55 protein-coding genes, 3 tRNA genes, 3 pseudogenes and 1 riboswitch (1 of these 62 only partly in view) are annotated in these 53,725 nt (G+C 74.9%); of the genes and pseudogenes, 24 read left to right on the forward strand and 37 right to left on the reverse strand.

All coding sequences use genetic code 11. The annotated features are described in order from the left end of the window. Positions 1–562 (forward strand): CHAT domain-containing protein (locus ACZ4V6_RS27690; protein ID WP_467832646.1); only part of this gene is annotated, 562 nt, incomplete at its 5' end. Positions 563–570: 8 nt separating this feature from the next. On the opposite strand, the gene ACZ4V6_RS27695 is transcribed toward ACZ4V6_RS27690, so the two are convergent. Continuing rightward, complete coding sequence (locus ACZ4V6_RS27695; protein WP_467832840.1) at positions 571–2,418, reverse strand: LuxR family transcriptional regulator AbsR2; 1,848 nt, start codon at positions 2,416–2,418, stop codon at positions 571–573. A gap of 103 nt (positions 2,419–2,521) precedes the next feature. Here ACZ4V6_RS27695 and absR1 point away from each other — a divergent pair, with 103 nt between their 5' ends. Next, a complete protein-coding gene (gene absR1 / locus ACZ4V6_RS27700) occupies positions 2,522–3,601 on the forward strand; it encodes a beta-glucuronidase AbsR1 (RefSeq protein WP_467832649.1) in 1,080 nt (359 codons plus the stop codon). Between the two features lie 169 nt (positions 3,602–3,770). Here absR1 and ACZ4V6_RS27705 read toward each other — a convergent pair whose 3' ends face one another. The 11 genes from ACZ4V6_RS27705 to ACZ4V6_RS27755 all read right to left on the reverse strand — a co-directional run bounded on the left by ACZ4V6_RS27705 (position 3,771) and on the right by ACZ4V6_RS27755 (position 12,914). Further along, positions 3,771–5,147: an NtaA/DmoA family FMN-dependent monooxygenase gene (locus tag ACZ4V6_RS27705; RefSeq protein WP_467832651.1), complete on the reverse strand. Its 1,377-nt coding sequence runs from the start codon at positions 5,145–5,147 to the stop codon at positions 3,771–3,773. Positions 5,148–5,167: 20 nt separating this feature from the next. Next, positions 5,168–6,379 carry an LLM class flavin-dependent oxidoreductase gene (locus ACZ4V6_RS27710; RefSeq protein ID WP_467832654.1) on the reverse strand — a complete coding sequence of 404 codons (1,212 nt, stop codon included), beginning with the start codon at positions 6,377–6,379 and terminating at the stop codon, positions 5,168–5,170. 173 nt (positions 6,380–6,552) lie between these two features. Further along, positions 6,553–7,299, reverse strand: a complete 747-nt coding sequence (locus ACZ4V6_RS27715; RefSeq protein ID WP_467832657.1) for a GNAT family N-acetyltransferase — start codon at positions 7,297–7,299, stop codon at positions 6,553–6,555. Positions 7,300–7,354: 55 nt separating this feature from the next. After that, on the reverse strand, positions 7,355–8,380 hold the full coding sequence (locus ACZ4V6_RS27720) for an ABC transporter substrate-binding protein (RefSeq protein WP_467832660.1): 1,026 nt from the start codon (positions 8,378–8,380) through the stop codon (positions 7,355–7,357). A gap of 50 nt (positions 8,381–8,430) precedes the next feature. Further along, entirely contained in the window at positions 8,431–9,219 is a 789-nt protein-coding gene (locus tag ACZ4V6_RS27725; protein WP_467832662.1) for an amino acid ABC transporter ATP-binding protein, read from the reverse strand. After that, positions 9,216–10,196 carry an amino acid ABC transporter permease gene (locus ACZ4V6_RS27730; protein ID WP_467832665.1) on the reverse strand — a complete coding sequence of 327 codons (981 nt, stop codon included), beginning with the start codon at positions 10,194–10,196 and terminating at the stop codon, positions 9,216–9,218. The genes ACZ4V6_RS27725 and ACZ4V6_RS27730 overlap by 4 nt, the downstream gene beginning before the upstream one ends. 210 nt (positions 10,197–10,406) lie before the next feature. After that, positions 10,407–10,556, reverse strand: a complete 150-nt coding sequence (locus tag ACZ4V6_RS27735; protein WP_467832667.1) for a hypothetical protein — start codon at positions 10,554–10,556, stop codon at positions 10,407–10,409. Between the two features lie 31 nt (positions 10,557–10,587). Next, positions 10,588–10,697: riboswitch (SAM riboswitch) on the reverse strand. A 53-nt stretch (positions 10,698–10,750) separates the two neighbouring features. Then, a complete protein-coding gene (locus ACZ4V6_RS27740; RefSeq protein ID WP_467832669.1) occupies positions 10,751–11,410 on the reverse strand; it encodes a glutathione S-transferase C-terminal domain-containing protein in 660 nt (219 codons plus the stop codon). Between the two features lie 90 nt (positions 11,411–11,500). Beyond that, positions 11,501–11,623, reverse strand: coding sequence for a putative leader peptide (locus ACZ4V6_RS27745; RefSeq protein WP_467832672.1), 123 nt, complete (start codon positions 11,621–11,623; stop codon positions 11,501–11,503). A gap of 108 nt (positions 11,624–11,731) precedes the next feature. Then, positions 11,732–12,394, reverse strand: coding sequence for a histidine phosphatase family protein (locus ACZ4V6_RS27750; RefSeq protein WP_467832673.1), 663 nt, complete (start codon positions 12,392–12,394; stop codon positions 11,732–11,734). 446 nt (positions 12,395–12,840) lie between these two features. Beyond that, positions 12,841–12,914 (reverse strand) — tRNA-Pro (locus ACZ4V6_RS27755). Between the two features lie 192 nt (positions 12,915–13,106). On the opposite strand from ACZ4V6_RS27755, the gene ACZ4V6_RS27760 reads away from it, so the two are divergent. Further along, positions 13,107–14,066 carry a bile acid:sodium symporter family protein gene (locus ACZ4V6_RS27760; RefSeq protein ID WP_467832674.1) on the forward strand — a complete coding sequence of 320 codons (960 nt, stop codon included), beginning with the start codon at positions 13,107–13,109 and terminating at the stop codon, positions 14,064–14,066. A 73-nt stretch (positions 14,067–14,139) separates the two neighbouring features. Here ACZ4V6_RS27760 and ACZ4V6_RS27765 read toward each other — a convergent pair. Further along, positions 14,140–14,223, reverse strand: a pseudogene (locus ACZ4V6_RS27765) (GNAT family N-acetyltransferase); the annotation flags it as partial. Positions 14,224–14,359: 136 nt separating this feature from the next. Between ACZ4V6_RS27765 and ACZ4V6_RS27770 the strand changes: the two are divergent. Beyond that, a complete protein-coding gene (locus ACZ4V6_RS27770; RefSeq protein ID WP_467832677.1) occupies positions 14,360–14,707 on the forward strand; it encodes a cupin domain-containing protein in 348 nt (115 codons plus the stop codon). A 536-nt stretch (positions 14,708–15,243) separates the two neighbouring features. Here the strand turns inward: ACZ4V6_RS27770 and ACZ4V6_RS27775 are convergent. The 4 genes from ACZ4V6_RS27775 to ACZ4V6_RS27790 are packed head-to-tail and all read right to left on the reverse strand — an operon-like array spanning position 15,244 to position 19,210. Beyond that, positions 15,244–16,146, reverse strand: a complete 903-nt coding sequence (locus ACZ4V6_RS27775; RefSeq protein ID WP_467832680.1) for a sugar phosphate isomerase/epimerase family protein — start codon at positions 16,144–16,146, stop codon at positions 15,244–15,246. A 1-nt stretch (position 16,147) separates the two neighbouring features. Continuing rightward, entirely contained in the window at positions 16,148–17,104 is a 957-nt protein-coding gene (locus ACZ4V6_RS27780) for an ATP-binding cassette domain-containing protein (protein WP_467832682.1), read from the reverse strand. 7 nt (positions 17,105–17,111) lie between these two features. Beyond that, on the reverse strand, positions 17,112–18,188 hold the full coding sequence (locus tag ACZ4V6_RS27785; protein WP_467832685.1) for an ABC transporter permease: 1,077 nt from the start codon (positions 18,186–18,188) through the stop codon (positions 17,112–17,114). Continuing rightward, positions 18,188–19,210: a sugar ABC transporter substrate-binding protein gene (locus ACZ4V6_RS27790; RefSeq protein WP_467832686.1), complete on the reverse strand. Its 1,023-nt coding sequence runs from the start codon at positions 19,208–19,210 to the stop codon at positions 18,188–18,190. The genes ACZ4V6_RS27785 and ACZ4V6_RS27790 overlap by 1 nt, the downstream gene beginning before the upstream one ends. A 229-nt stretch (positions 19,211–19,439) precedes the next feature. Here ACZ4V6_RS27790 and iolC point away from each other — a divergent pair, with 229 nt between their 5' ends. Genes iolC through iolD form a run of 4 tightly spaced genes read left to right on the forward strand, consistent with a single transcriptional unit; the run spans position 19,440 to position 24,123 of the window. Next, entirely contained in the window at positions 19,440–20,402 is a 963-nt protein-coding gene (iolC, locus tag ACZ4V6_RS27795; protein ID WP_467832689.1) for a 5-dehydro-2-deoxygluconokinase, read from the forward strand. A 13-nt stretch (positions 20,403–20,415) separates the two neighbouring features. Continuing rightward, positions 20,416–21,303 carry a Cgl0159 family (beta/alpha)8-fold protein gene (locus ACZ4V6_RS27800; RefSeq protein ID WP_467832691.1) on the forward strand — a complete coding sequence of 296 codons (888 nt, stop codon included), beginning with the start codon at positions 20,416–20,418 and terminating at the stop codon, positions 21,301–21,303. 55 nt (positions 21,304–21,358) lie between these two features. Then, positions 21,359–22,252, forward strand: a complete 894-nt coding sequence (gene iolB, locus ACZ4V6_RS27805; RefSeq protein ID WP_467832694.1) for a 5-deoxy-glucuronate isomerase — start codon at positions 21,359–21,361, stop codon at positions 22,250–22,252. Continuing rightward, positions 22,249–24,123 carry a 3D-(3,5/4)-trihydroxycyclohexane-1,2-dione acylhydrolase (decyclizing) gene (gene iolD, locus ACZ4V6_RS27810; protein ID WP_467832700.1) on the forward strand — a complete coding sequence of 625 codons (1,875 nt, stop codon included), beginning with the start codon at positions 22,249–22,251 and terminating at the stop codon, positions 24,121–24,123. The genes iolB and iolD overlap by 4 nt, the downstream gene beginning before the upstream one ends. On the opposite strand, the gene ACZ4V6_RS27815 is transcribed toward iolD, so the two are convergent. Genes ACZ4V6_RS27815 through ACZ4V6_RS27840 form a run of 6 tightly spaced genes read right to left on the reverse strand, consistent with a single transcriptional unit; the run spans position 24,114 to position 27,648 of the window. After that, positions 24,114–24,818: an NUDIX domain-containing protein gene (locus ACZ4V6_RS27815; protein ID WP_467832703.1), complete on the reverse strand. Its 705-nt coding sequence runs from the start codon at positions 24,816–24,818 to the stop codon at positions 24,114–24,116. The genes iolD and ACZ4V6_RS27815 overlap by 10 nt on opposite strands. 52 nt (positions 24,819–24,870) lie before the next feature. Next, a complete protein-coding gene (locus ACZ4V6_RS27820; RefSeq protein ID WP_467832706.1) occupies positions 24,871–25,725 on the reverse strand; it encodes an alpha/beta fold hydrolase in 855 nt (284 codons plus the stop codon). Positions 25,726–25,727: 2 nt separating this feature from the next. Next, positions 25,728–26,726 (reverse strand): amidohydrolase family protein, encoded by a 999-nt coding sequence (locus ACZ4V6_RS27825; protein WP_467832710.1) that lies wholly within the window; start codon positions 26,724–26,726, stop codon positions 25,728–25,730. Continuing rightward, positions 26,710–26,943, reverse strand: coding sequence for a DUF1427 family protein (locus tag ACZ4V6_RS27830; RefSeq protein WP_467832712.1), 234 nt, complete (start codon positions 26,941–26,943; stop codon positions 26,710–26,712). Before ACZ4V6_RS27830 ends, ACZ4V6_RS27825 begins: the two co-directional genes overlap by 17 nt. After that, entirely contained in the window at positions 26,940–27,086 is a 147-nt protein-coding gene (locus ACZ4V6_RS27835) for a DUF1427 family protein (RefSeq protein WP_467832715.1), read from the reverse strand. The genes ACZ4V6_RS27830 and ACZ4V6_RS27835 overlap by 4 nt, the downstream gene beginning before the upstream one ends. 7 nt (positions 27,087–27,093) lie before the next feature. Beyond that, the gene (locus ACZ4V6_RS27840) at positions 27,094–27,648 is read right to left on the reverse strand and encodes a quercetin 2,3-dioxygenase (RefSeq protein WP_467832718.1); all 555 of its coding nucleotides are present in this window, start codon (positions 27,646–27,648) and stop codon (positions 27,094–27,096) included. 152 nt (positions 27,649–27,800) lie between these two features. Here ACZ4V6_RS27840 and ACZ4V6_RS27845 point away from each other — a divergent pair, with 152 nt between their 5' ends. Together ACZ4V6_RS27845 and ACZ4V6_RS27850 are read left to right on the forward strand one after the other, a co-directional pair. Further along, entirely contained in the window at positions 27,801–28,253 is a 453-nt protein-coding gene (locus tag ACZ4V6_RS27845) for a MarR family winged helix-turn-helix transcriptional regulator (RefSeq protein ID WP_467832719.1), read from the forward strand. Between the two features lie 115 nt (positions 28,254–28,368). Beyond that, entirely contained in the window at positions 28,369–28,614 is a 246-nt protein-coding gene (locus ACZ4V6_RS27850; RefSeq protein ID WP_467832722.1) for a DUF5133 domain-containing protein, read from the forward strand. A gap of 419 nt (positions 28,615–29,033) precedes the next feature. On the opposite strand, the pseudogene ACZ4V6_RS27855 reads toward ACZ4V6_RS27850, so the two are convergent. Beyond that, positions 29,034–29,438, reverse strand: a pseudogene (locus tag ACZ4V6_RS27855) (CAP domain-containing protein); the annotation flags it as partial. 101 nt (positions 29,439–29,539) lie between these two features. Between ACZ4V6_RS27855 and ACZ4V6_RS27860 the strand changes: the two are divergent. The 3 genes from ACZ4V6_RS27860 to ACZ4V6_RS27870 all read left to right on the forward strand — a co-directional run bounded on the left by ACZ4V6_RS27860 (position 29,540) and on the right by ACZ4V6_RS27870 (position 31,334). Next, entirely contained in the window at positions 29,540–29,671 is a 132-nt protein-coding gene (locus tag ACZ4V6_RS27860) for a hypothetical protein (protein WP_467832723.1), read from the forward strand. Positions 29,672–29,765: 94 nt separating this feature from the next. Continuing rightward, entirely contained in the window at positions 29,766–30,404 is a 639-nt protein-coding gene (locus ACZ4V6_RS27865; protein ID WP_467832725.1) for an HD domain-containing protein, read from the forward strand. 9 nt (positions 30,405–30,413) lie between these two features. Next, entirely contained in the window at positions 30,414–31,334 is a 921-nt protein-coding gene (locus tag ACZ4V6_RS27870; protein WP_467832727.1) for an NADP-dependent oxidoreductase, read from the forward strand. 102 nt (positions 31,335–31,436) lie between these two features. On the opposite strand, the gene ACZ4V6_RS27875 is transcribed toward ACZ4V6_RS27870, so the two are convergent. The 3 genes from ACZ4V6_RS27875 to ACZ4V6_RS27885 form a co-directional block, all read right to left on the reverse strand. Further along, a complete protein-coding gene (locus ACZ4V6_RS27875; protein WP_467832729.1) occupies positions 31,437–31,784 on the reverse strand; it encodes a MerR family transcriptional regulator in 348 nt (115 codons plus the stop codon). A 472-nt stretch (positions 31,785–32,256) separates the two neighbouring features. Continuing rightward, the gene (locus ACZ4V6_RS27880; RefSeq protein WP_467832732.1) at positions 32,257–32,982 is read right to left on the reverse strand and encodes a dienelactone hydrolase family protein; all 726 of its coding nucleotides are present in this window, start codon (positions 32,980–32,982) and stop codon (positions 32,257–32,259) included. Positions 32,983–33,346: 364 nt separating this feature from the next. Then, a tRNA-Pro gene (locus ACZ4V6_RS27885) sits at positions 33,347–33,420 on the reverse strand. Between the two features lie 100 nt (positions 33,421–33,520). On the opposite strand from ACZ4V6_RS27885, the gene ACZ4V6_RS27890 reads away from it, so the two are divergent. The 3 genes and pseudogenes from ACZ4V6_RS27890 to ACZ4V6_RS27900 form a co-directional block, all read left to right on the forward strand. Further along, complete coding sequence (locus tag ACZ4V6_RS27890) at positions 33,521–34,048, forward strand: DUF309 domain-containing protein (RefSeq protein ID WP_467832734.1); 528 nt, start codon at positions 33,521–33,523, stop codon at positions 34,046–34,048. A gap of 90 nt (positions 34,049–34,138) precedes the next feature. After that, the gene (cobF, locus tag ACZ4V6_RS27895) at positions 34,139–34,912 is read left to right on the forward strand and encodes a precorrin-6A synthase (deacetylating) (RefSeq protein ID WP_467832736.1); all 774 of its coding nucleotides are present in this window, start codon (positions 34,139–34,141) and stop codon (positions 34,910–34,912) included. A 109-nt stretch (positions 34,913–35,021) separates the two neighbouring features. Next, positions 35,022–35,719, forward strand: a pseudogene (locus tag ACZ4V6_RS27900) (MFS transporter); the annotation flags it as partial. Positions 35,720–35,816: 97 nt separating this feature from the next. On the opposite strand, the gene ACZ4V6_RS27905 reads toward ACZ4V6_RS27900, so the two are convergent. Next, positions 35,817–36,566: a cobalt-precorrin-6A reductase gene (locus tag ACZ4V6_RS27905; protein ID WP_467832738.1), complete on the reverse strand. Its 750-nt coding sequence runs from the start codon at positions 36,564–36,566 to the stop codon at positions 35,817–35,819. A gap of 164 nt (positions 36,567–36,730) precedes the next feature. Further along, positions 36,731–37,453 carry a DUF4232 domain-containing protein gene (locus tag ACZ4V6_RS27910; RefSeq protein ID WP_467832740.1) on the reverse strand — a complete coding sequence of 241 codons (723 nt, stop codon included), beginning with the start codon at positions 37,451–37,453 and terminating at the stop codon, positions 36,731–36,733. Positions 37,454–37,732: 279 nt separating this feature from the next. Between ACZ4V6_RS27910 and ACZ4V6_RS27915 the strand changes: the two genes are divergently transcribed. Beyond that, positions 37,733–40,042 (forward strand): ATP-binding protein, encoded by a 2,310-nt coding sequence (locus tag ACZ4V6_RS27915; protein WP_467832742.1) that lies wholly within the window; start codon positions 37,733–37,735, stop codon positions 40,040–40,042. 30 nt (positions 40,043–40,072) lie between these two features. Here the strand turns inward: ACZ4V6_RS27915 and ACZ4V6_RS27920 are convergent, their stop codons facing one another. The 3 genes from ACZ4V6_RS27920 to ACZ4V6_RS27930 form a co-directional block, all read right to left on the reverse strand. Next, positions 40,073–40,846, reverse strand: a complete 774-nt coding sequence (locus ACZ4V6_RS27920) for a sulfite exporter TauE/SafE family protein (protein WP_467832745.1) — start codon at positions 40,844–40,846, stop codon at positions 40,073–40,075. A gap of 65 nt (positions 40,847–40,911) precedes the next feature. Then, positions 40,912–42,420 carry a long-chain-fatty-acid--CoA ligase gene (locus ACZ4V6_RS27925; protein ID WP_467832748.1) on the reverse strand — a complete coding sequence of 503 codons (1,509 nt, stop codon included), beginning with the start codon at positions 42,418–42,420 and terminating at the stop codon, positions 40,912–40,914. A gap of 63 nt (positions 42,421–42,483) precedes the next feature. Continuing rightward, the gene (locus ACZ4V6_RS27930; RefSeq protein ID WP_467832753.1) at positions 42,484–43,671 is read right to left on the reverse strand and encodes a thiolase family protein; all 1,188 of its coding nucleotides are present in this window, start codon (positions 43,669–43,671) and stop codon (positions 42,484–42,486) included. 181 nt (positions 43,672–43,852) lie between these two features. On the opposite strand from ACZ4V6_RS27930, the gene ACZ4V6_RS27935 reads away from it, so the two are divergent. From ACZ4V6_RS27935 to ACZ4V6_RS27965, 7 genes are all read left to right on the forward strand, one after another. Continuing rightward, positions 43,853–44,662 carry an alpha/beta hydrolase gene (locus ACZ4V6_RS27935; protein ID WP_467832757.1) on the forward strand — a complete coding sequence of 270 codons (810 nt, stop codon included), beginning with the start codon at positions 43,853–43,855 and terminating at the stop codon, positions 44,660–44,662. A gap of 201 nt (positions 44,663–44,863) precedes the next feature. Further along, entirely contained in the window at positions 44,864–45,196 is a 333-nt protein-coding gene (locus ACZ4V6_RS27940) for a DUF3140 domain-containing protein (RefSeq protein WP_467832761.1), read from the forward strand. Beyond that, positions 45,196–45,846, forward strand: a complete 651-nt coding sequence (locus ACZ4V6_RS27945) for an HhH-GDP family DNA glycosylase (protein WP_467832765.1) — start codon at positions 45,196–45,198, stop codon at positions 45,844–45,846. Before ACZ4V6_RS27940 ends, ACZ4V6_RS27945 begins: the two co-directional genes overlap by 1 nt. Before the next feature lie 175 nt (positions 45,847–46,021). Further along, entirely contained in the window at positions 46,022–46,882 is an 861-nt protein-coding gene (locus ACZ4V6_RS27950; RefSeq protein ID WP_467832766.1) for a hypothetical protein, read from the forward strand. Between the two features lie 187 nt (positions 46,883–47,069). Continuing rightward, positions 47,070–48,473: a type I glutamate--ammonia ligase gene (locus tag ACZ4V6_RS27955; protein ID WP_467832769.1), complete on the forward strand. Its 1,404-nt coding sequence runs from the start codon at positions 47,070–47,072 to the stop codon at positions 48,471–48,473. 1 nt (position 48,474) lies between these two features. Further along, positions 48,475–49,620, forward strand: coding sequence for an amidohydrolase family protein (locus tag ACZ4V6_RS27960; protein WP_467832771.1), 1,146 nt, complete (start codon positions 48,475–48,477; stop codon positions 49,618–49,620). Between the two features lie 80 nt (positions 49,621–49,700). Beyond that, positions 49,701–50,228 (forward strand): NUDIX hydrolase family protein, encoded by a 528-nt coding sequence (locus ACZ4V6_RS27965; protein ID WP_171990877.1) that lies wholly within the window; start codon positions 49,701–49,703, stop codon positions 50,226–50,228. A 118-nt stretch (positions 50,229–50,346) separates the two neighbouring features. On the opposite strand, the gene ACZ4V6_RS27970 is transcribed toward ACZ4V6_RS27965, so the two are convergent. The 5 genes from ACZ4V6_RS27970 to ACZ4V6_RS27990 all read right to left on the reverse strand — a co-directional run. Further along, positions 50,347–50,420: transfer RNA gene (locus ACZ4V6_RS27970), tRNA-Pro, on the reverse strand. 108 nt (positions 50,421–50,528) lie between these two features. Then, on the reverse strand, positions 50,529–51,860 hold the full coding sequence (locus ACZ4V6_RS27975; RefSeq protein WP_467832773.1) for an MFS transporter: 1,332 nt from the start codon (positions 51,858–51,860) through the stop codon (positions 50,529–50,531). 176 nt (positions 51,861–52,036) lie between these two features. Then, on the reverse strand, positions 52,037–52,396 hold the full coding sequence (locus ACZ4V6_RS27980) for an MmcQ/YjbR family DNA-binding protein (protein WP_467832775.1): 360 nt from the start codon (positions 52,394–52,396) through the stop codon (positions 52,037–52,039). 272 nt (positions 52,397–52,668) lie between these two features. Next, positions 52,669–53,571 (reverse strand): LysR family transcriptional regulator, encoded by a 903-nt coding sequence (locus tag ACZ4V6_RS27985; protein WP_467832778.1) that lies wholly within the window; start codon positions 53,569–53,571, stop codon positions 52,669–52,671. Between the two features lie 40 nt (positions 53,572–53,611). Next, positions 53,612–53,725: the 3' end of a glycine C-acetyltransferase gene (locus tag ACZ4V6_RS27990; RefSeq protein ID WP_467832781.1), read on the reverse strand. The gene runs 1,080 nt beyond the window's last position; the window shows 114 of its 1,194 coding nt (coding positions 1,081–1,194); its start codon lies off the right edge, out of view; it ends in the stop codon at positions 53,612–53,614.

Genomic DNA, 53,725 nt, shown 5'->3' on the forward strand with positions numbered 1-53,725 from the left:
GGCGGACGAGGAGCCGCGGTCGCCGGCCGCCGGGCCGGGCGGCGAGCCCGGCGGTGGGCGCGGGGAGCCGGACGGGGACCGGTACGGGCCTCCGGTCGTGCTGGAGGGGGACGCGGCGCGGGTGCCGCGGGTGCTGCGGGAGCTGGACGGGGCCGCGCTGGCGCACATCGCCGCGCACGGCACGTTCCGTGCGGACAGCCCGCTGTTCTCGTCGCTGCGGATGGCCGACGGTCCGCTCATCGTGCACGACCTGGAGCGGCTGGACCGCAGCCCGTACCGGATCATCCTGTCCTGCTGCGACACCGCCCGGTTCGCGTCCGTCGGCGCGGACGAGCTGCTCGGACTGGTCACCGCGCTGCTGCCGCTGGGCACGGCCGGCGTGGTGGCGTGCAGCGCGCCGGTCAACGACGCCGCGGTGGTGCCGCTGATGCTCGCGCTGCACAAGGGCCTGGACGCCGGACTGTCCCTGGCGGAGTCGCTGCGCGACGCGCGGGCCGCGCTGCCGGGCGACGCGGTGCACCAGGCCACGGGGTGGGCGTTCTCGGCGTTCGGCGCCGCCTGACACGGGGGTCAGGCGGGCTGGGCCGCGGGCAGGTCCACCAGCCAGGGGAGGGCGCCGCGGTCCCCGGCGCCGAGGCGGGTGTAGGCGCCGTAGAGGTGGTTGCCGACGGTGCGGACGGAGAGGGTGAGTCTCTCGGCGATCTGCCGGTTGCTCAGCCCCGCGGCGGCGAGCGTGACGATCTGCCGTTGCCGGGCGGTGAGTTCGCCGAGCACCAGACCGGACAGGGCCGGGGTGCGGGCGCCCTCGCACCGCCGGGCGAGGGCGACGGCGCGGGTGCGGGCGGTGCGGGCGGCCCGCGGGTCGCGGTGGGCGCGTACCGCCTGGGCGTGCGCCTCGGCCGCGAAGAGCAGGAAGCCGCGCCGCTCCAGTTCCCCGGCCACCCGGTCCAGTGCGGGCCCGTCGCCGCGGGCGAGGGCGTCGGCGTGGGCGGCGAAGACGCCGGTCAGCCGGCCGGCGGCGCGCTCGGGGGCGCCGAGCCGGACGGCGTCGTAGGGATCGCCGTCCGGGGCCGCCCGGACGGCCCCGTCGAGGTCGCCGCGCGCGGCGGCCGTCCACGCGGCCGCGCCGCCGCCCGACGCGGGAGGGGCGGGGCGGTCGTGCCCGTCGCCCCGTGCGGCCCGCGCCTCGCCCGTCGCGGGTACCTCACCCGACTGGGCCGCCGCCAGGGCGAGTTCGGTCAGGCAGCCGGGGTCGCCGGTGTCCTGACGCAGGCCTTCGCGGGCCCACGCCGCCGCCTCCCGCAGGCGGCCGCGCAGCCGCGCGAACCGGGCGCGGACGGCCGCGTCGCCGGCCGGCACCGGCGTCCCCTCCGCCACCAGCCACTCCCCCACGGGCGCCGGAAGGGCCCGTACGTCGGCCCGTTCGATCCGCCGGTTCAGCGCGTCCGTCTCCGCCGCCAGGGCGGGGCCGCACCGGTCCGGGGTGCGGGCCAGCCGCCGGGCCCGCAGCCGGCCGGCCGCGGCGCGCAGCACGGGTCCGTGCAGGGGGTGGGCGAGGCGGGCGGCGCCGTCGTCGTCGACGCGGACCAGGCCCTCGGTCTCCAGGCGCTCCAGGGCCCGCAGGTCGAGGGCGTCCGGGTCGAGGGGCAGGGGTTCGGCGAAGGCGAGGCGGTCGAGCGTCTCGCGTTCCTCGGGGCGGGCGCGGCCGAGGAGGCGGGCGGCGCGTTCCCGCACGGCCGGGGTGAGGGGCACCGGGCCGCGCCAGGCCCGTTCGTCCGTGCCCGGGACCGGGGTGAGCAGCCCGTGTTCCCGCACGGCGGTGAGCAGTTCGCGCAGCAGCCGCAGGTCGCCCCGGCACAGGCGGTGCAGCCGGTCCACGGTGAGCGGCTCCAGGGGGGTGCCCGCGCCCGCCGTGAGCAGGTCCGCGGTCTCCTGGCGGGGCAGCGGTTCCAGGGTGAGCCGGGGCAGCAGCTCGCCGGTCCACAGCCGGGACACCGCGCCCGGCACCGGGGCGCCCTCGGTGGCGACGGCCAGGAGGCGGGTGCGGCCCTGCACGGCGAGCTGGTGCACGAGCGCGGCGGAGGCGTCGTCGAGCAGGTGCGCGTCGTCGACCACCAGCAGGCGCACCCCGGACAGGAGGCGCACGGCGCGGTGCAGGGTGACGGTCTCGGGCAGCAGGTGGGCGAAGGCGGCGAAGGGGATGCCGCGGGTCCCGGGCGTACCTGCCGCGCGGGCGCAGTCCGTGCCGCGGACGGCCTCCGTCACGAGCCGGGTCTTCCCGCAGCCCGCCGGTCCCGTCACCACGATGCCTGCCCGCCCGGCGGCCAGGGAGCGGCGCACCAGCTCCAGTTCGTCGGCGCGGCCGGTGAACGGCCAGGGCAGCTCCAGCGTCTTCGCGTCCCGCGCGGGCGTCGTCACAGTCGTCACGGCAACAGGAGTCCGCCTGCTCACTCCTGATACAGGGCGACTTGAGTAGCCCTCGACTCAGGCGCCCGGGCGGGGCGGACGGCAGGCTGGGGCCATGACCGCTCGCTACTGCTCGCTCGCGCGGCAGCCCGCCCCCGCGTATCCGCCGGGGCTGGCCGCCGAGCGGTGCGCCGCGCTCGCCGGCGGTCAGCGGATGTGGGTCAACGGCACGGTGCTGCACTACTGCTTCCTCGGCGGTGACACCGACACCTCGGTCGTCCCCCTGCGGGGCACGGGCCGGCCGCGGCGGGGGGCGTGGGCCGGTACGGAGGAGCAGCGGGCCGTGGTGCGCGACTGCTTCCAGGAGTGGCAGGACCTCGGGATCGGGCTCGTCCTCACCGAGGTCGGTGACCGTTCGGAGGCCGAACTGCGCATCGGCTTCCGGCCCGGCGACGGCTCCTGGTCGGCGGTGGGCCGCGACGCGCTGCGGACCGGCCTGAACGACCGCACCATGAACTTCGGCTGGGACCTGACCGCGCCCGGGGAGCGCGCGACGGCCCTGCACCAGATCGGGCACGCGCTCGGCATGCTGCACGAGCACCAGAGCCCGTACGCGGGCATCCTCTGGGACGACGAGGCCGTCTACGCCGAGCTGGCGGGGCCGCCGAACCACTGGAGCCGGGAGCGGACGTTCCACAACATCCTGCGCAAGCTGGACTCGGACGAGGTCAACGGTCCGGTCTGGGACCCGCAGTCGATCATGGAGTACCCCTTCCCGTCGGGGCTGATACTGGAGCCGGAGCACTACCGTGCGGGCCTGTATCCGCCCGGCACCCTCTCCGCCGCCGACAAGGAGTTCGCGCTGCGCTGGTACCCGCCCCTCGGCCGGCCGGGGCCGCTGGTGCCGTTCCGTTCGGTGCCGCTCGGCCTCGGGCCGGGTGAGCAGGCCGACTTCCGCCTCGACCCGCCGGAGACCCGCGAGTACACCGTCGGCACGTTCGGCGACAGCGACGCCGTCGCCGTGGTCTTCGAGGAGCGCGGCGGGGAGCCCCGCTTCCTCGCCGGCCACGACGACGGGGGGACGCCCCGCAACGCCACGATCAGGGCCCGTCTCGTCAAGGGCCGCCGCTATGTCGTCCGGGTGCGCCTGTACTCCTCGTGGGGTGCGGGCGAGACGGCGGTCATGTGCTGGTGACCGCACGGCTCCACCGCACCCGGCCGCGGCCGGCCACGGTCCGGCGCCGGGGGACGGCCGGGGACGTCGCCCTCGGGGGAGGCGACGTCCCCGGCCCGTGCCGTGTCCGCCGCGCGGGGGGCGGACACGGCACGACGGCCTCGGACCGGACGGGTGACGGCGGGCGGCTTCACGACGCCGCCCGTTCGTCGGCGCGCACCGCGTCGGGGTGGGCGAGGCCGAGGTGGTCGCGCAGGGTGGTGCCCTCGTAGTCGGCGCGGAAGACGCCCTGTTCCTGGAGCAGCGGGACGACCTCGTCCGCGAACTCGTCGAGGCCGGCCGGGGTGATGTGCGGGACGAGGATGAAGCCGTCGGCGGCGTCGGCCTGCACGAACTCGTTGATGGTGCGGGCCACGGTGGCCGGGGAGCCGACGAAGGTCTGGCGGTTGCCGGTGTGGATGACGAGGTCGCGGATGGACCAGTCGTTGGCCGCCGCCAGTTCGCGCCACTCCCGGGCGGTGGCCAGCGGGTCCCGGTACATCCGCACCTGGGCCCGGCCGCGCGCGATGTGTTCCCCGGTCACGTCCGGGTCGATGTCGGGCAGCGGGCCCTCGGGGTCGTAGCCGGACAGGTCGCGGTTCCAGACGAACTCCAGGTGCTTGAGGGCGGTGGTCCCGCTGACCTGCTGCCGGCGGACCTCGCGCGCCCGTTCCTCGGCCTCCTCGTCGGTGTCGCCGAGGACGAAGGTCGCGGCGGGCAGGATCAGCAGGTCCTCGGGGCGGCGGCCGTACTTGGCGAGACGGCTCTTGACGTCCCGGTGGAATGCCTGGCCCTCCTTCAGGGTGGCGTACCGGCTGAAGATCGCGTCCGCGTCCGCGGCGGCGAACTCGCGGCCCTCCTCGGAGTCCCCGGCCTGGAAGATCACCGGGCGGCCCTGCGGGGAGCGCGGTACGTCGAAGCGGCCGTGGATGTCGAAGTGCTGCCCCCGGTGGACGAAGGCACCGGCCCTGGCGTCGCTGAGGAAGGTGCCGGTGGCCGGGTCGGCGACGACCTCGTCGCCGCGCCAGGAGTCGAAGAGTTCGTTCGCCGTGGCCAGGAACTCGCGGGCGCGGGAGTAGCGCTCCTCCTGCGGCAGGAAGCCGCCGCGGCGGAAGTTCTCGCCGGTGAAGGCGTCCCAGGAGGTGACGACGTTCCACGCGGAGCGTCCGCCGGAGAGGTGGTCGAGGCTCGCGAACTGCCGGGCGACCTCGTAGGGCTCGTTGAAGGTGGAGTTGATGGTGCCGGTCAGGCCGAGCCGGTCGGTGACGGCGGCGAGCGCGGCGAGGACGGTGAAGGTGTCGGGGCGGCCGACGACGTCCAGGTCGTAGATGCGCCCGCCCTGTTCGCGCAGGCGCAGGCCCTCGGCGAGGAACAGGAAGTCGAACTTGGCGCGCTCGGCGGTCCGCGCGAAGTGCGCGAAGGAGCTGAACTCGATGTGGCTGCCGGCCCGGGGGTCGCTCCACACGGTGGTGTTGTTGACGCCGGGGAAGTGCGCGGCCAGGTGGATCTGCTTCAGCGGCTTGGTCATGGTGGTCGTGTCCTCCCGGCTCAGGCGGTGGCGGTGGCGGCGTAGCGGTTGGCGGGGCGGGCGAGGCCGAGCAGTCCGCGCAGGGTGTCCGCCTCGTAGGCGTCGCGGAAGAGTCCGCGGCGCCGCAGCTCGGGGACCAGGCGGCGGGTGATCGCCGGCAGGTCGTGCCCGAGGACGGCGGGGCGCAGGCGGAAGCCGGTCAGCCCGGCGGCCGCGAACTCCTCCAACAGATCGGCGAGTTGTACGGGGGTGCCGGTGAAGACGCGGGCGTCGCTCGTGTACGGCGCTCCGGCGAGCTCGTCCAGGCGGTCCTTGCGGGCGGCGGCCTCGGCGGGGCGGTCGTCCAGGAAGACCACCAGGTCGGCGAAGACGTGCAGCGGCTCGGCGGCGCGTCCGGCCGCCGCCTGTTCGGCGCGGATCTCGGCGATGACCGCCCGCGCCTGGTCGCTGTCGTGCGGGGTGACGTAGCCGACGTCGGCCTGCCGGGCGACGAGCCGGTACGGCACGGTCCAGTGGGCGAGGGCGGTGACCAGGGGCTGGCCCTGCGGGGGCCGGGGGGTGATGGAGGGGCCCTTGACGCTGAAGCGCGGGCCCCGGAAGTCGATGGGGTGCAGCTTGTCCCGGTCGATGAAGCGGCCGGTGGCCACGTCCCGGATCTCCGCGTCGTCCTCCCAGCTGTCCCACAGCCGGCGGACCACCTCGACGTGGTCGGCGGCCTCGTCGAACAGCTCGGTCACCGGCTCGCGCGCGGCCGGGCTCTCGTAGCCGTCGATGCGCGGGACGGTGCGGCGGCCGAAGTGGGCGGCCTCGTCGGGGCGGGCGGAGATCTTCACGCGCAGACCGGCGCGGCCGGTGCTGACGTAGTCGAGCGTGGCGATGGCCTTGGAGATGTGGAACGGCTCGGTGTGGGTGGCGATCACGGTCGGCACCAGCCCGATGTGCCGGGTCAGGGGCGCCACGCGGGACGCGATCAGGACGGCGTCGAGCCGGCCGCGGACCTGGTCGGTGCGCTCGTCCGGGCCGAGGAGGCGGGAGGACTGCTGGGCGAGGCCGTCCTCGAGGGTGACGAAGTCGAGCAGGCCGCCTTCCGCCTCGGTCACGAGGTCGGCCCAGTAGGCGGCGGTGAACAGCTCCGTGGGCCGGGCGGCCGGCTCGCGCCAGGAGGCGGGGTGCCAGCCGGTGCCGTCCAGGGCCACGGCGAGGTGCAGGGGGGCGGGAGGAGTGGTGGACACGGGTGTGCCTTCCTGGTCGTCGTAGGAGGACGCCGCCCTCGCCGGGCGGGGCGGGCGGCCGGGCAGCGGATCAGGGGGGACGGGACGCGTCGCCCGGGCGCCGCGGGGCGCGTGGGGCCGGGCGCGGAGGCCGGCGGGGCGCGTGGTGCCCGCCCCGGCCGCGCCCCCGCCCGTCACCGCGCCCTGGGCGCGGCGGCCGTGGCGGGCGTGATGACGTCGCGGAACGCGGTGGAGCGGCGCAGGCTGAAACCGAGGGACTCGTACAGCCCGATGGCACGGGTGTTGCTCGCGGCGGCGTGCAGGAACGGTGTGTCGCCGCGCTCGCGGACGCCCGCGGCGACGGCGCGGACCAGGCGGGTGGCGAGGCCCCGGCCGCGGTGGTCCGGGTCGGTGCAGACGGCGCTGATCTCGGTCCAGCCGGGCAGCCGGAGGCGTTCGCCGGCCAGGGCGATCAGCCGGCCCCGGTGCCGGATGCCGAGGTAGGTGCCGAGGAGCACGGTGCGGGGCAGGAAGGGGCCGGGCCTGGTGCGGGCGACCAGGTCCAGGATCTCGGGAACGTCGGCGGGTCCGAGCCGTGCGGCCTCGGGATCGGGTTCGGCGCGCAGGGCGGTGTCGACGAGCTGGACGCCGGGCACGCCGCCGGAGGTCCGCCAGCCCTCGGGGACGGCGGACGCGCCGGGCACCGCGACCGCCGTGCCGGGACCGACGAGACGGTGCAGGTCGGCCCAGGCGGCCGGGTCGGCGGGGTCCTCCAGGGCGGCGAAGACGGCCATGTCCGAGGGGTAGCGGGCCGCCTTGCCGTGGCGTTCGGCGAGGGGGGCGTGCGGGCCGGTCAGGGCTGCCCAGACGGCGTTGTCGAGGGGGTGCGGTGCGGGGACGGCCGGGGCCGCGTCGACGCGGAGGCCGGTCGGCTGGGTCACGGGATCGGGGTCCTTTCCGACGGACGGGACAGGGCGCGCGGTTGCCGACGCGCCGTCAGGAGTTGTCGAGCGGGAGTCCGGGCGGGTTGACCTCGGAGGACCCGACGGCCTCGCTGGAGAGGTTCCAGGCGGCCAGCCACTTCGCGTACTGGCCGTTCTCGATCAGGTGGTCGATGGCGTCCGCGATCGGCCGGGCGAGCCCGCTGTCCTTCTTGGTGGTGGCCGCGATCAGCCCTTGGAGGGAGGCGCCGGCGCCCGAGTAGGTGCCCGCGCTGCGCGTGGCGTTGGGCGACTTCGCGGTCCGGGTGACGTGGTAGGCGACGCCCGGGTTGGCGGCGAGGTAGGCGTCGATCTTCCCGCCGGCCAGCGCCAGGTAGGTGCTGCTCTTGCTCGCGTAGTGCTTGACGGTGAGCCGCTTGCCCTCCTGCTCCAGCTTCGCCTGCCACTCCAGGAGGATCTTCTCCTGGTTGGTGCCGTTGTCGACGGCGACGGTCTTCCCGGCGAGGTTGCGGTAGTCGCCGTCGAAGTTCCAGGTGCTGTTCTTCGGCACCTCGAAGCCGACGTCGTCCTTGCGGTAGGAGGCGAAGTCGTACTTGCGCTTGCGTTCCTCGGTGTCGGTGATGTTGGCGAAGGCGACGTCGGTGCGGCCGCTGTCGATGCCGACGAACATGTTCTCCCAGGTGGAGTTCTTCAGTTCGGGCTCCAGTCCCAGCACGGCGGCGACCAGCCGGGCCAGGTCGGGTTCGGCGCCGGTGAGGGACTTCTGGTCCTCGCCGACGTACGCCAGCGGCGGGAAGCCCTCGGGCAGGGCGCCGACGCCGACGACGAGTTTTCCGCTCCTGCGGACCGAAGCGGGGACGCGGGAGCTGATCGACTCCACTTCCGAGACCTTCAGCGCGGTCTCCTTCGCGGCGCCGTTGGACAGCCGGCCCACCGTCACCGTGCCCTCGGCGTCGGTCGTGGTGGCGGCGTCGCTGTCCCCGCCGCAGGCCGCGAGCCCGGTGGCGAGGGCGGCCGCGGCGGTGGCCGCCGTGATGCCGCGGAGCAGACCGCGTCGGGAGAGGGAGGGGTGGTGGCGCATGGCTGTCCTTGTCGCTGGGAGGAATGGGGTGGTGTGCAACGGGCGGGACGTCAGAGGACCTTGGCGAGGAAGTCCCGGGTGCGTTCGTGCCGCGGGTGGTCCAGCACCTGGGAGGGCGGGCCCTGTTCGACGATCCGGCCGTCGTCCATGAAGACGACGCGGTCGGCGACCTCGCGGGCGAAGCCGATCTCATGGGTGACGACGACGAGGGTGGTGCCGCTGCTCGCCAGGTCCTCGATGACGGCGAGGACCTCGCCGACCAGCTCGGGGTCGAGGGCCGAGGTCGGCTCGTCGAAGAGGATGATGCCGGGCCGCAGGGCGAGGGCACGGGCGATGGCGACGCGCTGCTGCTGACCGCCGGACAACTGGCGGGGGTAGGCGCCGGTCCGGTCGCCGAGACCGACGCGGGTGAGCAGGTCGCGGGCCAGTTGCCGGGCCTCGTCGCGGGGGAGCTTTCCGGTGGCGACGGGCGCGGCGGCGACGTTGTCGAGGACGGTCAGGTGCGGGAAGAGGTTGAAGTTCTGGAAGACGAAGCCGATCCGGCCCCGCCGGCGCAGGACGGCCCGCTCGCCGAGTTCCCTCAGCCGGGTGCCGTGGCGCCGTACGCCGACCGGCTCGCCGCCGACGCTGACGTGGCCGGCGTCGGGCTTCTCCAGGTGGTTGACGACCCGCAGCAGCGTCGACTTGCCGGAGCCGGACGGGCCGAGGACGACGGTGACCTCGCCGGGCCGTACCGTCAGGTCGATGCCGTCGAGCACGTGGTGGGTCCCGTACCACTTGTGGACGCCGTGCACCTCGAGGGCGGCCGGGACGATGCCGGTGGTGGTGGGGGTGGTCATACGGCGGCCTCCCGGCGCAGCCGGGCCCGGACCCCGGTGAGGCCGGCGCGCGCCTTCTGCAGGGGCGTCGGCGGCAGGGTGCGGGTCGCGCCCCGGGCGAAGTACCGCTCGACGTAGAACTGGACGACGGACACGGCGCTGGTGAGGACCAGGTACCAGACGGTGGCGACCAGCAGCAGCGGCACGATGTCGCCGGGATAGGTGCTGCCCATGGTCTGCACCGAGCCGAACAGGTCGAGCAGGGACACGTAGAACACCAGGGACGTGCCCTTGATCAGGCCGATGAGCTGGTTGACGTAGTTGGGGGTGATGGACCGCAGGGCCTGCGGCAGGACGATCCGGCGGAACTGGTAGCCCTTGGGCAGGCCGAGGGCCGCGGCCGCCTCGTGCTGGCCCTGGTCGACGGAGAGGATGCCGCCGCGGACCACCTCGGAGGCGTACGCCGCCTCGTTGAGGCCGAGGCCGACGACGGCGACGGCCAGGTCGGTGGCGAGCCGGGACTCGTCGAAGGTCACGAAGGCCGGTCCGAAGGGGACGCCCAGGCTCAACGTCCGGTACAGGGCGGAGAAGTTGTAGAGGAAGATCAGGACGACGATCAGCGGGACGGACCGGAACAGCCACGTGTAGGTCCAGCTCACCGCACGCAGGACCGGGCTGCCGGAGAGCCGGGCGAGGGCGAGCAGGACGCCGCCCAGCAGGCCGAGCACGGCGCTGAGCGCGGCCACTTCGAGGGTGACGAGGAGACCGTCGAGGACGGTGGGGCGCAGGAACCAGTAACGGAAGCGGTCCCACTGGTAGAAGGGGTTGGTGGCCAGGCCGTGGACGATCTGGGCGACGACGACCAGGACGGCGGCGGTCGCGATCCAGCGGCCGGGCCGGCGCAGCGGCAGCACCCGCTGGGCGGTGGGCGGCCGGGGACTGTCGGTGGCGGGCGGTGCCTCGGCGAGGGACACGGCGGCGCCCGGGGGTTCGCTCATGGGAGGACTCCGGTGGATTCGGACGCCCCGGGGTCGTGCGGACGGCAGCGGGCCGCTACGGCGCGGTGGCGCGGCGGGAGCCGCTCCGCGGCGCGAGGCGGCGCACGGGGGAAGGCACGGGACCGGGGCGGGGCGGACAACGGCACACCGCACGGGCGGTGTTCGTCGTGGCCGGGCGACCGCTGCGGGGGCTGGGGTCCGGGAAGGAGGTCAGCCCCGGCGGCGGCCGCGGCCGCGGTCGGTACACAGTGCGCTGCTGACGCGGAGCAGATCGACGGTCCGGTCGGCGACGAGCGGGCTCGGGTACGGGCGTACGGCGCCCTGGGGGCGGCGGTGGGCCGTCCTGGGAGCTGCGTACATGTCCGTCACCGTCACTCTTCCGGCCCCGTGGGCCTCGCGCTTACCGAAGTGTCATCCGGTCCGGTCGTCACCTGGGGCACCCCACCGCGGAGCGAGGGTTGCCGGTCAGCCAGCCAGGGCTTGTCGCTGACGCTCATGACCGTTCTTGGTCCGTAAGTAAGGCAGTTGACCGTGCTCGTGTCAACGCCGTTCCGTCAGGCGGGACGGCCCCCGAGGTGGCGCGCGAAGGCCGGGTGGGCGCTCAGGCGCCGCACGTGGGACCACAGGGCGGGGTGGCGGTCCGTGCGGTGCGCGGGGTCGAGCCGGGTCAGGGCCACCCAGACCTCGACGTCGGCCGCGGTCAGCCGCTCCCCCAGGACGTGGGGGCGGGCGGCCAGCCGTTCCTCCAGCAGGTCCAGCACCGCCGGGTCGGCCGCCCGGGCGCAGAGCAGCTCGACGGCCTCGATCGCCGCGTCCTCGCCGCACGGGTACAGCTCGGGGCCGGCGGAGGCGAAGTGCCGGGCGAGGTCGCGCATGATGTCGGGCGCGTGGGTGCTCACGATCCGGCCCGACCAGTCGTCGCTGAGCACCGGCGCGACGGCCGGGCCCCGGTAGTGGTGCGCGCTCGCCTCGTACAGCGGACGCAGCGCGGGGTGGCCGCCGTCGGCACAGTCGGCGCCCGGGTCGAGGAGGGTCACCGGGCACACCTCGTCGAGCCCGAGGAGGCTGTGGACGACGGCGATGCGCAGACAGTCGTCGTGGCCGGGCGACAGGTGGAGGCGGTAGCGGCGCGGCACGGCGTAGTGGCCGCTGCGGGGGTCGCGGCCGATGCGTCCCCGGAAGGCGGGGGCGGGGGCGAGGGGCGTGACGGACATGGTTCTCCTCGGGTGCGGGGGCGTCAGGACACGCGCGGCGGAGGCAGCGGCGGGCGGGCCGCGGGCGGGCACGGCCGGGCTCGGATCGGCTCAGTCCTGCGGGCCGATGGCGCTGCAGACGCGGAGGAGGTCGATGTGACGGCGGGAGGTGAGCAGGGGGGACGGGTCCGGCGCACGGCTCGCGTCGGCGGTCACCGGCTCGCTGCTCCCCATGTTTCCCTACCTGTTCACTAGGATTACCAGGGAAGTGTCGGCCGGTGTCCCGGGGACGTCAAGGGGGCGTCCACGCTGTGGTCAGGACGCCCCCGGAGCGAGGGGCGGTCAGGGCCGGGGAGCGGCTTCGCCGGCCGGCCCGCCGCCCCCGGGGAAGTCGCCCTCCGGGCCGAGCGGGCGCCCCTCCCAGGTGAGGGCCCGCCAGCCACGGCCGGGTGCGCCGGTGAGCACGACGACTCCGGTGTTGCCCAGCGGGTGGCCCGCGGCGTACGCCACGTCGACGTTGTCCGCCCGGGCGGCCACCCACGCACGGATCATCGCGCCGTGGCTGACCATGGCCACCGTCCCCGTCCCGGTCCCCGCCGCCTCGTCGACGACGGCGTCGAAGCGGCCCAGGGCCTCCACGCCGTTCTCGCCGCCGGGCATCCTGCGGCCGGTGTCGCCCGCGGCCCAGGCGAACGCCGTGGAGAGGTAGACGGCGGCGGCGTCGTCGTCGCCCCGCATCTCCAGATCCCCGGCCGTCACCTCCCGGAGCCCGTCGCGGACCCGGACCTCCAGCCCCGTCCCGGCGGCCAGCGGCGCCGCGGTCAGCTGGGTCCGCACGAGCGTGGAGGCGTACAGGGCGCCGATCCGCTCCGTCGCCAGGGCCCGCGGCAGCGCGGCGGCCTGCTCCTGCCCCAGGGGCGTCAGCCCGGGGCCCGGCGCCGCGGTGTCCAGCAGGTGCTTGAGGTTGGACGGGGTCTGGCCATGGCGTACGAGCAGCAGACGCATACGGACGGTTACCTCCACGGGACGGGACAAGTCCTTCCACTGTGCCACCGCACCGGAAGGCACCGCCGGGCGCTCGGCCGGCGGAGGAGTCGGCGTGCCCTTGGCCCCGGGCCGGGGACGCCGGGCACGCGCCGTGGCGCGAGCCGGTGGACCCCCACGCGCGGGCGGACGCGCCGGTGCGCCGGCGGATGGCCGTCAGGCCGGAGCGGAACCTCGCGGTTCCGGCTGCGCGGCGGAGCGGGAGCGCGTGGCACGGCCGTGCGCCGAAGCCCGCTCCCGCAGTGTGCCCGGGGCAGCCGTCGAACTGTCCGAGCACTGGCACACCCTGATGTCCCGGGACGACCGTGCCGCCCGGCCGGGACGGCCCCTTGCGGCCGAAGCCCGGGAACGACCAGGGCCGGTTTCGGAATGCTCCGAAACCGGCCCTGATCCACGACTCGTCCGCGTCGGGACGACAGGATTTGAACCTGCGACCCCTTGACCCCCAGTCAAGTGCGCTACCAAGCTGCGCCACGTCCCGCGGTGCGTCGCACGGACCGCGCGAGCGGTTTCCGTGTGATCACGCAGGTCAACCCTACCCCATCCGCCGAGCGGGGCGGAGTCGCCGGCCGTCCCCCTCGGAAGCGGCCGGCGACGGCGGCACGAGCCGTCCCGATGATCACATCGCGAGACGGCGTTGCGTCACGCCTGCCGCCGGGCGTTACCTCGCACGGTGCGTACCGAACGACCCGAACACCCCGGCGGCGACACCACCGGCGACCGCTCCGCGCGCCGCGCCGTCACCGTCTTCCCGCTCCTCGTCCTCGCGGCCGGCGCGCTCGGCCTCCTGCTCCCGGGGAGTTTCACCGGGTGGGGCGAGGCGGTGCCGTACCTGCTGGGCGTGGTGATGTTCTGCATGGGCGTCACCATGACCCCTCAGGACTTCCGCGGGGTCGTCGGACGTCCCTGGGCGGTGGTCCTCGGGCTGGTCGCGCACTACGTCGTCATGCCTGGGCTCGGCTGGGCGATCGCCCACCTGCTCCACCTCTCGCCGCAGCTCGCGGCCGGCGTGATCCTGGTCGGCTGCGCGCCCAGCGGCACGGCCTCCAACGTGGTGACCTACCTGGCCCGGGGCGACGTCGCCCTGTCGGTCTCCGTCGCCACCGTCTCCACGCTCGTCGCCCCGCTGGTCACCCCGCCGCTGACACTGCTGCTGGCCGGTGAGTACCTCCCGGTCGACGCCGGTTCCATGGTGACGGACATCCTCAAGACGGTGCTGCTGCCGATCCTCGCGGGCGTCGTCGTACGGCTCGTGGCGGGGCGGTACGTGCGGCGGGCGCTGCCCGCGCTGCCGTGGCTGTCCGCGCTGACGATCTCCGTGATCGTCGCCGTGGTCGTCGCGGGCAGCGCCGACGCCATCAGGTCGGCGGCCGGGATCGTGTTCCTCGCCGTCGTGCTGCACAACGGCCTCGGACTGGCGCTCGGTTACGGCGCGGGGCGCCTCGGCCGGCTCGGCGAACCGGCGAGCCGTGCCATGGCCTTCGAGGTCGGCATGCAGAACTCCGGTCTCGCGGCCTCGCTGGCCACCGCCCACTTCAGCCCGTTGGCGGCGCTGCCGGCCGCGGTCTTCTCCGTCTGGCACAACGTCTCCGGCTCCCTGACCGCCGCCTGGCTGTCCCGCCGGGGGCGGTGACCCGCGGTCGGCCGAGCGGGGTTCCCCGACGCGCCCCCGGTCGGCGCACGACGGACGCCGACCGGGTCCGGACCGGCTCGCGCACCATGTGGACGTCCACAGCGTCCTCGGTCTCGACGGTGAACCCATGCCGCTCGCGCAGCCGTCGGGCCGCGCTGTCGCCGACAGGCCGCGCGCAGGGCCGCCTGTCGCACGGAGTCCGCGGAAAGCGCGACGAAGTGTCCGTACGCGCCTTCGGATACGGCACACCCTGTCGCCCCCGCGGCCCCCTCCGCCCCGGCTAGCGTCACCGCATGACCCACAGTTTCGTTGTCCACGTCCCCGACGCCGAGCTCGAACCCGAGCCCCTCTCCCCCGAGCAGATCGTGTCCGGCTCCCCCGAGGTCACCGGCAAGGTGGTCTGGGAGTCGGCGGACGGCCGCCGGGCGCGCGGCATCTGGCAGATCACCCCCGGGGTCGTCACCGACACCGAGGCGGACGAGTTCTTCGTCGTGCTCAGCGGCTCCGCCACCATCGAGGTGGAGGGCGGACCCACGCTGACGGTCGGACCGGGCGACCTGGCCGTCCTGCGCGAGGGCGACCGGACGACGTGGACGGTGCACGAGACGCTGCGCAAGGCGTACGCGGTCGACCTCGGGTAGGCCTGCCGGACGGCACGCCTCGGCCCGGGTCGTCCCCGAGGTCCCCGGGTGACGGTGTGCGCGGCGCGACCCGTTCGCCCACCGGTCGGGCAGGCTCGTGACCGGGACCGGGACGAGCCGGCCCCGCACGGCCGCGGGGCCGGTCGTCAGGGCGAGCGGGACGCTCAGCGAGAACACCGCCACCGAGGCCGCGATGTCCAGGCCGCACAGCGGGAACCCCTCCTCGGGGACCGCCTCGCCGCGCGGCCGCGGAGTCCGGCCCACGGGGCACGGAGAAGTCGAGGACGAGCAGGGCGGGGGCGAGCGCGAAGACGCCGTCGGCCAGGGCCACCACCCGCTCGGAACCGCCGGCCGGAGTCGATTTCCCCGTGCCCCGACGGCAGGAGCGGCGTCGCACGGGGCCGCGCCGTGCGCCCGGGGCGACGCCGTACGTCACACGCCCGCGGTGCCGGGGGCGGGACGGAAGGACGCCGGTGCCTCGCACGCCGGCGCGTGGCACCGGCGACGGCCCGCCGGGCGGGAGGGGGCCCGGGCCGTCAGGCTCCGCAGGAGCGCAGGAACCTGCGGGTGCGGACCGCGACGGGCAGCGGATCGTCCGGCTCGCAGGGGTACATGTCCTGCTCGACGATGGCGAACAGGTCCACGCCGAGCCGCTGGGCCGCCGTGAGCACCGGTCCCAGCTCGGGGACGCCGGACGGCGGTTCGCACATCACCCCGCGCTGGACGGCCGGCCCGAACGGCAGGCCGTTCGCGCGCACGTCGGCGAGGATCTCCGGGTCGACCTGCTTGAGGTGGAGGTAGCCGATGCGCTCGCCGTAGGTCTCGATCAGTTCGACGCTGTCGCCGCCGCAGTAGGCGTAGTGGCCGGTGTCCAGGCAGAGGCCGACCAGGCCGGAGTCGGTGGAGTCGAGGAAGCGCTCGACGTGCTCCTCGGTGTCGATGTGGGTGTCGGCGTGCGGGTGGACGACGACCTCCAGGCCGTAGGTCTCCCTGACCTCGTGGCCGAGGCGTTCCATGCCCCGGGTCAGGTGCGTCCACTGCTCGCGGGTGAGCTCCGGCGGCTCGAGGATCTCGGCGGTCCTGTCGTCGCGCCAGAAGGACGGGATGACGACGAGGTGCGTCGCGTCCACGGCCCGGGCGAGGGCGGCGACGCGGCCGGCCTGCTCCCAGGTGGCGTCCCACTCGGAGGGGCCGCGGTGCAGGCCGCAGAAGACGGTGCCCGCGGAGACCCTGAGGCCGCGCCGGGCCACCTCGTCGGCGAGCCGGGCCGGGTCGGTGGGCAGGTAGCCGTAGGGTCCCAGCTCGATCCACTCGTAGCCGGCCTCGGCGACCTCGTCCAGGAAGCGTTCCCAGGGCACCTGCCGCGGGTCGTCGGGGAACCAGACGCCCCAGGAGTCGGGGGCCGAGCCGACGCGGATGCGGTCCAGGGCAGGGGGCATGTCAGGTCTTCCCTTCGGCGGTGCCGGACGCGGGGGGCGTGGGCGCGGCGGCCCGGGACGGGGCGGCGCCGGGTGCGGGGACCTCCGGCTCCTGTCCCGGGAGCGCCGCCGCGCCGGTCCCGCCGGCCTGCGCCAGTTCGTGCTCGAGCGCGGCGAGTTCGGCGCCGCCGGCCATGTGGTGGGTGAGTTCCTCGACGGTGATGCCGGCGCGGGCGGCGCTGAGTTCGAGGGTGCCCAGGCGCAGCACGCTGAAGTGGTCGCCGACCAGGTGGGCGTGGTGGGGGTTGTGGGTGACGAGGATGACACCGAGACCGCGTTCGCGGGCGGCGGCGATGTACTTGAGGACCACGCCGGACTGCTTGACGCCCAGGGCGGCGGTGGGCTCGTCGAGGATGAGGACGCGGGCGCCGAAGTGGACGGCGCGGGCGATGGCGACGCACTGGCGCTGGCCGCCGGAGAGGGTGCCGACGGGCTGTTCCAGGTCGTCCAGGACGATGCCCATCGCGCGCAGTTCCTCGTCCGCGGTCCTCTTCATGCGGGCGATGTCGAGACGGCGGACGGGCCAGGGGCCCCTGGTCAGCTCGGAGCCGAGGAAGAAGTTCCGCCACACCGGCATCAGCGGCACGGTGGCGAGGTCCTGGTAGACGGCGGCGATGCCCCGGGCGAGGGCGTCGCGGGGGGAGGTGAGGCGCACCGGTTCGCCGTCGACGAGGAGGTCGCCCTCGGTGTGCTGGTGCAGTCCGGAGATGATCTTGATGAGGGTGGACTTGCCGGCGCCGTTGTCGCCGAGCACGCAGGTCACCCGGCCGGGGTGAACGGTGAGGTCGACTCCGTGCAGGGCGCGGACGGTGCCGTAGGACTTGCCGGCGCCGCGCAGTTCGACGAGCGGCCGGCCGGTGTCCTCGGGGGTGGTGCCCGCGGGGGCGGCGCCGGGGGTGCCGGTGGTCTTGCCGGTCATTTTCCGATCACCTCCGGGTCGCCGCGCGGCGGACCCACAGATTGACGAGGACGGCACCGAGCAGCATCACGCCGAGGAACGCCTTGAACCAGTCGGGGTTCCATCCGGCGTACACGATGCCCTGGTTCACCATGCCGAACATGAAGGCGCCGAAGACCGGGCCGACGGCCGAGCCGTGGCCGCCGGTGAGCAGGCAGCCGCCGATGACGGCCGCGGCGATGTAGATCAGCTCCTGGCCGACGCCCTCGCCGGACTGCACGGTGTTGAAGGAGAACAGCTGGTGCATGCCGGTGAACCAGGCCCCGAGGCCGACCAGCATGAACAGCGTGATCTTGGTGAAGGTGACGGGGACGCCGACCGCGCGGGCGGACTCCTTGTCGCCGCCCACCGCGAAGACCCAGTTGCCGTACTTGGTGCGCAGCAGCACCCAGGTGGCCAGCGCGGCGAAGACCAGCCACCACACGACGGTGATCTTCACCTGGACGCCGCCGACGCCGAAGGACGAGGCGAAGAGCGCCTCGGCCTGGCCGAAGCCGTCCATGTCGCTGATGTCGTCGGTGGCGACGTTGCCGGTGACCAGCTTGGTGACGGCGAGGTTGACGCCCTGGAGGATCAGGAAGGTGCCGAGGGTGACGAGGAAGCTCGGCAGTCCGGTCCTGACGAGCACCCAGCCGTTGAACGCGCCGACGCCGAGGGAGACCAGGAGGGCGACGATCACGCCCGTCCAGACGTTCATGGTCAGCTGGTAGCTGAGCATGCTCGCGGTGAGCGCCGAGGTGACCACGGCGACACCGGCGGACAGGTCGAACTCGCCGCCGATCATCAGCAGGGCGACCGGCAGCGCCATGATGCCGATGGTGGACGACTGGTAGAGGACCGTCGCCATGGAGCTGCCGTCGCGGACCGGGGGCGCGGCGATCAGGAAGAAGACGTACACCGCGACGGCGCCGAGGAGGACCCCGACCTCGGGCCGGGCGAGCAGCCGCAGCGCGAGCGGGCGCCGCCGGCTCCGCCCGTCGCCCGGTCCGGGACCGGGAGCCGGCGGTGCGGTCACCGCCGGCCCGGCCTGTGGGGCGGCGCTCATCACCGGGTGCCCTTCGATGCGAACTCGGCGACGGACGTGACGTTGGACTTGTCGACGAAGGCCGGGCCGGTCAGCACCGGCTGCTCGCCGCCGCCGCTGTAGTTGCCGTTGTTCTCGTAGAGCCACAGGCCGTCGACCGCCAAGTAGCCCTGGAGGTAGGGCTGCTGGTCGACGGCGAACTCGACGGTGCCCTTCTCGATGGCGCCGGTGAGTTCCTTGTCGAGGTCGAAGGTGGCGACCTTCGCCCTGCCGCCGGTCTCCTCGACCGACTGCGTCGCGGTCATGGCGAAGGGGGCGCCCAGCGTGACGACGTGGTCGACGGCGCCGTCCTGCTTCAGCTTCGCGGTGATCGTCGACTTCACGGACGGCATGTCGGTGCCGTTGACGTAGAGGTTCTCGACCGCGCCCTCGAAGGTCTTCCGCACGCCGTCGCAGCGCTGGGTCAGACCGACGTTGCCCTGCTCGTGGATCACGCAGACGGCCTTCTTCGCGCCGACCTCGTTCAGCTTCTTGCCGAACGCCTCGCCCGCCACGCTCTCGTCCTGCCCGAAGAACTCCGTCAGGCCGAGCTCCTTCCAGTCGGCGAGGCCGGAGTTGAGGCCGACGACGGGTATGCCGGCCCGCTTCGCCCCGGCCAGGACGGCGCGCAGGGCGTCCGGCTTGGCGAGGGTGACCGCGATGCCGTCGACCTTCTGGTCGATCGCGTTCTGCACCAGGTTGGCCTGGTTGCCCGCGTTGGGGTCGGCGGAGTAGACGAGCTCGATGTTGTCCTTGGCGGCGGCGGCCTCGGCGCCCTTGCGGACGATGTCCCAGAAGGTGTCGCCGGGCGCCTGGTGGGTGACCAGGGCGACCGTCATGCGGGGGGTGTCCGCCTTGCCCGCAAAGGCGCCGGGGTTCCCCTCCTCGTCGGCCTTCTTGCCCCCGGAGCCGCTGGAGCAGCCGGCGAGGGCCAGCGCCGCCGCCGCGGCGAGGGCCACGGCCGGGACGGATCTGCGGGGGCGTGCGTGCGAAGAGCGGACCATCTTTCCTGCACCTCACTGTGCGACGGGAGCCGTGTGTCGGACCGGAGAAGAAGGGCTGTTGCGCTGGGACCGGATACAAGTCCTTGGGGGGCCCGCTGTCAATGTCTTGTCAAGACATCACTTCACAAGTTGGTCCGAATGTAAGTACAAAGTATTGACAAGGTCGTCTCGCCGCCCTACACCTGGGAGGCGGCAGGCCCCCTCCCGCCCAGCCCGAGGAGCGTCGCTCATGGCCGAGTCAGTCCGGCACTTCGATCTGATCACGATGGGCCGCATCGGGGTCGATCTCTACCCCCTCCAGACGGGTATACCCCTGGCGGAGGTCGAGACCTTCGGCAAGTTCCTCGGCGGTTCGGCCGCGAACGTGGCGGTCGCCGCCGCCCGCCTGGGCCGTGCCGCGGCCGTCATCACCCGCACGGGCGACGACCCGTTCGGCGGCTATCTGCGCCGGGCCCTGAAGGAGTTCGGAGTCGACGACCGCTGGGTCACCCCGGTCGCCGCGTACCCGACGCCCGTCACCTTCTGCGAGATCTTCCCGCCGGACGACTTCCCGCTGTACTTCTACCGCCGCCCCAAGGCCCCCGACCTGGAGATCCACCCGCAGGAGCTGGACCTCGACGCGATCCGCGCGGCCCGCGTCTTCTGGATCACCGGCACCGGGCTGAGCGAGGAACCGAGCCGTACGGCGACCCTGGGCGCCCTCGCCCACCGCGCCAAGGCCGGGACCACGGTCTTCGACCTGGACTGGCGGCCGATGTTCTGGGCCGACCCCGGCCGGGCCCGCCCGTACTACGCCGAGGCGCTGCGGCACGCGACCGTCGCCGTCGGCAACCTCGACGAGTGCGAGATCGCCACGGGCGTGCGCGAGCCGCGGGCGTGCGCCGAGGCGCTCCTGGCCGCGGGCGTGGAGCTGGCCGTCGTCAAGCAGGGCCCCGAGGGCGTGCTCGCCGTGCACCGCGACGGGCGGACGGCCGAGGTGCCCCCGGTGCCGGTCGAGGTGGTCAACGGCCTCGGCGCGGGCGACGCGTTCGGCGGTTCCCTCTGCCACGGCCTGCTGTCCGGCTGGGACCTGGAGCGCACCATGCGGTACGCCAACGCGGCCGGCGCCCTCGTCGCCTCCCGCCTGGCCTGTTCCTCCGCGATGCCCACCGGGGCGGAGATCGACGGCCTCCTCGCGCGAGCCACTCCCTGAACGGAGCGTTGCCTTGTCCCTCAGCATCCCCGACCTCACGGCGGTCAGGGCCCGGCACCCGCGGGCCATCGCCGAGGCGGCGGCCCGCCGGACGCGCCGTCCGCTGATCGGCGACTCCGGGCGCCTGCTGATCGTGGCCGCGGACCATCCGGCACGCGGCGCGCTCGGCGTCGGCGACCGGCGGCTCGCCATGGCCAACCGGGCCGGCCTGCTGGAGCGCCTGTGCACCGCGCTGTCGCGGCCCGGTGTCGACGGGGTGCTCGCCACCGCCGACGTGCTGGAGGACCTGCTGCTGCTCGGGGCGCTGGAGAACAAGGTCGTCATGGGCTCGATGAACCGCGGCGGCCTCGCGGGCGCCGCCTTCGAGATGGACGACCGCTTCACCGGGCACCGCGCCGAGGACCTCGCCCGCCTGCGCTTCGACGCGGGCAAGCTGCTGCTGCGCATCGACTACGACGACCCCGGCTCGCTGGCCACCCTGGAGACCGCGGCCCGCGCGGTCGACGCCATGGCGGCACGCGAACTCCCCGTCTTCGTCGAGCCGTTCGTCTCCCGCCGGATCGACGGCCGGGTCCGCAACGACCTGTCCGCCGAGGCCGTCACGCGCTCGGTCGCCATCGCCTCGGGCCTCGGCGGCACCTCCGCCTACACCTGGCTGAAACTGCCCGTCACCCACGACCCGGACGACATGGGCGAGGTCCTGGAGACCTCCACGCTGCCCGCGGTCCTGCTCGGCGGCGACGTGGGCGGCTCCCCCGCGGACCAGACCGCCGCCTACGAGCGCTGGCGCAAGGCGCTCAGGCTGCCCACCGTGCAGGGCATGGTCGTCGGGCGCTCGCTGCTCTACCCCGCCGAGGGCACGGTGGAACAGGCGGTCGACACCGCCGTCGGGCTGTTGTGACCCGGGCAGCCGTGTCACAGGGGCTGTGGCACGGGAGAGAACAGGAGAGGACCCGATGACGTATCACCTTCCCGCGGGCGAGGCGGCGGACGGCCCGTACGCCGTGGACGTGACGCCCGAGAAGGCCGGCTGGGACCGTTCCGGTCTGCGCGTGCTCCACCTGCCGCCCGGCGGCGGCCACACCTTCGACAGCGGCGCCGGCGAGTGGATCGTCCTCCCGCTCGCCGGCGGCTGCACGGTCGCCACCACCGGCGACTTCGGCCGGGAAGTCTTCGAACTGACCGGCCGCGCCGACGTGTTCAGCGGCGTCACCGACTTCGCGTACGTACCGCGCGACGCCCGTACGACGGTGACCTCCGCCGGCGGCGGCCGGTTCGCGCTCGCGGGCGCCCGCTGCGACCGCCGTCTGCCCGCCCGCCACGGCCCGGCGTCGTCGGTGCCGGTGGAGCTGCGGGGCACCGGCACCTGCTCGCGGCAGGTCAACAACTTCGCCGCCGCCGGCGTCTTCGCGTGCGACAGGCTGATCGCGGTCGAGGTGATCACCCCGGGCGGCAACTGGTCCTCGTTCCCGCCGCACAAGCACGACGAGCACCGCCCCGGCGAGGAGTCCGTGCTGGAGGAGATCTACTACTTCGAGTTCGCCGGCCACGACGGCACCCCCGGCCTCGGCTACCAGCGGGTCTCGCCGTCCGGGCGGGGACGGGGCACGGACGTGCTGGCCGAGGTCCGCGACGGGGACGTGGTCCTGATCCCCGACGGCTGGCACGGACCGTCGATGGCCGTACCGGGCCACCACATGTACTACCTCAACGTCATGGCGGGCCCGGGGGCCGAGCGCGCCTGGCTGATCCGCGACCACCCCGACCACGCCTGGATCCGCGACACCTGGCCCGAGCAGCCGGTCGACCCCCGGCTCCCCCTCTACACCGCACCGGAGAGGTCCGCATGAGCGCCGCCGTCACCCGCCGCCTGACCACCGCCCAGGCGCTGATGCGCTTCCTGGCCGCCCAGTACACCGAACGCGACGGCGTACGGCACCGTCTGATCACCGGCACCTGGGGCGTCTTCGGCCACGGCAACGTGGCCGGCATCGGGCAGGCGCTCGTCGAGTACGCCGACGTCATGCCGTACCACCAGGGCCGCAACGAACAGGCCATGGTGCACGCGGCCGTCGGCCACGCCCGCCAGCTCAACCGCCTGTCCGCGCAGGCCGTGACGACGTCGATCGGCCCGGGTGCCACGAACCTGGTCACCGGCGCCGCCCTCGCCACGGTCAACCGTCTGCCGGTCCTCCTGCTCCCCGGCGACTACTTCGCCTCGCACGCGGCCGACCCGCTGCTCCAGCAGCTGGAACACCCGACCGAGGCCGACGTGTCCGTCAACGACACCCTGCGCCCGGTGTCCCGGTACTTCGACCGCGTCACCCGCCCGGACGCCCTGATCGCCTCCGCGCTCCGGGCGATGCGGGTGCTGAGCGACCCGGCCGAGACCGGCGCGGTCACCCTCGCCCTCCCCCAGGACGTGCAGGCGCAGGCGTACGACTGGCCCGAGGAGTTCTTCGCCGACCGCGTCTGGCACGTGCGGCGGCCCGCCCCCGATCCGGCGGAACTGGCCGAGGCGGTCCGGGCGGTCCGCGCCGCCGAGCGCCCGCTGATCGTCGCGGGCGGCGGCGTCCACCACAGCGAGGCCGAGGAGGCGCTGAGGGCGTTCACGGACGCCACCGGCATCCCGGTCGCCTCCACCCAGGCCGGCAAGGGCTCCCTGCGCCACGACCACCCGGCCGACCTCGGCGGCATCGGCCACACCGGCACCGCCGTCAGCGACGACCTGGCCCGCACCGCGGACCTGGTGATCGGTGTCGGCACCCGCTACTCGGACTTCACCACGGCCTCCGGCACCCTCTTCCGGCGCCCGGACGTCCGCTTCCTGAACCTCAACATCACCGCCTTCGACGCCCACAAGCTCGCCGCCCGCACCCTGGTCTGCGACGCGCGCGCCGGCCTCACGCTGCTGACGGACGCCCTCGCGGGACACCGGGTGGCGCCGTCGTACGAAGCGGAGTACCGCGCGGGCAAGAAGCGCTGGGAACGGGTCGTGGAAGCCGCCCTGACGGCGGACGACGACAACGCCGTCCCGACGCAGACCCAGGTGCTGGGGGCGCTGGACGCGGTGGTCGGCGACGACGACGTGGTGATCAACGCGGCCGGTTCGCTCCCCGGCGACCTGCACAAGCTCTGGCGGGCCCGCTCCCCGCGCCAGTACCACCTGGAGTACGGCTACTCGTGCATGGGCTACGAGATCCCGGCCGCGCTCGGCGTGCAGCAGGCGGCGCCCGGGACACCCGTGTGGGCGCTGGTCGGCGACGGCACCTACCTGATGAACCCGACGGAGATCGTCACCGCCGTGCAGGAGAACCTGCCCGTCAAGCTGGTCGTCGTGCAGAACCACGGCTACGCCTCCATCGGCGGCCTGTCCGAGTCGGTCGGCGCCGAGCGCTTCGGCACCGCCTACCGCCACCGCGCCGCCGACGGCACCTTCACCGGCGCCCCGCTGCCCGTCGACCTCGCCGCCAACGCGGCCAGCCTCGGCATGGAGGTGCTGCGCGCCAAGACGGTGCGCGAGCTGCGGGAGGCGCTGGCGGCGGCCCGTGCGGCGACCCGCCCGACCTGCGTCCACGTCGAGACGGATCCGGCGGTGACCGCTCCCGGGGCCGAGGCCTGGTGGGACGTGCCGGTGGCCGAGGTCTCCGCCCGCCCGGCCGCCGCCGACGCCCGCGCCCGGTACGAGCGCGCCGCCGCCGACCGCCGCCGTCACCTCTGACGTCCCGGCCCCGGGCCTCGATCGCCTTCGCGGAGGGGGGCGAAGGGGCCCTCCAGCGCCGCCCACTGGAGCAGCATGATGGTCTTGGCGTCGCAGATCTCGCCGGTGCGGATCATCTCCAGGGCCCGGTGGAAGGGGAGTTCGAGGATCTCGATGTCCTCGCCCTCCTCGTGCAGGCCGCCGCCCTCGTGGGTGCGGGTGGCGGGGCCGTAGGCGGCGGCGTAGAAGCCGACGCGTTCGGTGACCGAGCCGGGGCTCATGTACACGTCGAAGACGTGCCGGACCTCACCGACGGTGTGTCCGGTCTCCTCGACGACCTCGCGCCGCACGGCGGCCTCGGGGTGCTCGTCCTCGTCGTCGAGCACCCCGCCGGGGGTCTCGATCAGCATGCCGTCGGGGTGGCCGTTGACGTACGCGGGCAGGCGGAACTGACGGGTGAGCAGGACCGTTCCGCGGTCGGTGTCGTGGAGCAGCACGGTGGCGCCGTTGCCGCGGTCGTGCGTCTCGCGCTCCTGGGTGCTCCAGGTGCCGTCGGCGCGCTGGAGGTCGAAGGTGGTGGTGCGTTCGACGTACCAGTGGCTGGAGAGGAGCCGGACGTCGCGGATCCTGACGCGCGGGTTGCCGGTCAGGTCCTGGCCGGCCCGGTCGAGTCCGGTGCGGCCCCGCTGGTCCGGGGTGTCGATCCCGGCGGTCATCGGGGGCCGTCCGGCGTTGCGGGGTGGGGCAAGGTGGTCATGCCCGCTTCTATCACTCCGTCCGGCTCCGCACGAAGTCGAGGGAGGAGGTGAAGCAGTGTTCCACGTCCGCCTCGGCCGCCCCGATCCACAGGTGATCGGCTCCGGCGACGGTCCGGAGGACGGCCCGTGCGCCGACCGCCCGGAGCGCCGACGCCAGGGCCTCTCCCTGGGCGACGGGGATGACCGTGTCCCCGTCCCCGTGCAGGATCAGGAAGGGCGGGGCGCCCGGCGTGACCCGGGCGGCCGGGCTGGCCGCGCGGGCGCGTTCCGGGACCTCGGCGGCGGGGGCGCCGAGCAGTGCCGCCTCGGGGGTGTGCGGGGGCGCGGCGGTGAGGTCGGTCGCGCCGTACCAGACGACGCAGCCGCGCAGGGGCGGCCCGGCGGTGAGGGCGAGGAGGGCGGCGAGGTGGCCGCCCGCGGACTCGCCCCAGGCGACGATCCGGTCGGGGTCGACGCCGAGGTCGGCGGCACGGGTGCGCAGCCACGCCAGCGCCGCGGCGAGGTCCTCCAGCGGGGCGGGGAAGGCGGCCTCGCCGCTGAGCCGGTAGTCGGGGCAGACGACGGCGAACCCGGCCCGGGCGAGGCGGGCGAAGGGGCCGGGCCGCCAGGTGCGCAAGCGCGGGCCCGGGTCGTCGCGCAGTCCGGTGCGCCAGGCGCCGCCGTGCACGAAGACGATGACGGGCAGCGGCCCGTCGGGGGCCTCCTCGGGGAGCCACACGTCGAGTTCCAGGGGCCTGCTGCCGTCGTGCACGGCGTACGGGACCGCGCGCAGCAGCCGTACGCCGTCGGCGGGGTGCGCGGCGGGCGGCAGGGGCAGGGCCGTGGGGTCGGGCGGGGCGAGGTACGGGGCGAGTCGGGGATGCACGGTCACTCCTCGGGGGTCCGGGTGGGCCGGCCGGCCAGGCGGGGCAGCAGCCGGCGGGCGTTGTCCGTCGTCAGGGACCGCCAGTCGGCGGCGCCCGCCGGCGCCGGCGCCGCGTCGACAATGGCGACGTGGGCGTCCACGCCGCGCGCGGGCGTCCAGCAGTAGTCGCTGCCGTACAGCAGCCGGTCCGGCTCGACCAGGGAGAGGAGCGCGGGGACCTGGCGCGGGAAGGCGGGCCCGGCCATGTCGTAGTGCAGGCGCCGCAGTTGTTCCACGGCGTCGGGGGCGTCACCCGCCCGGTCGGGCAGGAAGAGCTTCATGAAGCCGTTGACGCGGTCGGCGAGCACGGGCAGCGCGCCGCCGCAGTGCGGGACGATCACCCGCAGGCCCGGGTGGCGTTCCAGGGTGCCCGCCAGGAGCAGGTCGGTGACGGTGCGGGCGGTGTCGAAGACGAACTCGACCATGGGGCGCGGCCGTCCGAGGGCGGACCGCTCCCAGCACACGGGGGAGGTCGGGTGCAGGAAGACGACGGCGCGGCGGCGGCCGAGCTCGGCGAAGAGGGGTTCCAGGCGCGTGTCGCCCAGGTAGACGCCGTGGGTGTTGGTCTCCAGGACGACGCCGTCGGCGCCGAGTCCGTCGAAGGCGTACGCCACCTCGGCCAGGGCGCCGTCCACGTCGGGCAGCGGGAGGGAGGCGAAGAAGCCGAAGCGGTCCGGGTGTCCGGCGGTGACCCGGGCGGCCTCCTCGTTCATCTCGCGGGCCAGGCGGCGGGCGGCCGCGTCGTCGCCGAAGTGCACCCCGGGGGACGACACGGAAAGGATCGCGGTGCTGATGCCGACCCGGTCCATCAGCTCCAGGTGGGCTTCGGCGGACCAGCCGGGCCAGGCGGGCACACCGTCGGGCAGTTCGTGGCCGGCGGCCTTCGCCTGCCGGACGTAGGAGTCGGTGACGAAGTGGGCGTGGACGTCGACGAAGCCTGTCCGCTCATCCGGTGCGGTCATGGGCCTCTCCTTTCGCGGTGTGGTGTCTCGATGCGGCGATCCGGCCGCGCCCCCAGGTGACGGCGCGCTCGCCGAGGACGATGCCGAGCAGTCCGGTGAGGCCGATCAGGGGCGGGGCGGGCGAGGTGACGCCGAGGGCCCAGTAGACGGCGCCCGTCAGCAGCCCCGCCCCGAGGCTGACGGCGGGGCCGCGCAGGCGCGCGAGCCGGGGCTTCACAGCGCCCCCGGCAGGGCCTGGCCGGCCAGCATGCCCAGCAGGCCGAACAGGGCCACCGGCGGGGGCGCCGGGGACCTCACCTTCAGGGCGGCGTACAGCGCGCCCACGAGAGCGCCGGCGAGCAGCGCCCGTACGTACGCCATGGCGGTCTCAGCTCCCCGTGCGCCACTGGTGGTCGGGCAGGAAGGTCACGTCGTACTGCTGCGGCACGGTGCCGAACTTGTGCGGCTCGGGCACGAACGGCTGCCTGGGCAGGCCGAGTTCGTCCGTGTCGGTGCCGAGGCTCTCGAAGAACCGCTCGAAGGTGCCGCCGGGGCCGGCGGCGACGCCGACGATCTGGCTGTGGTGGCGCTCGATGCGGTAGGCGTGCGGGCAGTTCTTCGGCACGAAGCCGAAGTCGCCGACGGTGAGCAGCTTCTCGTGCTGCTCGCCCTCGAGGTCCTCGACGAAGAGGCGGACGGCCCCCTGGGTGACGAAGAAGACCTCGTAGGTGTCGGGGTGGGAGTGGGCCGGGATGATGTCGCCCTTGGGGCCGTCGCAGGTGAAGAAGTTGAAGGTGTTCTCGGTCTGCGGACCGCCCGCGTAGATCGTGAACAGGTCGCCGAAGAGGTGGGCGCGGTCCCCCATGCCCTTCTCGATGAAGTAGGGCTTGCCCGGTTCGGCGGGGATGAGGGAGTGGGTGCGCCTGGCGAATTCGATGGTCACGGAAAGCCTCCGGATGCGCTTTGTCAGGTTGCCTGACGTTTGTTGCGTGTCAGGTTACCTGACGATCGGGTCGGGCGACACCCCTCGCGACGGCGGGAGCACCGCGTCACCCGCCCACCCGTATGCTCGTGGCCCGAGGAGTCCGAGGAGTCATGACACAAGCGAAGGAAGCCGCCCGGAACATGCCCCTGCTGCTGGCAGGCGCCAGGCGCTGGTTCGACGACGCGCTGATGGCGAGCATGCGGGCGGCCGGCGAGCAGCCGCTGAGCAGCGCCCAGGGACAGGTCTTCGCCCTCCTGGACGCGGAGGGCACCACGGTCGCCGAACTGGCCCGCCGCCTCGGCGTCACCCGGCAGACCGCCCACCAGGCGGTGCACGGCCTGGTCTCCCTCGGCCTGCTGGAGCAGGTCCCGGACCCCTCCTCGGCACGCAACCGCCTGATCCGCATCACCGCGGAGGGCGTCCGCGTCCACCGGCGCGCGCAGGCGACCCTCGCCGTCATCGAGGGCGTGCTGGCCGAGCGCATCGGCGAGGAGGCCGCGGCCGCCCTGCGCGCGGCGCTGATCGTGCCGCGCGGGGAGCCGCCGGTGGTCCGGGCACCGTGAGACCGCCGACACGGATGCATACCGAGAAGCGGCGGGGGCACACGTGTTCGCGGAATCCGCGGTGACGGTTGTCACGGGACCGCCCGATCAGCCCGTCTGTGAAAGAGGTTGTGCTTTGCTGCTGCCCGCCGAGAAGGAACTGCGCGCGGTGCTGGCCCGTTTCGCCCAGGCCCGCTTCCGTCACGACCTGGAGCCCACCGGCCGTTCGAGCCGGGAGCTGGAAGACACCTCGTACACGCTGTGCGTGATGACGGGCACCCGGTCGGTGGACCAGGCGCTCGTCGCCGCCGACGCCCTCCTGGAGCAGCTTCGGGCGGGCCGTGAACGGGCCGTCAAGGCCGACCAGGGCCTGGCCGCTTGACCTGACCGGAGAGGGGCGGGCGCGGAGCGGCCGCCGCCCCCGCCCCCGCCCCGCACACCGGTCGGGGCCCGCCTTCCGGTACGGACCGGCCGGGCGGCGCCGGGTCCGTCACCGTTCGCTGACGAACGGTGCGCCGGTTCCGTGCTGCCGCCAGGCCGCGTCGAGGCGTACGGGCCGGTCCGCGCGCGGGAGGCGGCACGCCGGCGCGTCGTGCACCTCGGCAGGCGCCCGGCCGGACCGGCGCCGCCGGGACCACGGTCGCGTCGGCCGGTCCCCCGGCAGGCGGTTCGGTTCTCGCCGGCCGGCTCCCCCGCGTTCTCCCGGAACCGGCCGATCGTGTTCCCCGCCGGGCCGCAGCCGCAGACGACGTACGTCCGGTACGACTCCTCGCCGTCCGGCTTCCCCGCGGCCCGGCCGCAGCCGAGCGTGTCGGTCGGCTTCCGCACGACCTGCGTGAAGGGGCCGGTGTCGGGCGAGCAGCCGGGCCGGTCCCCGTCGTAGCCGCCCGTCCAGCGCGCCTCGTACCAGAACCGCACGGCCTCCTCGCACGAGGCCGGCCCGTTCCCGTAGGCGGCGGACCAGTAGCGGTTCTCGCCCCAGCCCCCCGTCTCCCGCGGCGGCGTGGGTCCGTCCCGGGTCGAAGCGGCCCGGGCGCGGCTCGCGGCGTGCGCGACGGCCTCGTCGTCCAGGCGCGGCGGCGGGGCGCCGTGACGGGCGCGGTACTGGTCGTGGGCCGCGAAGCCCTCCTCGTCGGACGCCTCGTCCGTGGCGTCGGGCAGCGGTGGACGCCCGTCCACCGCCTGCACGGGCCGCACCGTGACCACGGCGGTCGACGCCGCCGCCCGGCGGCGCTGCCGTCGACGGGGATCCGCATGCCGGTCGAGGAGGCGACGTCGGCAGCGGCCGTCGGCACCAGGGCGATCCGGTGGTCGGCGCCGAGCAGGTCCGCTTCGCCGAACACTTCGGCGGGGCCGGCGACGTCGAGCAGTTCGACCCCGTCGTGGACGAGGATCGCCACGCGATGCGTACCGGATCTCACGGGCTCATCCTGGGATGAGTGGGTTCGAGTGGTTCATGGCCGGACCGCTCCCATGGTGGAGCACGGGCGCGCGGTCCGTTCGCAGTACATCGCACCGGAAAGCACGGACACCATGACCGACGTCATCGCAGGAACGGAAATTCCCGGGACTCCGGCCGTCACGGAGGCCACGGAATTCCTGAGAGGGAGAACGAGTCCCCTGCTCTTCCACCACTCCCGGCGTGTTTTTCTCTTCGGTTCCCTCCACGCGCGCCGACTGGGTCTCCGGCCCGATCCAGAGTTGCTCTACATCTCGGCGGTCTTCCACGACGTGGGCCTTCTGATCCCGTTCTCGGACGCGCAGCAGCGTTTCGAGCTGGACGGCGCCGACCACGCGCGGAAGTTCCTGCGCGACCGCGGGTTCTCCCCAAGCGCCGCCGAGGCCGTCTGGACGTCGATCGCCCTGCACACGACGCCGGGGATTCCCGCCCGGATGGGGCCCGAGACGGCTGCCACGAACTACGGCGTGCTGACCGACGCGGTCGGCTGGGGGCTGGACGAGCTGGACGGCTACCAGGTGGACGAAATCGTCGCCGCCCATCCGCGTGGTGATTTCAAGAAGGAGTTCTTGCAGGCATTCGTCGACGGCCTCGAAGACCGCCCGGACACCACGTACGGAACCGTGAACGCGGACATCCTGGAACACTTCCTTCCCGGTTTCCGCCGTACGTCCATGGTCGAGCGCGTCATCGACGCGCCCTGGCCGGAGTGAGGAGTGCACGTGCAAGCCATCACCGTCCGAGACCGCGAGGCCGGGGTCGCGGGGCTGACCCTGGAGGACCTTCCCCGTCCCCACGCCGCGGAGAACGACGTCATCGTGCGGGTGCACGCCGCGGGCTTCACTCGGGGGGAGCTCGACTGGCCCGCGTCCTGGACCGACCGCGCCGGCCGCGACCGCACCCCGAGCGTGCCCGGCCACGAGGTGTCGGGGGTGGTGAGCGGACTCGGTTACGGAACGACCGGCCTCACCGTCGGTCAGCGGGTCTTCGGGCCGACCGACTGGACCCGCGACGGCTCGCTCGCCGAGTACGTCGCCGTGGAGGCCCGCAACCTCGCGCCCCTCCCCGCCGACGTCGACCACACGGTGGCGGCCGCACTGCCGATCTCCGGACTGACCGCGTGGCAGGGCCTGTTCGACCACGCCCGTCTCGTCACCGGCCAGAGCGTCCTGATCCACGGCGCCGCGGGCGGTGTCGGTTCGATCGCCGTCCAGCTCGCCCGCGAGGCGGGTGCCCGCGTGGTCGGCACGGGTCGCGCCGCCGACCGGGGCACCGCGCTCGGCCTGGGCGCGCACGCGTTCCTCGATCTGGAGAACGACCGGTGGGAGGAGGCCGGGCAGGCCGACGTCGTGTTCGACGTGATCGGCGGCGACGTCCTGGCCCGTTCGGCTTCGCTCGTGCGGGCCGGCGGCACGCTCGTCACCATCGCCCAGCCGCCCACCGTACGTCCGGACGACGGGCGGTCCGTCTTCTTCGTGGTGGAACCGGACCGCGCACGCCTCGCCGACCTCGCCCGGCGGCTGCGGGACGGACGGCTCCGGGTGCGGGTCGGCGCGGTGCGGCCGCTCGCGGAGGCCGCCGACGCGCTCGCCCGGCGTCAGCGCGTCCCCGGCCGCACCGTCATCCGGGTCGCCGAGGACTGAGGGGGACGGGGCGGACGGTCCGGTGCTGCGGGGCGACGAGGGCGTCCGGCCTGCCCCTTCCGTACCCCGCAGCCCAGCGGTCCGTCCTGCGGGGGTCGGGCGTCAGACCGAGCTCCTCGGCTGCGTGCCGGTGGCCTGGGCCGCGCGGAGTTCTTCGTTGATGCGCTGGGCTTCTTCCAGCTGGTCCTCGAGGATGACGATCCGGCAGGCGGCTTCGACGGCGGTGCCGGCGTCGACCAGTTCGCGGGCGCGGGCGGCGATGCGCAGCTGGTAGCGGGAGTAGCGGCGGTGGCCGCCTTCGGAGCGCAGCGGGGTGATCAGGCGGTGTTCGCCCAGGGCGCGCAGGAAGGCGGGGGTGGTGCCGAGCATCTCGGCGGCCCGGCCCATGGTGTAGGCGGGGTAATCGTCGTCGTCGAGGTTGTCGACGGGGCGGGAACTGCCAGGGGGCATAGACCTCTTCTTCCGGGTGACGCGTCGGGGGGCCCGGGCGCCGACCGGCGCCCGGGCCCCGAGCTTTCCACACCATCTACCGGCTGACTGCGCCGGGCTTCTGTATCCGTAGGTTCCGCCCGAGAGGGCGGGCTTGCGGGGATCGCGGCTGCGTGACCGAGGACCACCTTCCCATCCGGGGTCTGCGGTACCCGGGCGGTTCCACCTGCCCGGGCGATCCTGATGGCGTTCGGCTCCTTGTCTCTCTCGATCGATCTTTCCGTACTGCTGCTCGCACGGCAGTTCGTCTCTGCCGTGCCCTTCGACTTCTGGGCTACACCCAGAACAGTAGCCCCCGCCCGGGGCAATGTCTACATCGGCCAGTGCAGATTTACTCCATCCAGAGGCATCCGGATTCTTCCCCTGTCACGCCCGGAACCGGTGACCCGGGCATGTCGGGCCCCGCTCGGGGCGGCCGCTCGTCCCGACCGGATCACTCCGTCAGGGGCAGACACTCGGCGAGCAGGTCCACGATGTCGCGCCAGGCCCGCCGCGCGTGCCGTGGGTGGGGGCCGACACCCGGCAGCAGGGGCTGGTCGACCGGCGGGTGGTGGAAGGCGTGCAGGGCGCCGCCGTAGACCACGAGGCGCCAGTCGACGCCCGCGGCCTGCATCTCGGCGGTGAACGCGTCGCGTTGCCCGGCCGGCATGATCGGGTCCTCCGACCCGACCCCGGCCCACACCGGGCAGCGGATGCGCGCCGCCTCACCCGGCCGGCCCGTGGTCAGCCCGTTGACCGTCCCGATCGCCCGCAGGTCGACGCCGTCGCGCCCGAGCTCCAGTCCGACCGCGCCCCCGGTGCCGTAGCCGACGGCGGCGATGCGGTCGGGGTCGGTCCGCGGTTCGGCCCGCAACACGTCGAGCGCCGCGTGGCCGATGCCCCGCATCCGGCCGGGGTCGGCGAGCAGCGGCAGGCAACGGGCCAGCATCTCCTCGGGGTCGGTCAGATGGCGCCCGCCGTGGAGGTCGAAGGCCAGCACCACGTATCCCAGTTCGGCGAGCGCGTCGGCCCGCCGGCGCTCGACGTCGCTGAGCCCCGGGCCCTCCGGTCCGAGCAGCACCGCGGGCCGGCGGCCGGTGCCGGCCGGCAGCGCGAGGTGCCCGACCATCGTCAGGCCGTCGGCGGGGTACTCGACCGTGCGCGTCGTCATCGTCGTCATGCGGCTCGACCGTAACGAGCGTCGAGCCGGCCGGGGCGTCGTTCTGCTGACGGCAGAGCACGGCGAGCGGGCCCGCGGAACCCGGCGACGGCTCGCACGGGCCGTCCCGGCGGACGGAGGCGGCGGCGCAGGGCACTTGGAGCGGACGGGCGCCCTTCTCGCACCGGCTCCCGCGGTCCGCTGCGGCTCCGTCGACTTCGCCGGCGGGACCGCTCCGCCGTGGTCACCTTCCCGGGGAGGGCCGAAGGTCTGCTCGCCGCCGGCGCCCGGCCGAGGCCGCGGTCCGCACCGACAGGCCCGACGACGACCGAAGGCCGGTCCCGGATCTCTCCGGCACCGGCCTTCGGCCTACGACTCTCACGAGTCGGGACGACAGGATTTGAACCTGCGACCCCTTGACCCCCAGTCAAGTGCGCTACCAAGCTGCGCCACGTCCCGATGTACTCACACGCGGTGCACCGCGCGATCACGCGGACAGCACTTTACCCCACACCCCGGGCTACGCCTAAGCGGGGACGGACGAGGGACAATCGGCCTCATGGACAGCCCTGCCGACAGCACAGCCTCGGACCGCCCGGCGGACCCGCGGGACCGCGACGACGAGGGACGGGCCCGCAACGCCCGGCCCCGGGACGGGCTGGGGCGGCCGCTGCCGTACGGCGCCGAGGGTGTCCCCCGCCAGCCCGAGGGCGTCGTACGGGCCCCCGACGAGACGGTCGCCGAGGCGCAGCGGCTGCTGGACGAGGGCAAGCCCTTCCACGCGCACGAGGTCTTCGAGGACGCCTGGAAGTCGGGCCCCGAGGAGGAGCGGGAGCTGTGGCGGGGCCTGGCCCAGCTGGCCGTCGGGCTCACGCACGCGGCGCGCGGCAACGTCACCGGCGGGGCCAGGCTGCTGCGGCGCGGGGCCGGGGCCGTGACGCGGTGGGCGGCGTCGGAGCACGGGCGGGAGCGGCCGTACGGGATGGATCTGGCCGCGGCCGCCGGATGGGCCCGGGAGCTGGCGCGGGACGTGGAGGGCGGCACGCCGGTGGACGCGGGGGCCCGGGCACCGCGGCTGCGGGGCTGAACGCCCTCCCCGGGCCCCTCGGCCGAGCTGCCGCGGGGCCGGGGGCGGCCCGGCCGGGGCGTCGTCGGTGGCGTACGGCAGACTCGGGGCGTGCGGAAGATTCATGTCATCGGTATCGGCGCGGGCGACCCCGACCAGCTCACCCTCCAGGCGGTCCGGGCGTTGCGGAGCACGGACGTGTTCTTCGTCCTGGACAAGGGCGAGGCGAAGGCGGACCTGGTGCGGCTGCGCCGGGACATGCTGGAGGCGCACGTGCCGGAGGGCACGTACCGGATCGTCGAGGCGCGTGACCCGGAGCGGGACCGCACCGCGGGCGGCTCGGCGTACTCCCCCGCCGTCGGGGACTGGCGCAGCGCCCGCGCCGGCATCTACGAGCGGCTGATCGCCGAGGAACTGGGCGAGGACGAGAGCGGAGCGTTCCTGGTCTGGGGCGACCCGGCGCTGTACGACAGCACGCTGGGCATCCTGGAGGAGATCCTGGACCGGGGCGCGGTGACGTTCGCGTACGACGTCGTGCCCGGCATCAGCAGCGTCTCCTCGCTCGTCGCCCGGCACCGGACCGGGCTGAACCGGGTCGCGCGCCCGGTGCAGATCACGACCGGGCGGCGTCTCGCCGAGGGCTTCCCGGAGGGCGTGGACGACGTGGTGGTGATGCTGGACGCCCACCAGACCTTCCGGCGGTACGCGGACCAGGACATCGACATCTACTGGGGCGCGTACCTGGGCACCCCGGACGAGATCCTCGCCTCCGGCCCGATCGCCGAGGCCGCGCCCCGCATCGAGCGGCTGCGCGCCGAGGCCCGGGAGCGCAAGGGCTGGATCATGGACACGTACCTGCTGCGGCGCAACCCGGGGGACTGGTAGGGCCTGCCGCCGGGCGGTGCCCGGGCGGACCGTCCCCGCGCGCGTGGCCCGTGCACGGGTGTGATCGTGACCGGGTGACAGCCGCCGGGGGAACGCCACGGACCGCCGCGTGTGGGACCCGGGCGGCGCCGCGCACATGTCGTGGAGGGCACCTCGTACCTGCTCACGGAGACCGTGGCGACGGTGCCGGTCGGCGGGTTCGGCGACCTGTTCGGCCGCAGGGTGGTCCTCCAGGTCCCGGCGATCGTGTTCATCACCGGCTCGTTCCTGTGCGGGCCGGCCACGGACGTGCCGCTGCCGATCGCCCGGCGGACCGTGCAGGGCATCGGCGCGGGCGGGCCGACGGTCACGTCGATGACGCTGATCGCGGACGTCGTCCCGCTGCGCGAACGCGGCGGGTACCAGGGCGCCGTCGGCGCGGTGTCCGGGGGCGCGGCGGTCGTCGGGCCGTTGCCGGGCGGGCTGTTCACCGACCGCCTGTCCTGGCGCTGGGCGTTCCGCGTCGACGTGCCCGTCGCGGTCGTCGTCGTGATCGCCGCCGCCCGCACCGCCCCGGTGGTGAAGCCGGCCGTCCGGCCCGTCGTCGACCGCCCGGGCATCGCCCTGGTCGCCCTCGGCGCGAGCGCGCTGGTCCTGACGACGAGCCGGGGCGGCGACGAGTACGCCTGGGGCTCGGGCGTGATCACCGGCCTGTTCGCGGGTGGACCGATCGCGCTCGCCCCGTTCTGCCCGGTGGAGACCCGGGCGGCCGAACCGGTGCCGCCGAAGCGGCTGTTCGCCGACCCGGTGTTCACGGTCCGCTCGATCCGCCGGGTGCGGCAGCCGGTCCCGAGGCGGCGCACTGGGACGGCGGGAGCACCCGTGACCGGGCGCGGACTCCGCCGGCCGCGGGCGCGCCGTCCCGTCAGGGCGCGTCGAGGCCCAGCCGCTCCAGGACGCCGGGCACGTCGGGCACCACGGGCACGCCCCCCGGCGGCGGCGGCCGGCGCACGACCACCACCGGCAGGGCGAGGTCCCGGGCCGCCGTCAGTTTGGCCGCGGTGGCCGCTCCCCCGCTGTCCTTGGTCACCAGTACGTCGATGCGGTGGTCGCGCAGGACGGCGGTCTCGTCGGCCACCGTGAACGGTCCGCGGGCCAGCAGCACCCGGGTGTCCGGCGGGAGGGGAGGCTCGGGGGGCTCCACCGAGCGGGCGACGAAGTGGAGGCCGGCCAGGTGCGCGAAGGCCCCCAGGCCCAGGCGGCCGGTGGTCAGGAGGACGCGGCGGCCGAGTCCCGGCAGCAGGCCGGCCGCCTCCGGGAGGGACGCGACCGGGTGCCACCGGTCACCGGGGCCGGGGTGCCAGCCCGGCCGGCGCAGGATCACCAAGGGGGTTCCGCAGGCCGCCGCGGCGCGTACCGCGTTCGCCGTGATGGTCTCGGCGAAGGGGTGGGTCGCGTCGACGAGGGCGGCCACGCGCTGTTCGCGCAGCCAGGCGGCGAGCCCCTCCGCACCGCCGAAGCCGCCGGTCCGCACCTCCCCGGCGAGCGCCCCCGGCCGGGTCACCCGCCCCGCCAGCGATGTCGTCACCCGTACCCCGGGCCGGTCCGCGAGGGCGGCGGCGAGGCGGCGGGCCTCGGTGGTGCCGCCGAGGACGAGGACGTGCGGGATCGGCATGGCGTCGAGGGTACGAGGTGCCCGGTCCGGGCACACCGCCGACTCCGGTGCGGTACCGCGGCCGCTGCGGACGGGCGGTGGGCGCGGACGCACCGGCGCGGCCCGGCTCTCGGTGCCGGCGCGAGCGCGTCACCCGAGGCGGCTGTCGTCCCCTCCGGCGGGGTTCAGAAGTCGTCCGCCCCGTTGCGGAGTTCGGGCGTCCAGTAGCCGGTGAGCGCCTTCGCCGGGTCGACGGCGATGCCGTCGCCACCGGGCGCGGTGACGGCGATGACCGTGGAGTCGCCCTCCAGCACGACGGAGAACGCCGACACGGGTTCGTTGTCCTCGTCGACCCCGCCGTCCGACAGCTTCACCAGGGCGTAGGCCGGGGCTCCCGCCTGGAGCACGACCGGCGTGGCCGGCTTGCTCTTGGCGACGGCCGGGACGTCCTGCTTGTGGCTCTCCAGGAACTGGATGTGCGGGAAGCCCGTCAGCCGGCAGGAGTGCCCCGTGGTGTTCTTCGCCGTGAGGACGATGTGGGTGTAGGGCGGGCCGTCCTGCGTGGCGGCGGTGACGCGGACGTCCCCGGCGGTGCAGACCGGGGTGGAGGCGGTCACCTGCTTGCCGGTCGCGCCGGACTCGCCCGCGGAGGCGTCGGCGGAGCCCGCCGGGTCCTCCGGTCCCGCCGAGCGAGCGGAGCCGGCCGGTCCCGCCGCGCCGGACGCGCCGGTGCCCTCGCCGGCCGGCGTCCCGGCGGCCGCCGGGGACGACGCCGCCGTGGCCGGGGCGGACGGCGCGGACGCCGACTCGGGGGCCGCGTCGCTCTGGCAGGCGGTGAGGGACAGGACGAGGGCGGTGCCCGCGACGGCGAGCAGCGTGGAGCGTCGGCGCGGAGTACTGCGGTTCATGTGAGGGATCCCCGTTCGGTGAGCTACGGCATGTGTGCCACGGTCGTTCGACGGCGGGTGGTCCGGACCTCTCCCGGACCCGCGCCGGCTCCGGGCCCCGGCGGATCCGTCGCCGAGGCACCCGGATCGGTCAGGCCCGGGTGGGGCGTTCCGCGTCGGCCTTCAGTCGATCACTTCCGACCCCGGCCGACCAGGCAGTTCTCCCAGCAGAAGTACCGTCGGCGATACTTCTGCCGGTGGCTCGCGTCCGGACGGGCCGGACGATCGGGGACACCGACGGTGCACGACGGCACGCCTTCGGCGGGGGACTTCGGGCTGCGGTTGCGCGACCTGCGGATCCGCGCCGGTCTGAGCCAGGAAGCGCTGTCCCACGCGGCGGGTGTGAGCGTCAGGGCCCTGGCCGACATGGAACGCGGCCGTACCCGGGGGCCTCAGCGCCGTACGGTGCAGGCGCTGGCCGACGCGCTGGAGCTGGACGGCGACGAGGCGGCGGGCCTGGAGAGGGCCGCCTCCCTCGGCCGTCCGCGCCCCCGGGCGGCCACCGGCCCCGCCGGGGGCGGCATCCTGGCCCTGCCGCGCGACATCCATGACTTCACCGCCCGCGGTCCGGCCCTCGCCGAGCTGCTGGACCTGGCGCTGGACACCGGTCCGGGCCGGCCGGCGGTCACCGTGGTCGCCGGGCAGCCCGGGCTCGGCAAGACCGCGTTCGCGGTGCACGCCGCGCACCGTCTCGCCCCGCACTTCCCGGACGGGCAGATCGCCCTGGACCTGCACGGCATGGACCCCGAGCCGATCACCCCGCGGGACGCGCTGGCCCGGCTGCTCGGCGCGACGGGGGTCGCCGACGCGGCCATCCCGGCCGGCGCCGACGACCGCGCCGGCCTGTGGCGGTCCCTGGTCGCCGAGCGGCGCGTGCTCGTGCTGCTGGACAACGCCGCCGACGAGTCCCAGGTCGCTCCCCTGCTGCCCGGCACCGGTCCGTCCCTGACCATCGTCACCAGCCGCCACGCCCTGGCGGGTCTGGAGTCCGTCCACCGCACCGATCTGGCCCTGCTGCGGCGCGAGGAGGCGGTGGAACTGCTGACCCGCATCATCGGCCCGGACCGGGTGCGGGCCGAGGCACAGGCCGCACGCGACCTCGCCGATCTGTGCGGGCACCTGCCGCTGGCCGTCCGGATCGCCGGCCAGCGGCTCCTCGGCCGGCCGCACGAACGCCTCGGCAAGCTCGTCACCCGCCTCGCCGCCGAGGGCCGGCGCCTCGACGGCCTCCAGGCCGGAAGCCTGCGGGTGCGTGCCGCCTTCGCGCTCTCCTACCGGCAACTCTCCCCGCGATCACGGACGGTGCTACGGCGCGCCGCGCTGGCCGCCGGAGCGGACTTCAGCCCCGGGACCGCCGCGCTCCTGGCCGGCCTGTCCCACGACGACGCGGTCGCCTGCGCCGAGGAACTGACCGACGCCGGACTGCTCCAGAGCGACGCCGACGCCGAACGGTACCGCTTCCACGACCTGCTCAGGCTCTACGCGGCCGAGCAGGTGGAGGCCGAGGACGGCCCCGAGGTCCGCGACGCCGCCCTCGACCGGACCGAGTCCTGGGTGCTGCGCCGGGCCACCGCCGCCGCGCTGCACTTCGACGTCGACCACGAACGCGTCGCGTCCCAGGGCGACCCGGACCCGGACACGGCGCCCGCCGGCCGGGAAGAGGCACGGGCCTGGCTGGAGGCCGAGCGGTCCCAGTGGCTCGCCGCGCTGCGCCGGGCCCACGAAGGCGGCCGGCACCGGCAGGTCCTGGACGCGGCGAAGGCGATGCACTGGTTCTCCGACCTCAACCAGCACTGGGAGCAGTGGGTGGAGGTGTTCCGGCGCTCCGCCGACTCCGCCCGCCGGCTCGGCAGCAGGCAGGAGGAGGCCGTCCACCTCAACTACCTCGCCTGGGCCCACAACCTCTGCGTGCACGATCCCCGTGCCGCCCTGACGAGCGCCGACGCGGCACTCGCGGCGGCCCGCGAGTGCGGGGACGGGCTTCAGGAGGGGTGGGCGCTGGGTTACGGGGCGGGCGCGCTGCACCGGCTGGGGCGCATGGACGAAGCCCAGGAGCGACTGCGCGAGGCGGCCCGCCGTCTCGCCTCGCAGGAGTCCCCGCAGGGGAGGCTGGCCGAGCTGTCGATCCTCAACACCCTCGGGATGCTCGTGCGGGATTCCGGCCGGGCGGAGGAGGCGCTGGACATCCACCGCCGCAGCGAGCGGATCTGCCGGGCGGGGGTCCCGGGCCGTACGCGGGAGGTGATCGCGGTGTACCAGGCGGTCGCCCGGCAGCAGATCGGCAACGACCTGGCGGCCCTGGAACGCTGGCACGAGGCCGAGGCGCCGCTGCGGCAGGCCCTCGCCGCCTTCGACGCCGCGCAGATGCCGGCCTGGACGGAGGGGGCCCGGCTGGACCTGGGCCGCGTGCTCGGCGCCGTGGGACACCCCGACGCCCGGGAGACACTGCTCGCCGCCCGCGACGCCCTCGCCGCGCTGAGGAGCCCGCGGCAGGTGGAGGCCGCCGCCGCACTCACCGCGCTCGACAAAGCCGCCACCGGCGCCGCCTGACCGCCGGCGTCTCCCGACCGCCGGCGCCGCCTAACGCAGGAGCAGTTGCAGGCCGCCCACCACCGTGGCCGCGATGACCAGTTGCTCGAAGAGCCGCTGGTCGATCCTGTTCACGGCCCACTTGCCGAGCAGCGCGCCGGGCACCACGAACACCACGAGCGCGGCGTCGAGGAGCAGCGAGCGGCCGTCGATCAGGCCGAGGCCGGCACTGAAGGGCAGCTTGGAGACGTTGACGATCAGGAAGAAGAACGCCGAGGTGCCGAGGAAGCCGAGCTTGCGGAAGCCCGCGGAGAGCAGGTACATCGACATCACCGGGCCGCCCGCGTTGGCGACCATGGTGGTGAAGCCGCCGAGGACGCCGTAGGAGCGTGCCTTGGCCCGGCCGGGCCGGGAGGTGACCTCGTCCGGCCGCCCGTCCGCGTCGGCCTGCCGCCGGCGCCACACCGTCACGCCGGCCATGAACAGCAGGATCACGCCGATCGACGTCCGTACGATCGCGTCGTCGGCCCACACCAGGAACACGGTGCCCACCACCACGCCGGCCCCCACCGCCGGGAACAGCCGCCACAGTGTGGGCCAGTGCGCGTGACGCCGGTAGGTGAGGACGGCCAGGACGTCACCGGCGATCAGGACGGGCAGCAGGACGCCGGTGGAGGCGCGGGCCGGCAGGACCGCCGCGAAGATCGCGAGGCTGACCGTGTTGGCCCCGCTCACGGCGGTCTTGGAGAAGCCGACGAGCAGGGCCGCGAAGGCGAGGGCGGCGAATCCCGGGCCGGTGAGGTGCCAGAGCGTCATGGTGTCCATCCGGGCACCGATGCTATGCGCCCCCGGCCGGCGTCCGTAAGGACCGTCTCGTCAGACGATCACTGTCACCCGGCGTAGCGCGCCCGCAGTTCCCGCTTCAGCACCTTCATGCTCGGGCCCAGCGGCAGCGCGTCCGTGAACTCCACCCGGCGCGGGTACTTGTACCTGCCGAGGTGCTGCTTGGACCACTCGGTGATCTCGGTGCCGTCCGGCGCCGCGCCCGGCGCGGGGACGACCACGGCGCACACCTCCTCGCCGTGCAGTTCGTCCGGCAGGCCGATGACGGCGACCTGGGCGATGCCGGGGTGGCGCATCAGGACCTCCTCGACCTCGCGCGGATAGACGTTGTAGCCGCCCCGGATGACGACGTCCTTCTTCCGGTCGACGATCCGCAGGAAGCCCTCGTCGTCCTTGGTGCCGAGGTCCCCGGTGCGGAACCAGCCGTCGACGAGCGCCTCGGCGGTGGCCTCGGGGCGGCCGAGGTAGCCGGAGAAGACGTTGTGGCCGCGCACGACGACCTCGCCGAGCTCGCCGGGCGGCAGCAGTTCGACGCGGTCCTCGGTCTCCGCGCGGGCGATCTCCACGTCCACGCCCCACAGCGGGTGGCCGATGGTGCCCGGCTTCGCGCCGAACACCGGCTGGTTGACGGCGGCCGCGGGCGAGGTCTCGGACAGCCCGTACCCCTCGTAGATCCTGGCGCCGAAGGCCGCCTCGAAGCGCTCCAGCACGGCGACGGGCAGCGAGGCGCCGCCGGAGACGCACACCCGCAGACCGGGCAGCGCGCCGGCCTCGGCCGCCGCGGCGGCGAGGGCGACGAACATGGTGGGCACGCCGTGGAAGGTGTTGACCTTCTCCTTCACCATCAGCTCGATCGCGCGCGCCGCGTCGAAGCGGGGCAGCAGCACGAGGGTGGCCCCGGCCCGCCAGGTGGAGTTGAGGGAGACGGTCTGGCCGAAGGCGTGGAACAGCGGCAGCGCGCCGAGCGCGATGTCGTCGGGACGGATGTCGTTGGCGTCGAAGGCGTTGACGGTCGCGTTCATCACCAGGTTGAAGTGGCTGAGCACGGCGCCCTTGGGCACGCCGGTGGTGCCGCTGGTGTAGAAGACGACGGCCGGGTCGTCGGCGTCACGCGTCACGTACGTCGGCAGCGGTTCGGCGTCCGCGGCGAGCTTGCCGAGCTCGTCGCCCAGGACGACGACCCGCACCCCGGCCTCCCGCGCGGCGGCCGCGCCCGTCTCCGCCTGCGCCGGGTGCACCAGCAGCAGGGTCGCTCCGCTGTCGGTGAGGACGTGCCCCACCTCCGCCGGGGACAGCAGCAGGTGGACCGGGACCACGACGGCGCCGGCCGCGGCGATCGCGTAGTACGCCTGCGGGAAGTCGGCGGTGTTCGGCGCCATCAGGGCGACCCGGTCCCCCGGCCGTACGCCCAGGTCCACCAGGGCCCCCGCCTGGGCGCGGGCCCGCTGCCACACCTCGGCGAAGGTCAGCCGCAGGTCGCCCTCGACCAGCGCCTCCTTGTCGGGGCGACGCCGGGCGTTCTCGGCGAGGATGGCGGCGACGGAGAGGGTTGCCATGGGGTGTTGCTCCGTTTCCTTGCTGCGGCTCTGCAGTGGGGTCGGGTGGGTGGCGGCGGACGGCTAGGGCCGTTCGACCAGCACCGCGCTGCCCTGCCCCACGCCGACGCACATGGTGGCCAGCCCGCGGGCGGCGCCGGTGCGCCGCATGCGGTGGAGCAGGGTGGTGAGGATGCGGGCGCCGGAGCAGCCGAGCGGGTGGCCCAGCGCGATGGCGCCGCCGGTGGGGTTGACCAGGTCCGGGTCGATGCCGAGCCGGTCGACGCAGGCGAGGGCCTGGGCGGCGAACGCCTCGTTGAACTCGGCCTCCGCGATGTCGTCGATGCTCCAGCCGGCCCGGGCGAGGACCTTGCGGGTGGCGGGGACCGGGCCGATGCCCATGACGTCCGGGTGGACGCCCGCCGAGCCGCCGGCCACGTAGCGGCCGAGGGACTCCAGCCCCAGGTCGTTCAGCGCCTCCTCGCTGACCAGCAGGAGGCCGGCGGCGCCGTCGTTCATCGGGGAGGCGTTGCCCGCGGTGACCGTGCCGCCGGCGCGGAAGACCGGCTTGAGGCGGCCCAGCTTCTCCAGGGAGGTGTCCTCGCGGACGCACTCGTCGGCGTCGACGACCACGCCGTCGGGGCGCTCGACGGGCAGCAGTTCGGCGTCGAAGCGGCCGTTCTTGCGGGCCTCGGCGGCCAGGCGGTGGCTGCGCAGGGCGAACTCGTCCTGCCGTTCGCGCGACACGTCGTACCGCGCGGCGACCTCCTCCGCCGTCTCGCCCATGGCCAGCAGGCCGTGCAGGTCCTTCATCGCCGGGTTGACCAGGCGCCAGCCGAGGCGGGTGTCGGCGGTCTCGATGCGGTGCGGCAGGGCCTCGTCGGGGCGGGGCAGGACGAAGGGGGCACGGCTCATCGACTCCGAGCCGCCCGCGAGCACGACGTCGGCCTCGCCCGCGGCGATGGTGCGGGCGGCGGCGGTGACGGCTTCGAGGCCGGAGGCGCACAGCCGGTTCACCGTGGCGCCGGGCACGGTCTCGGGCAGGCCCGCGAGCAGGACGGCCATCCGGGCGACGTTGCGGTTGTCCTCGCCGGCCTGGTTGGCGGCGCCCCAGTACACGTCGTCGACGCGGGCGGGGTCGAGCGCGGGCACGTCGGCGACCAGGCCGCGGATCACGGTGGCGGCGAGGTCGTCGGGCCGTACGGCGGACAGGGCGCCGCGCAGCTTGCCGATCGGGGTGCGGCGGGCGGCCGCGAAGTGGACGGGACGCACGGGGTGACTCCTGACCGTCGTCGCTCGGCCGCCGGGCGGTGTGCCGCCGGCCGGCCTCCGCGAGCCTTCTTCCTTCATTCCCGCAGTCGAAATTAGCACTGCTAGTTTTGGACTATAGACCTCCGCCCGCCTCCCTGGGAAGATCCTCCGGGTGACCTGCACCGAGGCAGCTGGAGGAGACATGGCCGAGGCCCGCGAGCACGTCCTGTCCGGAACCCGGGGACGGATCGCCGTCCGCGAGTGGTCCGCCGGGCGGCCCCGGTACGCGGTGCTGCTGATCCACGGCTACGGGGAGCACTCCGGTCGCTACGAGGAGGTGACCGGCGTCCTGACGTCGCACGGCGCGGCCGTCTACGGCCCCGACCACATGGGGCACGGCGCGTCGGACGGCGAGCGGGTGCTGATCGAGGACTTCGAGGACGTGGTCACCGACGTGCACGCCGTGGCGGAACTGGCCCGGGCCGCCCGTCCCGGCCTGCCCCTCGTCGTGATCGGCCACTCCATGGGCGGCCTGATCGCCTCCCGCTACGCGCAGCGCCGCCCCGGGGGGCAGGCCGCGCTGGTGCTGTCCGGCCCGGTCATCGGCGACTGGGAGCTGCCGCGCCGCCTGCTCGCCCTGGACGAGATCCCCGACACCCCGATCAGTCCGTCCTCGCTCTCCCGGGACCCGTCGGTCGGCGCGGCGTACGCGGCGGACCCGCTGGTGTGGCACGGCCCGATGAAGCGGCCGACGCTGGAGGCCTTCGTCCGGACGCTGGAGACCGTCGCGAAGGGCGGCGACGTCGGCCGGCTCCCGCTGCTGTGGGTGCACGGCGACGACGACCGGCTGGTGCCGCTGCCCGGCAGCCGCGTCGGCGTCGAGCGGCTCGGCGGCGGCGACCTCACCGAGCGGATCTACCCGGGCGCCCGGCACGAGGTCTTCAACGAGACGAACCGGGCGGAGGTGTTCGCGGACGTCACGCGCTTCCTGGACGGCGTGCTCGCCCGCTGAGCGGCCGGGGCGTTTGCCCCGGTGCCCCGAGGGCACCCGCGCCCCCGTGGTCGCGCCGCGCCGCCCGCGTGGACGGGCCCCGGATCCGTCCTTCCCGGTGAGCGGCCGGTGCCCGGCGGCGGGGAACGGCACGAGCGCCCTGCGACCGCCGCCCCGCACCGGGCGCATCCGCACGATGGAACACGACGAAAGAGGGGCACCATGGCCGACGCCCTCGAGCTCGACGCGCTGTGGGAGGACTTCCACCGCGTGGTGAACATGACCTCCGCCGAACTCGCGGACTGGCTCCGGGTACGGGACTCCGGCGAGCTGACCGAACCCCTGCCGGACGACGCCGGCCCGCCGCTCGGCCGGCACGTCCTGGCGATCCTGCAGAAACGGCGCACGGACCTGACGGAGGACGACCTCCGCGCCATGCGCGAGGTCGTGGACACCGTGACCTCGCAGGCGGACCTGGAGAACGAGCCCCGGGCCGACGACACCCGGCTCAGGCACCGGCTGATGACGATCGGCCACGACCCCCTGAAGCCGTAGTGGCGGACCACGACGAGCGCGTCGTCCGGGAACTCCTCGCCGCACACGGACGGACGTACGCCGAGGAGGCCGGCGTCCGGCTGGAGGACACCCCGCAGCCGCTGTACCGGCTGCTCGTCCTCGCCCACCTGCTCAGCGCCCGCATCCGCGCCCCGGTCGCGGTGGCGACCGCCCGGGCCCTCCACGACGCCGGACTCGGCGACCCGCGCCGCATGGCCGGCGCCGGGTGGCAGGAGCGGGTCGACGCGCTGGGCCGGGGCGGCTACCGGCGCTACGACGAGCGCACCGCCACGCAGCTCGGCGAGGGGGCCGAGCTGCTGATCGGCCGGTGGGGCGGGGACCTGCGCCGGCTCCGGAGGGAGGCGGACGGCGACGTGTCCGAACTGCGCCGCCTGCTCCAGGAGTTCCCCGGCGTGGGACCGGTCGGCGCGGACATCTTCCTGCGCGAGGTCCAGCGGGTCTGGCCGGAGGCAGGGCCCCGTCTCGATCGCAAGGCGCTGCAAGGAGCGCGGCGCCTCGGCCTGCCCGAGGACGCCGGCCGGCTGCTCGAGCTCGCCGGCGGGACGGAACCGGCCGTCCTGGCCGCCGCCCTGGTGCGCGCGGCCGTGGACGGGGAAACGGTGCGGGACTGCCTGGACCGCGCCGGCTGACCGCGCGCGGCCCCGACGACCGGCCGGCGCACCGTACTTCGACGGCGCCCCGGCGCGGACCGGCCCCGTCACCGGTGGCCGCGCCGTCACCCGGACGGCCCCGTGCGGCTGGTGACCCCACCGCCGCGGTGATGCCCTGGGAACACCGTGCCACGTCGTCCAGGAGGCAACCGCGATGAGCCGTCGCCCGTCCCACCCCGTCCGTCTCCTCGCCTCCGCGCTCGCGGCGGGCGCGCTGCTGACCACGGCGGCCTGCTCGGACGACGGCGGCGCGTCGGGCGCCGCCCCGGACACCGCCGAGGAGGCCGCCGGGTCCGCGTCACCCGCCGCCGAACGGGACGCGGTGCGGCAGGCGCCCACCGGTTCCCCCACCGCCTCCCCCTCGGCTCTCACCGAGTCCGGCGCGAAGGCCGCGCTGATCACGGAGGCGGACGTGGAGGACGACTGGAACCAGGTGCAGGACGCGGACAAGTGGCACGACAGCATGCTCGTCGGCAAGGTCGACGTGTCCGACTTCCTCTCCGCGAAGGCCGACGCCGCGGAGTGCCAGCAACTGCTCGACCGGCTCTACTCCGGCGACCTGCTGGGCAAGCCGTCCGGGGCGTCGGCGCTCACCGGTTTCGAGCAGGGCGACTCCCGTCTGCTGGAGCAGGTCGCCGCCTACGACCGCACCCAGCTGGACACCTCCCTGAAGTGGATGAACTCGCTGCCGCAGACCTGCGACCAGTTCACCGCGACCGACGACTCCGGCGACAAGCGGACGGTGCAGGTGACCGAGGCCTCCGTGCCGAAGGTGGGCGACGCCCGCGCGGGCCTGCACGTGACGGTGCAGGGCAGCGCCGACGGCGACCCCGCGACCCTCACCCTGGACGTCGCCGCCGTGCGCGTCGGCATCAACGCGGTCGCGGTCACCGGCGGCGGCCTGAGCGGCGGCGAGACCGACTCCGTGCAGCAGGCCACGCAGCAGGGCACCGAACGGCTGAAGGCCGTCCTGGCGGGCAAGACCCCCTCCCCGCAGCCCGGCGACCTCGACTGACCGCGTCGCGCGGCACCCGCCCCGCGCCCGGGAGCGCGGGGCGGGTGCCGCGCGCCCTCACCGAATCCCGGGACACCGTGATCGACCGGGCGGCACAATGGTCCGGGACGGGCCGCGCACGCGCGAAGCCCGGTGGGCACCGCATCCCGTCCCGTCAGGGAGGACGTATGACCACGCTCGAGGACGTATGACCACGCTCGCCGATCCCGTCCCCGGCGGCCGTCCCGGTGACGTCGAGCGGGCCGCCTCGCTGAGCGGTGAGCTGTCCCGGCAGGGTGTCCACGGCGTCGTCCTGGCGTACGTCGACACCGCCGGGATCGGCCGGGTGAAGACCGTGCCCGCCGCGAAGCTCGCCTCGGCCGCGGCCTGGGGCGTCGGGATGTCACCGGTGTTCGACACCTTCCTCGCGAACGACGCGATCGTCTCCACGGACGTCCTCGGCTCCCCGGACGGCGACCTGCGCCTCTACCCCGACCTCGACCGGCTGACCGTCCTCGCGGCGCAGCCCGGCTGGGCGTGGGCGCCGGTGGACCGGATCACGCAGGAGGGCGAGCCGCACCCGGCGTGCGGGCGGACCGTCCTGCGCCGGACGGTGACGGAGGCCGCGGAGCGGCACGGGGTCTCGTTCAGGGCCGCCGTCGAGATCGAGTGGGTCCTCGGCCGGGGCGACGCGCCCGACGACGCCTTCGTGCCCGCGGTGTCGGGGCCGGCGTACGGGGCGACCCGGCAGGTGGAGCTGAGCGACTGCGCCGCCGACCTGCTGGCCGCCCTGGCGGCGCAGGACGTGGACGTGGAACAGCTCCATCCCGAGTACGCGGCGGGGCAGTTCGAGGTCTCGGTGGGCGCGCTCGACCCGGTGGCGGCGGCCGACCGCAGCGTCCTGGTGCGCCAGACGATCCGCGCGGTGGCCCGACGGCACGGGATGCGGGTCTCCTTCTCCCCCGCGGTGTCGGCGCGGGGCGTCGGCAACGGCGGTCACCTCCACCTCTCGGCCTGGCGGGACGGGAGGAACCTGCACGCGGGCGGTACGGGCAGGTACGGCATGACGGCCGAGGCCGAGTCCCTGGCCGCCGGGGTGCTCGCCCACCTCCCCGGGCTCACCGCGGTGACCGCGCCGAGCCCGGCCAGCCGTCTGCGGCTCAGGCCGTCCCAGTGGGCCGGGGTGTTCACGGCCTGGGGCCGGGAGACCCGTGAGGCCGCCCTGCGCGTGATCACCGGCACGGCCGGAGTGCGCGACCAGGCGGCGAACCTGGAACTCAAGCCGGTCGACCTGGCCGCCAACCCGTATCTCGCGCTCGCCTGTGCGATCGCCGCCGGACTGGACGGCATGGCCTCGTCCGCGTCCCTGCCCGAGGAGATCACCGGCGACCCGGCACGGTTCGACGCGGCCGAGGCGGCGGCCCGGGGCGTGCGCCGGCTGCCGCTCTCGCTCGCGGAGTCGGTCGAGGCGTTCGACGCGGACGACGTGCTCCGAAGCGCGCTGGGGCCGGTCCTGGCCGACGCGGTGACCGCGGTGCGGCGGGGCGAGATCGCGGCGACCGACGGGCTGGACGACGACCAGGTGGCCGCGGCCTACCGCTGGGTGTACTGACATGGCCGCGGGCCCCGTCCACGAGACCCTCGCCGCCCTGGACCTGGTCGATCACCACTGCCACGGCGCCGTCACCGACGGCCTGGACCGGGCGGGCTTCGAGTCCCTCCTCACCGAGGGCGAGGCGTGGCCCGGTGTCTCCCCCTTCGACAGCCCCGTCGGTCTCGCCGTCCGCCGGCACTGCGCGCCCCTGCTGGACCTGCCGCGCCACGCGCCGCCGGACGCGTATCTGGCCCGGCGGTCCGAGCTGGGCGCCGCCGAGGTGAACCGGCGGTTCCTGCGCGCCGCGGGCACGGGCGTGTTCTGCGTGGACACCGGGTACGCCCCGCACCGCGCGACCGGCCCGGGCGACCTGGCCCGGGCGGCGGACGCGGTGGCGTACGAGGTCGTCCGGCTGGAGGGCGTCGCGGAGGCGGTGGCGGCCCGGGGGGTGGAGCCGGACGCGTACGCGGAGGCGTTCCGCACGGCCGCGTGGGAGGCGGTACGGCGGCCGGGCGTGGTGGGCGTGAAGTCGGTGGCCGCCTACCGCACCGGCTTCGACCTCGACCCGGCCCGCCCGTCGGCCGAGGAGGTCGCGCGGGCCGCCCGGTCCTGGCTCGCGCGCGGCGGCCGGCTCGACGACCCGGTGCTCGTACGGCATCTGCTGTGGACCGCCGTCGACCTCGGGCGGCCGCTGCAGCTGCACACCGGGTTCGGTGACAGCGACATCCGCATGCACCGCGTCGACCCCGCCCACCTGACCGACTGGCTGCACCTGACCGCCGGGACCGTCCCGGTCCTGCTGCTGCACTGCTGGCCCTACCAGCGGCAGGCGGCCTACCTGTCGGCGGTCTTCGAACGGGTGTACCTCGACGTCGGTCTCACCCTGCACCACGTCGGCCCCGCCCGGGCGGGGGCGGTGCTGGCGGAGGCGCTGGAGATCACGCCCTTCCGCAAGCTGCTGTACAGCTCCGACGCCTATGGCGTGGCCGAGTTCCACCACCTCGGGGCGCTGTCCTTCCGCCAGGGACTCGCCGGGCTGCTCCAGGAGCGGGTGGACGCCGACGAGATCGCCCTGCCGGACGCGCTGCGCATCGCGCGGTGGACGGGCCGCGACAACGCGCGCCGGGTGTACGGGCTGCCCGGCGACGCCCCGGACGACGGCTGAGCGACGTGGGGACGGTCACAGTCCCGGAGCGGCGCCCAGGAACCACGAGACGCTGAAAGTATGATCAAGCGATGTCTGACATGACCGAAACCACGCCGGGCTGGCTGACGACCGACGAACTGGAGATGGCGCGCGCACGCATGCCCATCCTATACGTCGAGGCGGTGCCCGTGCGCGTCGACGACAGCGGCGAAGTCACCAGCGTGGGCCTGCTGCTGCGCATCGGGCCGGACGGCACGGTCAGCCGGACCCTGGTCTCCGGCCGGGTGCTGCACCACGAGCGGGTCCGCGACGCCCTGCTGCGCCACCTGGAGAAGGACCTCGGCCCGGTGGCGCTGCCCCGGGTGCCGTCCTCGCTCCAGCCCTTCACGGTGGCCGAGTACTTCCCCACGCACGGCGTCACGCCGTACCACGACCCCCGGCAGCACGCGGTCTCCCTCGCCTACGTCGTACCGGTGACCGGCGACTGCCGGCCCCGGCAGGACGCGCTGGACCTGGTCTGGTTCAGCCCGCAGGAGGCCCTGTCCGAGGCGGTGCAGAGCGAGATGCCGGGCGGGCACGGGGTCCTGCTGAAGCAGGCGCTGGCGCACGTGGGCTGCGTGATCTGAGGGTCCGGGGCGTCGCGCCCACGACGGCCGGCGCCCGGTTCGCCCACCCCACGGCCGCAAAGGTCAGGGCCGGTTTCGGATGGTTCCGAAACCGGCCCTGACCTGCGACTCGTACGAGTCGGGACGACAGGATTTGAACCTGCGACCCCTTGACCCCCAGTCAAGTGCGCTACCAAGCTGCGCCACGTCCCGTTGCCCGTGTGACCTGGGGTTTCCCCCGGCCGAACGTGCAGGAAAACCATACCGCACTCGGGCCGGTGGTCGCGCACCGCTTTCGGGGGCGGGCGGCTGCTGCGCAGGTCAGCCCTGCTCCGCGCGGGCCCGTCCGCGCATCGCCGCCCGGCCCGGACCGGCCGCGCTCGCGTCGACGCGCACCAGACCGCGTACCGCCGGTATCACGAGCAGGGCGGCGCAGACCACGAAGCTCGTCGCGCCGGCGACGAGCAGGACGTGACCGGCGCCCAGGACCGAGGCGGCGGGGCCCGCGAGGGCCTGGCCGACGGGCATCATGGCGAGGGAGCCCGCGACGTCGTAGGCGTGGATGCGGTTGAGGACGTCGGGCGGGACCTGGGTCTGCACGCTGGTCGCCCACATGACGCCCCAGAAGGACATCCCGGCCCCGGCGACGGCGGCTCCGGCGGCCATCGCCGGTACGCCGAGACCGGCGCCGACGCTCGCCGGGAAGGCGGCGAACCCGAGGAGGGCGATCGCGCCCGCGCGGAGCATGCGGCGCGGACGCAGCCGCAGCGCGAGGAGCCCGCCGACGACCGTGCCGGCGCCCAGGGCCGAGTTGACCAGGCCGTAGGCGCGGGGACCGTGCTGCTGCACGACCTCCGTCGCGACCAGGGGCACGGTCGGGCCCCAGACGGCGATCATGTAGACGCCCCAGACGGCGATGACGCCCCACAGCCAGGTGCGGGACCGGAACTCGCGCCATCCCTCGACGAGGTCGGCGCGGAAGGCCTCGGCGGCGCGGCCCGCGGGGCGCTCCCCCGCGCGGTCCCGGGGCGGGAGCGGGGGCAGGCGGAGCAGCAGCAGGCACAGGGCGCTGACCGCGTAGGTGGCGGCGTGGGCGGCGAAGACCCCGCCGGGCGAGGCGAAGCCGACCAGCAGTCCGGCCGCGGCGGGGCCGGCGAGCTGGGCCGCGGACTCGGCGACGCGTACGGCGCCGTTGGCGCCCTGGATGTCGGAGGCGAGCCGGGGCACGGTGCTGGCGACGCCGGGCTGGAACACGGCGCCCGCGACGCCGTTGACGAAGCCGATCGCGCAGATCTCCCAGAGGACCACGTGGCCGGAGAAGAAGAGCGCGGCGGTCAGGGCCTGGGTGACCAGGCGCACCAGGTCGGCGCCGATCATGAGCTTGCGGGTGCTGAACCGGTCGGCGAGGACCCCGCCGAAGACGACCAGTCCGGCGAAGGCGGCGGCCGTCGCGGCCATGGCGAGACCGACGGCGCCCGCACCGTACCCGTGCTGGAGCAGGCCGGCGGCGAGGGCGACGGGCAGCATGGTGTCGCCGAGCCGGGCGACGGCCCGGGCGACGAAGAACAGGGCGAAGTCCCGTGACCAGACGGGTCGTGCCGTCCTCCGCTGGGCCGGCCCTTCGTGCGTGGGCCCCGACGACGTCCCGGCCATCCCGCGCGCTCCCCTCCCCGGCCGGTCCCGCCGGCCCCTGTGCTCCCCGCCGGGCCTGAGCGGTCCCCCGTCCGCTGGTCCCCGCCGCGCTCCCGGCAGCCGGAGCCCCCCGGCCCCCGGCTGCCACACCTGTCCCCGGATCATGCCACGGGGCGCTGACGGCGTCCGAGGGGTTTTCAGCCTCCGGCCGGGACTCCCAGCCGGGGGTGCGCCTCCAGCAGCCGGGAGGGGGCGGCCTGGCGCCAGGAGTCGGCGAGGACGTCGCGCAGCTCGCCCTCGCCGTCGAGGGCGGCCAGGCGCACCCGCACCCACGCGAACTGGGCCTCGTGACCGGCGATCCAGAACTTCTCCGGCTCGGCCAGCACCAGTTCGGCGCGCTCCTCCTTGGGGCAGCGCACCGCCATGGAGGTCTCGTCCTCGGGCAGCGTGGCGAACATCTTGCCCGCGACCCGGAACGTGGGCATGCTCCAGGCGATCTTCTCCGTGGTGTCCGGCAGGGACAGGGCGATACGGCGTACGTCTTCGGCGTCCGGCATGACAGGCACCGTAGCCGTCGCCACTGACAACCGGCGAAGACGCCCCCGGCCGCGGGGCGCCGGCCCGCCTGAAGCAGAGGGGGGCCGGCCGCGGCACCCCGTCCGGGCCCGCCGACGCGGTCGGGGATCGTCCCGGCCCGCGTCCACCCGGCGGATCGGCTGGGGGTGTTCGGCGGGGCTGACGGTCGCGGTGGCCGGGCGGAGCGGGGTGATGCCGGTCCAAACGACGGGTGACCGGTCCCGTCCGCCCGGCGCCTCGGCGCACGGCGCCCCTACCGTTCGGCGACCGCCTCGAGCGCGTCCAGCACCGGGCGGATCAGCGGATGTCCCTCGGCCCCCCGGCGTACGGCCGCGAAGACCCGGCGGGTGGGGGCGACGCCGTCGACGGGGCGGACCACCACGCCGGCCAGGTCCATGCCGAGCAGCGCCGAGCGCGGGACGAGCGCCACGCCCGCGTCGGCGGCGGCGAGGGACACCACCGCGCGGAAGTCGTCCGAGGAGTGCTCGAGGCGGGGCTGGAAACCGGCGGCCTCGCAGGCCAGGACGACCACGTCGTGGCAGGGGTTGCCGGGGTAGGGGCCGATCCACGGGTCCTTGGCCAGTTCCGCGAGCGGCACCTCCGCGGTGTCGGCCAGCCGGTGCGTGACCGGGACGACCGCGTCGAACGGCTCCGCGTACAGCGGGACGTGGGTCAGGCGCGGGTCGTCGGCGGGCGGCGCCCCCCGGTACTCGACGGCGACCGCCACGTCGACCTGCCGGTCCAGGACCATCGGCAGGCTGGCGTCGCCCTCCGCGTCCTGGACGCGGATGCGGATGCCGGGCGCCGACTCCGCGAGGCGGGCCAGCGCCGGCGCGACGACGAGGGTGATGCCGGTCGCGAAGGAGGCGACCGTGACCGTGCCGGCCTCGCCCGAGCCGTACGCGGCGAGCTCGGCCTCGGCCCGCTCCAGCTGGGCCAGGACGGCGTTGGTGTGGCTGAGCAGGATCTCGCCGGCCGGGGTCAGCCGTACGCCCTTGGCGCCGCGCTCGACCAGGCGGTGCCCGGTCTCCTGCTCCAGGGCGGTCAGCTGCTGGGAGACCGCCGACGGGGTGAGGTAGAGCGCGGCGGCAGCCGCCGTCACGGTGCGGTGGTCCGCCACCGCACGGAGGATGTGCAGCCGCCGCGCTTCGATCACGGGACCGATTCTCTCACCCGTGCCCGCAGGTCAGGCCCCCTCAGGCGGCCAGCTCCGCGCGCGCGGCCACGAAGGCGTCCACCGCGCGGTTCACGTCCTCGGTGGAGTGGGCGGCGGACAGCTGCACGCGTATGCGGGCCTGGCCCTGGGGGAC

This window comes from Streptomyces sp. NPDC029152 (assembly GCF_055564355.1).

What these genes read in the sequence shown, in the direction of transcription:
- ACZ4V6_RS27785 (WP_467832685.1), bottom strand. Translation starts at nt 18,188, where the DNA reads ATGAGCGCCGCCCCACAGGCCGGGCCGGCGGTGACCGCACCGCCGGCT.
- ACZ4V6_RS27950 (WP_467832766.1), top strand. Translation starts at nt 46,022, where the DNA reads ATGAGCCGTCGCCCGTCCCACCCCGTCCGTCTCCTCGCCTCCGCGCTC.
- ACZ4V6_RS27780 (WP_467832682.1), bottom strand. Translation starts at nt 17,104, where the DNA reads ATGACCGGCAAGACCACCGGCACCCCCGGCGCCGCCCCCGCGGGCACC.
- ACZ4V6_RS27875 (WP_467832729.1), bottom strand. Translation starts at nt 31,784, where the DNA reads ATGCCCCCTGGCAGTTCCCGCCCCGTCGACAACCTCGACGACGACGAT.
- ACZ4V6_RS27905 (WP_467832738.1), bottom strand. Translation starts at nt 36,566, where the DNA reads ATGCCGATCCCGCACGTCCTCGTCCTCGGCGGCACCACCGAGGCCCGC.
- ACZ4V6_RS27735 (WP_467832667.1), bottom strand. Translation starts at nt 10,556, where the DNA reads ATGTACGCAGCTCCCAGGACGGCCCACCGCCGCCCCCAGGGCGCCGTA.
- ACZ4V6_RS27965 (WP_171990877.1), top strand. Translation starts at nt 49,701, where the DNA reads ATGACCGAAACCACGCCGGGCTGGCTGACGACCGACGAACTGGAGATG.
- ACZ4V6_RS27835 (WP_467832715.1), bottom strand. Translation starts at nt 27,086, where the DNA reads ATGGCGTACGTACGGGCGCTGCTCGCCGGCGCTCTCGTGGGCGCGCTG.
- ACZ4V6_RS27920 (WP_467832745.1), bottom strand. Translation starts at nt 40,846, where the DNA reads ATGGACACCATGACGCTCTGGCACCTCACCGGCCCGGGATTCGCCGCC.
- ACZ4V6_RS27845 (WP_467832719.1), top strand. Translation starts at nt 27,801, where the DNA reads ATGACACAAGCGAAGGAAGCCGCCCGGAACATGCCCCTGCTGCTGGCA.
- ACZ4V6_RS27910 (WP_467832740.1), bottom strand. Translation starts at nt 37,453, where the DNA reads ATGAACCGCAGTACTCCGCGCCGACGCTCCACGCTGCTCGCCGTCGCG.
- ACZ4V6_RS27770 (WP_467832677.1), top strand. Translation starts at nt 14,360, where the DNA reads ATGACCCACAGTTTCGTTGTCCACGTCCCCGACGCCGAGCTCGAACCC.
- ACZ4V6_RS27960 (WP_467832771.1), top strand. Translation starts at nt 48,475, where the DNA reads ATGGCCGCGGGCCCCGTCCACGAGACCCTCGCCGCCCTGGACCTGGTC.
- iolB (WP_467832694.1), top strand. Translation starts at nt 21,359, where the DNA reads ATGACGTATCACCTTCCCGCGGGCGAGGCGGCGGACGGCCCGTACGCC.
- iolD (WP_467832700.1), top strand. Translation starts at nt 22,249, where the DNA reads ATGAGCGCCGCCGTCACCCGCCGCCTGACCACCGCCCAGGCGCTGATG.
- ACZ4V6_RS27815 (WP_467832703.1), bottom strand. Translation starts at nt 24,818, where the DNA reads ATGACCGCCGGGATCGACACCCCGGACCAGCGGGGCCGCACCGGACTC.
- ACZ4V6_RS27730 (WP_467832665.1), bottom strand. Translation starts at nt 10,196, where the DNA reads ATGAGCGAACCCCCGGGCGCCGCCGTGTCCCTCGCCGAGGCACCGCCC.
- ACZ4V6_RS27935 (WP_467832757.1), top strand. Translation starts at nt 43,853, where the DNA reads ATGGCCGAGGCCCGCGAGCACGTCCTGTCCGGAACCCGGGGACGGATC.
- ACZ4V6_RS27975 (WP_467832773.1), bottom strand. Translation starts at nt 51,860, where the DNA reads ATGGCCGGGACGTCGTCGGGGCCCACGCACGAAGGGCCGGCCCAGCGG.
- ACZ4V6_RS27725 (WP_467832662.1), bottom strand. Translation starts at nt 9,219, where the DNA reads ATGACCACCCCCACCACCACCGGCATCGTCCCGGCCGCCCTCGAGGTG.
- ACZ4V6_RS27880 (WP_467832732.1), bottom strand. Translation starts at nt 32,982, where the DNA reads ATGACGACGATGACGACGCGCACGGTCGAGTACCCCGCCGACGGCCTG.
- absR1 (WP_467832649.1), top strand. Translation starts at nt 2,522, where the DNA reads ATGACCGCTCGCTACTGCTCGCTCGCGCGGCAGCCCGCCCCCGCGTAT.
- ACZ4V6_RS27720 (WP_467832660.1), bottom strand. Translation starts at nt 8,380, where the DNA reads ATGCGCCACCACCCCTCCCTCTCCCGACGCGGTCTGCTCCGCGGCATC.
- ACZ4V6_RS27790 (WP_467832686.1), bottom strand. Translation starts at nt 19,210, where the DNA reads ATGGTCCGCTCTTCGCACGCACGCCCCCGCAGATCCGTCCCGGCCGTG.
- ACZ4V6_RS27925 (WP_467832748.1), bottom strand. Translation starts at nt 42,420, where the DNA reads ATGGCAACCCTCTCCGTCGCCGCCATCCTCGCCGAGAACGCCCGGCGT.
- ACZ4V6_RS27865 (WP_467832725.1), top strand. Translation starts at nt 29,766, where the DNA reads ATGACCGACGTCATCGCAGGAACGGAAATTCCCGGGACTCCGGCCGTC.
- ACZ4V6_RS27890 (WP_467832734.1), top strand. Translation starts at nt 33,521, where the DNA reads ATGGACAGCCCTGCCGACAGCACAGCCTCGGACCGCCCGGCGGACCCG.
- ACZ4V6_RS27940 (WP_467832761.1), top strand. Translation starts at nt 44,864, where the DNA reads ATGGCCGACGCCCTCGAGCTCGACGCGCTGTGGGAGGACTTCCACCGC.
- ACZ4V6_RS27980 (WP_467832775.1), bottom strand. Translation starts at nt 52,396, where the DNA reads ATGCCGGACGCCGAAGACGTACGCCGTATCGCCCTGTCCCTGCCGGAC.
- ACZ4V6_RS27705 (WP_467832651.1), bottom strand. Translation starts at nt 5,147, where the DNA reads ATGACCAAGCCGCTGAAGCAGATCCACCTGGCCGCGCACTTCCCCGGC.
- ACZ4V6_RS27775 (WP_467832680.1), bottom strand. Translation starts at nt 16,146, where the DNA reads ATGCCCCCTGCCCTGGACCGCATCCGCGTCGGCTCGGCCCCCGACTCC.
- ACZ4V6_RS27745 (WP_467832672.1), bottom strand. Translation starts at nt 11,623, where the DNA reads ATGGGGAGCAGCGAGCCGGTGACCGCCGACGCGAGCCGTGCGCCGGAC.
- ACZ4V6_RS27955 (WP_467832769.1), top strand. Translation starts at nt 47,070, where the DNA reads ATGACCACGCTCGCCGATCCCGTCCCCGGCGGCCGTCCCGGTGACGTC.
- ACZ4V6_RS27825 (WP_467832710.1), bottom strand. Translation starts at nt 26,726, where the DNA reads ATGACCGCACCGGATGAGCGGACAGGCTTCGTCGACGTCCACGCCCAC.
- ACZ4V6_RS27750 (WP_467832673.1), bottom strand. Translation starts at nt 12,394, where the DNA reads ATGCGTCTGCTGCTCGTACGCCATGGCCAGACCCCGTCCAACCTCAAG.
- ACZ4V6_RS27740 (WP_467832669.1), bottom strand. Translation starts at nt 11,410, where the DNA reads ATGTCCGTCACGCCCCTCGCCCCCGCCCCCGCCTTCCGGGGACGCATC.
- iolC (WP_467832689.1), top strand. Translation starts at nt 19,440, where the DNA reads ATGGCCGAGTCAGTCCGGCACTTCGATCTGATCACGATGGGCCGCATC.